Origin of the sequence: Amycolatopsis sp. NPDC059021 (assembly GCF_042739895.1) — a bacterium.
Lineage (GTDB): Bacteria > Actinomycetota > Actinomycetes > Mycobacteriales > Pseudonocardiaceae > Amycolatopsis.
Window position 1 is genome coordinate 18,417 of the sequence record NZ_JBHYIQ010000045.1, and the last position, 55,192, is coordinate 73,608.

Genomic DNA, 55,192 nt, shown 5'->3' on the forward strand with positions numbered 1-55,192 from the left:
CGCGACTTTTTTGGTTGCCCCGGTGGTACGTTTACGGCCCCCTACCCCGGGAACACCGCTGTGAAGGAGGCCTTCACGGACCTTCAGGCACGGGCAATACGCGACTTCAGCTCGTCGCGGCTCCGTCGGAGAAGACGACCTCGCGGACCTCGATGCCGAGGCCCTCGACCTTCGCGTCGGGGATCATCGCCGCGAGTTCGAGGGCGCGTTCCTTGTTCGCGCACTCGATGAAGTAGAAGCCGCCGAGGTACTCCTTGGCCTCCAGGTAGGGACCGTCCGTGACGACGGGCTGCCCGCCGCGGACGCGGACGACCGCGCTCTGCGACGGATCGGCCAGCGCCTGGGTCATGACCATCTCGCCGGAGTTCTTGATCGTGTCGATGAACGCGCCGTGCCCCTCCATGACCTCGGTGCGCTCCTCCTCGGTCAGCGCGTTCCACACGGCGGGGTTCATGTGCATGATCAGCAGGAACTTCATTGCTACTCCCTGGTAGTTCTCGGTGGCCCCTCGGGCCTTTCGCCCAGTGGTCGAAGCCGCGGGCCTCGCCTTGACATCCCCCGCGGGAAATTTCCGTCCGACTTTCGCACGGCCCGATGTCAAGAACGCGGCGGCGGCCACGACCAGGCGGTGAAGGTACCCGACCGAGTGAGGAAGCCGATATGAACAACACGCGAGCAGCCGGCCGGCGCGAGTGGCTGGGACTGCTGGTGCTGGTCCTGCCGACGCTGGTGGTGGCGATGGACATGACCGCCCTGTTCCTGGCGCTCCCGCGCGTGAGCGCGGATCTGGGCGCCGACAGCACCCAGCAACTCTGGATCACCGACAGCTACGGCTTCCTGGTCGCCGGCTTCGTGATCACCATGGGCACACTCGGCGACCGGATCGGCCGCCGTCGGCTCCTGCTGATCGGCGCGGCGGCCTTCGCGGCCGTGTCGATCGTGGCCGCGTGGTCGGCGAATCCGCAGATGCTGATCATCGCGCGGGGTCTGCTGGGGATCGCCGGTGCCACCCTGACGCCGTCGACGCTCGCCCTGATCAGCAGCATGTTCCGGGACGAACGGCAGCGCGGCAGGGCGATCGCGGTGTGGGCGACCAGCCAGTTCGCCGGCGGCGCGCTCGGCCCGGTCCTCGCCGGGTTCCTGCTGCAGTACTTCTGGTGGGGCTCGGTGTTCCTGATCGCGGTGCCGGTGATGGTGCTGCTGCTGATCGTCGGCCCGATGGTGCTGCCCGAGTACCGCGCTCCGGAGCCCGGACGGCTGGACCTCGCGAGCGTCGGGCTGTCGCTGGTCTCCGTACTGCTGACGATCTACGGCCTCAAGCGGCTGACCGTCGAGGGCCCGCACGACCTGGCCGTGCCGCTCGCGGCGATCGTGGCCGGCCTGGCGGTCGGGGCCGTGTTCGTCCGGCGTCAGCTGAAGCTCGACACGCCGCTGCTGGACCTGCGGCTGTTCCGCAACCGGCCGTTCACCGCCGTGCTGGTCGCATTGGTGCTCGCGGGGGTCGCGATGGCGGGGACGGGCCTGATGGTCACCCAGTACCTGCAGAGTGTGCTCGGCTTCTCGGCGCTGGCCTCGGCCGTGCTGTTCGCGCCGATGGGCCTGGCCGTCGCCGTGGGCACGATGGCCGCACCCGGGCTGACGCGCTGGCTGAAGCCGTCCACCGCGATCGCCGCCGGGCTGGCGGTGTCCGTGCTGGGTTCGGTCCTGCTCGTCCTGGTCGACAGCGTGCACGGGCTGCCGCTGGTCATGGTCGGCATCGCCGTCCTCGCGCTGGGCACGGGCCCGTTGTTCGCCCTCGGCACCGGGCTGGTCGTGGGCTCCGTGCCGGTCGAGCGGGCGGGCTCGGCGGCGTCCATGTCCGAAACGGGCAACTACTTCGGCGGCTCACTGGGCTTGGCGTTGCTCGGCGTCCTCGGGGCGAGCGTCTACGGCGGCCGGATGGCCGACGCCGTCGCGGCGGGCGCGCCGGCGGCCGCGGGGGAGACTCTCGCGGGGGCGACCGCCGCGGCTCGGCAACTCCCGCCCACGGAAGCCGCTGAGCTCCTGCACACCGCGAAGGACGCCTTCACCAGCGGCGTCAACGTCATCGGTGTCGTCGCCGCGGTGCTGTTCAGCGCGCTCGCCGTCCTCGTCGTGAAAGCCCGCTCGACGGGGACCACCACGGATTCCCAGGCCGAGATCCAGCCTGCGGCCGCATGACTTCCGATGTCGTTGCGCCGGTGAAAACGCTCCTCGAATCGACAAACAGGTCGATACGGCACGAAAAGCCCAACGGGTTTCCGGTTCGGACGCTGCGGATGCCGAGCCGTGAGCGAAAGCGAGGAACGAGGCCGATATGTTCATTCTCGTCGCTCATGGCGAAAAGAAATCACGGTGAAGGCCGAACTCGATGTCGCGGAGCGGGTATCCGCGGGCGCGAACGGAGATCTCGGCCGGATGGCGCAATGAGCTGGATCCGTTGCCGCACAGCCGCCCCGAAGGTAACCGGCCCCCGCGGCACGCCGCCGGGAAAACCGGACGCCGCACCTCGTGCGAAGCCGAAATATCGGCGGGAAAGGCGACCGGTCATACCGGGATTTGTCGCCGGAAACTCCTTGCGGACACGCAGGAATCCGGCCTGGAGGACCTTTGCGCGAATGGCTGTACCCGAGGCCGGGAATAAGGGGGAGACGGGAGCTGAGCCGCGCGGTAACGTGTCGACTGGATTCGGCTCAGGGGGTCACCGAAATGTCGAACATCATTTCCGAGCGAGATCGTTTTTCGACATCCACCACCAAGATGGTCACCATTATCGGCGCCGGAGTCGCCGGGCTGGTCGCGGCGTGCGAACTGGAGGACCTGGGACATCACGTCGAGATCCTGGAAGGCAGCGGCCGGGTTGGCGGGCGCGTGCACACCCACCGGTTTCGGGCTGGTCCCGCCGCTCCGCTGGTCGAACTGGGGGCCATGCGCATTCCTGCCAAGCACCGGCTCGCGATGGCCTACATCACCAAACTCGGCCTGACCGACAAGGTCCGCGACTTCAGCACGCTGTTCTCGGAGGACGAGACCTACTACACCACCGGCGACGGCTACGTCCGGGTCGGGGACGCGGCCGGCACGCTGGTGGAGAAGTTCCGCCACAGCCTGGCCGGGCACCGCTACAGCGAGCAGACCATCCTGTTCGGCGCCTGGCTGATGGCGGTCGGCACCGCGATCGCCCCGCGCGACTTCCGGGGCGATCTGCGGGACGAGTTCAGCCTGGAGCTGCTCGACCAGGTCGAGCGCATCGATCTGAGCCCGTTTCTGCGTGGCAGAGCCAAGAACCAGGTCGATCTGTCCGCGTTCTTCGCCGCGCATCCCGAGGTCCGGCCCGGCCGGAACGGGGAACTCAACCGGTTCGTCGACGACATCCTGTGCGAGATCAGCCCGGAGCTGGTCCGCCTGGAAGGGGGCATGGACCAGTTCACCCGGCGGCTGGCCGAGCGGATCCAGGGGCCGGTCAGCCTCGGCCAGGAGGTCGTCGGACTGCATGTCAGGGACGACGATGTCCTGATCGACATCCGGGAAGGCGACCGCCTCGACACCCGGCGGTGCGACTACGTGCTGTGCACCATCCCGTTCCCGGTCCTCCGCCGGTTCGCGCTGAGCGGCTTCAGCGAAAGCAAGCTCGCCGCGATCCGCGAGATCAAGTACTGGTCGGCGACGAAGGTCGCCTTTCGCTGCCGGGAAGCGTTCTGGGAACGGCACGGGATCACCGGCGGCGCGTCGTTCGGCGGCGGCCGCATCCGGCAGACCTATTACCCGCCGGTGGAGGGCGATCCGGCGAACGGGGCCGCGCTGCTCGCCAGCTACACGATCGGCGACGACGCGGACGTGCTCGGCCGGATGCCCGCCGCGGTCCGGCACGCTGCCGTGCTCACCGAACTCGGCCGCATGCATCCCGAACTGCTGCGCCCGGACATGGTGGTGGACGCGGTGAGCCTCGCCTGGGGACAGCACAGGTGGAGCGAAGGCGCCGCCGCCGTGCGCTGGGGCAAGGACGCGGACGAATGCGAGCGGGAACGCGTCCGCGCGGCCCGGCCGGAGAACCGGCTGTTCTTCGCCGGTGAGCACTGTTCGTCGACCACCGCGTGGATCGAGGGCGCGATCGAATCGGCGATCAACGCGGTCGGTGAGATCCATTTCCACCGGCCACGGGCACGGCTGATCCCGGTCGGTGGCGCGGCGGGGAAAGGAGAGTACCGATGAGTGTGTTCGATCTGCCGCGTCTGCATTTCGCCGGGGTGGCGACGACGAGGGTGCCGACCGGACCGCGCGGCGGGCTGCTCGACCTGGCCACGAACTCCGCGCTCACCGAAGAGGGACCGTATCCGGCGGACCGGGCGATCGCCGAGTACCACGACTACCTCGACCGGAAGGGCGCCAAGGGCACCAACTTCGGGGGCAACGGCCATTTCTTCATCGACGCGCGGATCACCTGTGCCGAGCTCGAAGCCGGGGTGGCCGATCGGGAGGATCCGGTCGCCGGGCGCGCGGTCGACATGTGGGGCCACTACAACCCCTACCTCGCGACCACGTTCAACCGGGCCAGGGTGTTCGACCTCGACCCGTCGTCGGCGTGGACCACCACGCTGATGGTCGGCCAGTTCTGTTTCGGCAGACAGGGCCGGTCGCACGACGTGGGGTACCTGTGCACCGGCGAGGTGAGCGGGTTCTGCCCGCCGCGGTGGCATCGGCACGGCCGCTCGACGGTCTACCAGTTCGTGGTCCGGCAGGCCGACGGGCTCAGCTGGCTCGACGACGCGGCGAAATCGCCCGCCACCACCGCGCTCCGGTCCACTGTGGAGAGTGCGGGATTCGACGGCCTGGTGGTCCAGTTCGGGCTGAGCGATCCGGTGGTGCCCGCCCCGGATTCGCCGACGCGGTGGGCGCTGACCGGGACGATTGCCCCGTGGCGGGGCTGGGAGCCGCGGACCTATCCGGCCGGGCGGCTGCTCGTCCCGCGGCGGCCGGGACGGTCTCCGCTCACCGTCGCGGTCGCCGAGGACCACGCCACGGCCAATCTGGTCGGTATGCCCGAGGCGAGGGCGCTGCTGCTGCGCACCGCCGACGATCGGCTCGTCGCCCGGCTGCCCGCGCCGGGGAAGTCCGGCTGCCTGGTCACGGCCGAGGTGGTGGCCCAGCCTGGCGCGGCCGCGCTGTGTCTGTCCGAAGAGGACGGTGAGATGTTGTGCACCGAGCGCGAGATCAACCTCCAGGTCGACGACGCCTGCCTGTTCCTGGAGCATCCGAAGCACGACGCGGACTCCGGTCAGGACATCGAGGTGCCGGTGCGGTCGTTCGTCCGTGGCCGCCCCGGCGCGGTGGACACGGTCCAGGTCAGGCAGTTCTTCAATCCCCGGGCGCTGCCTCGCGACCCGGTGGCGTGCGCCCCGGACGCGGCTTCGTCCGCGGTCGAAATCCTGCGGCTGCGGGCCGGGCGGCTGGACGAACCGGGGCACTGGTCGTCGAGTTGTGCCGTGCGTACCGATTCGCAGGGCCTCGGCTGGTTCACCGTCCGCGGCGCGCGGGCCGGCTCCGCCCGGATCGGACTGTCCGCGCGGGACGATGACGTGCCGGCGGATCCGGACCGGCCGGGCTCCGCCGCAGCCTGCTACGACAACGACGACGTCCTCGGCTACTGGGCCGGCGCGGGCGGGCTGTCCGTACGCGTACTGCCTGACGACTGGCGGCTCGACGACCTGTCCGAGGACGAGGTCGACTACGACCTGGTGTACCGCGAGATCTTCGCGCCGTACGAACTGCTCTCCTCCTTCATGGCCGACGAGGTGTTCAGCCTCGCCGACCGGTGCCGGGTGCGGACCTACGCCGATCTCATCTGGCAGATGTCCGATCCGGCGAACAAGGCGAAGACCTACTACATGCCGCCGACCAGGGACCTGACCGAGCCGAAGGCGCGGCTGCTGCTGAAGTTCCTCCGTGCCGGGCAGAAGGCGGGCGAGGTGCCGCTGATCGTCCCGGCCGCCGAACGGTCCGGGCCGAAGATCACCACGCGCCGCGCGCTGCTCACCGCGTTGCGGCACGGCGCGTCGATCGAGCTGGCGGTGATGCTGCAATACCTGTACGCGGCGTTCTCCATCCCGGCCTACGGCGCGGGCACCGAGTACGTACGCCGTGGTGAATGGACGCCGGAGCAGTTGCGGCTCGCGTGTGGCCGCGGTGGCGAGGACCGTGACGACGGGATACGCGGCGCCCTGCTCACCGTGGCACGCGAAGAGATGATCCACTTCCTGCTGGTCAACAACATCATCATGGCCACCGGCGAGACGTTCTACGTTCCGTCCATCGATTTCGGGACGATCAACAACGAGCTGCCCGTGCCGCTGGACTTCTCCCTCGAACCGTTCGGGATCGGCAGCGTCCAGCGGTTCATCGCGATCGAGCAGCCCGCGGGCCTGGCCGGGGAGATCCGGCGCGGTGACATCCGCGGCGACGACGCGCGAGGCCCCCGGCACCCCTACGCCTCACTCAGCGAGCTCTACGCGAGCATCCGGGAAGGCCTGTCCCGGGTGCCCGGTCTCTTCCTGGTGGACAAGGGGCGCGGCGGCGGCGAGCACCACCTGTTCCTGCGGGAGTCGATCAACGAGGTGTACCCCGACTACCAGCTGGAGGTGGACGACCTGTCCAGCGCGTTGTTCGCGATCGACGTGATCACCGAGCAGGGCGAAGGTGGTGTGCTCCGCGGGACGGAAACCGGGGAACCGGCCCATTTCGACACGTTCCTGAAGATGTCCGAGCTGCTGATGACCGAGCAGGTGACGAACTCGCGCGGCCGCCGCGCCCCGTGGAGCCCGGCGTATCCGGTGGTGCGCAACCCGAGCCTGCACGACGACGACCCGGCGAAGGAGCAGATCACCGATCCGCGGGCCAGGGAGGTCCTGGTGCTGTTCAACCGGGCCTACTTCATGATGCTGCAGCTCATGGTCCAGCACTTCGGCCAGCGGCCGGATTCCAGCCTGCGCCGGTCCGAGGTGATGAACATGGCGATCGAGGTGATGACCGGGGTGTTGCGGCCGCTGGGCGAACTGCTGGTCACGCTGCCCTCGGGCAGGCGGGGGCGGACCGCCGGGCCGTCGTTCGAACTCGAGGAGCCCCCGGGCTACACGGCCCGGCCGGACGTCGCGATGCGGGCCATCACGCTGCGGTTCCGGCATCTCGCGTCGGCCGCCCGCACCTGCGAACTGGTACCGGAAAGCGCGGTGGAGACCCTGGAATTCCTCACCGAGCAGTTCCGGACCTCCCCGCGGTTCGTGGTCTGAGGAGGACACATGGCCCTGCAGACCGATGTGCTGATCGTGGGCGGCGGTCCGGTCGGCCTCGCACTGGCCCTCGACCTGAGGTACCGGGGTGTTTCGGTCGTCCTCGTCGAGGCGAGCGACGGGGAGGTGTCCCATCCGAAGGTGAGCACCGTCGGCCCGCGGTCGATGGAACTGTTCCGCCGCTGGGGTGTGGCGAAGAAGATCCGGGCCGCGGGCTGGCCGGGTGACTACCCGCTGGACGTCGCGTGGGTGACCAGGGTCGGCGGGCACGAGATCTACCGGCTGGACCGGGGCACCGCCGACAGCCGTCCGCTGCCCGCGCACACCCCGGAACCGGACCAGATTTGCCCGGCGCACTGGCTGACCCCGCTGCTGATGCGGGAGGCGGGCCCGGTCCGGACGCGGTGCCGTCTCGACGGGTTCTCGCAGGACGACGACCGCGTGCTCGCCTCCGTCACCGATCTCGCGACCGAGACACCGCTGCGGATCGAGACGCGGTTCATGGTCGCCTGCGACGGCGCGTCCTCGCGCGTGCGCACCGCTTGCGGGATCGGCGCGCCTCCGCGGTACGAGACCCAGGTGTTCCGCAACATCCTGTTCCGCGCGCCCCGGCTGCGTGAGCAGCTCGGGCCGCGCACCGCCATGGTGTACTTCCTGCTGAGGTCCTCGGAGCTGCGTTTCCCGTTGCGCTGCCTCGACGGCCGGGAGCTGTACAACCTGGTCGTCTCCGGGGAGACCGACCTCGACGCGGCTTCGCTGGTCACCAGCGCGATCGCGCTCGACACCCCGGTGGAAACGCTGTCCGACGGCGAATGGCACCTGACCCACCGGGTTGCCGACCGCTTCCGCGCGGGCCGGGTCTTCCTGGTCGGCGACGCGGCGCACACGCTGTCGCCCTCCGGCGGGTTCGGGATGAGCACCGGGATCTGCGGCGCAGCGGATCTGGGGTGGAAACTCGCGGCCGAGCTCGGCGGCTGGGCGGGCCCGCGACTGCTGGACAGCTATCACGACGAACGGCGTCCCGTCGCGGTCGACAGCCTGGAAGAGGCCCGGGTCAACCTGCGCCGCACGATGGCCAGGGAACTGCCCGGGGAACTGGACCACGACACGCCCGAGGGCGAACGCGCCAGGGCGGAAATGGCGCGACGCCTGGAGGACAGCGGGGTCCGGCACGAGTTCGACGCGCCGAAGGTCCACTTCGGATACCGGTACGCCTCGCCGCTCGTGGTACCCGACGGGGAACCGCCGGCGGACGGGGAATGGCGGCAGACCACCGTGCCGGGCTCCCGTGCCCCGCACGCCTGGCTCGCCCCCGGAGTGTCCACTTTGGATCTCTTCGGGCCGGGTTTCACGTTGCTGCACTTCACCGGATCGGACCGGCTGCCCGGATTCGAGCGCGCGTTCGCCGAGCGCCGGGTGCCGCTCGCGGTGTCCAGGTGCGCCGACCCGGCCGTCGCCGCGTTGTACGAACGGCCGTTCGTCCTGGTCCGCCCGGACGGGCACGTCGCGTGGCGTGGTACCGCGCCGCCCGCCGATCCCGCCGAACTCGCGGACCGGGTCCGGGGCGCGAGATGGTGACGGATCCCTTGCCTCCCTTCGGCTTCACCGGCTGGGCGGGGGAGCGGCTGGCGAATCCCTACCCGGCCTACCGGCGATACCGGGACCATGATCCGGTGCACCACAGTGACGCCTGGTACGTGTTCCGGTACGACGACGTGGTGTCCGTACTGTCCAGCCGGGACTTCGGCAGGCGTTCGGTGGACGGCGCGCCGATCGTGCCGGAACGCCACCAGACCCTGCGCGCCATCGTGGAGAACTGGCTGGTGTTCCTCGATCCGCCGCGGCACGGCAGGCTCCGTACCCTGCTCGCCACGGAGTTCTCGCTCGACGTCGTGCAGGATCTCCGCGGCCGGATCCGGGAACTCGCCTGGGACCTCCTGCTGTCCATCCGGGACAAGCCGGCGGTGGAGCTGATCGGCGAGTTCGCCGCACCGCTGCCGATCCTGGTCATCTCCGCACTGCTCGGCGTACCGGAAGAGCATCGCGGCTGGTTCCGCGCATGCGCGCTGGAACTGGAGGAGGCCACCTCGGCACGTGCCCGCAGGCTGCCGGACGGCTACGCGAGGGCGGACGATGCCGCGCGGCGCCTCGCCGAGTACTTCGCGCGGGCGGCGCGGTCCCAGCGTGGCGGCGAACGTCGCGATCTGATCGCGTTGCTGGCCACGAACGGGGAACTGTCCGAGACGGAGATCGTGGCCACCTGCGTCCACCTGCTCACCGCGGGACACGAGACCACCACCAACCTGATCGGCAAATCGGTCCTCGCGCTGCTGGCCCATCCGGATCTGCTGCGGTGGCTGCGCGCGCATCCCGAGTTCCTGCCGGACATGGTCGACGAGCTGATCCGCTACGACTGTCCGGTGCAGTTCGTGACACGCTGGGCGTACCGGGACATGGTGCTCCGCGGGCGCGAAATCCGGCGCGGCGACAAGGTGCTGCTCGCGCTCGGCTCGGCGAACCGTGATCCGCTGCGGTTCCCGGACCCGGATCTGCTGCGGCTGAACCGGACCGGCGGCAGGCACACCGGTTTCGGCTTCGGTATCCACTACTGCCTCGGCGCCGCGCTGGCGCGGACCGAGGCCGAGATCGGGCTGGCCGCCCTGCTCGCCGGCCTGCCCGGGTTCGAGCTGACCGGCGAGCCCGTCCCGTACGCCGACGACCTGGTCTTCCACGGGCCACGGCGGCTGATGCTGGAGATCCGATGACCAACTCGAAGCCCGCGCCGATCGTCCGGCTTTCGCTCGCCAGGGGCGCCCACGACCTGGTGCGTACGCTGCTCGAGCTGCCCGGCCACGGACCCGTGGCACGCATTCCGCACGGTGACGGCCACGCCTGGATCGTGTCCGGGCCCGAGCTGGTGTGCGAGGTGCTGCGCGACACCGCGGCGTTCAGCAAGGAGGGACGCCACGCGCCGCCCTACTTCGTCGACGAGAGTGGCCTCATCGGCTCGGCGGAGACCTCGGTGGCCTCCGACATCGTCACCAGCGAGGGCGCGGAACACCTGCGGCTGCGCAAACTGCATCTGCTCGCGCTGAGCCCGGCCCGGGTGCGGTCGTGGGAACCGACCGTCGCCACGGTGACCGCCCAGCTGCTGGACGCTCTGGCGGAGCAGCGCGGCAAGGCGGTCGATCTGGTCGCGGGTTTGGCGTACCCCTTGCCGCTCGACATCATCTGCGTCCTGCTCGGCCTGCCCCGGGAACTGCACGCGACGATCCGCGCGGCGAGCGAGGACATCTTCTACGGCGGCAGCGCGGCTGTGCGGGATCGGGGCCGCGGACGGCTGTACGGCACCATCGGCGAGCTGATCGACCGGCAGCCGGACCGGATCGGCGCCGGGCTGATCACCGATCTGCTCACGCTGACCAGGACGGATCCACCGCGGGCCAGCCTGGTCGAGGTCAAGGCGTGGATCCCGAGCCTCGTGCTGCCGGGCCACGAATCGACCGCGAGCCTGCTCTCCTCGGCGCTCTACGAACTGCTCCGGGCACCGCGGCGGACGGCCGACGTCGACGCGATCGTGGAGGAAACGCTCCGGCTGCATCCGCCGTTCCCGCTGGCCACCTGGCGGTTCGCCACCCACGCGTGCACCTTGTCCGATGTGGACATTCCGGCCGGCGCGCCGGTGCTGGTCAACCTCGCCACCGTCGGCCACGATCCGCGCGTCCATCCCGAGCCCGGCGAGTTCCGGCCGGAGCGGGACCCGATCGACCACGTCACGTTCGGGCTCGGGGCGCACTACTGCGTCGGTGCCGGGCTGGCCAGGCTGGAGGCCCGGACGGCGATCGCGGCGTTCCTCGACCGCTTCCCGGACGCGCGGCTCGCCGATCCGGACGCGCCACCGGACTGGCAGAGCGATCTCCTCAGCCGGAGGCTCGCCACGCTGCCGGCACGGCTCACCCCCTGAAGCCACCGGCCGCGTCGGTGCCGCCGCCTCGATCCGCCGATGGCCTCGGGTGGAAGGCGACACAGCGGTCACCCTCCACCCGAGGCCACGCCCTCCCCGTGCCGCCGGCGGATCTCTGTTCCGCCGGAATTACCGGACGATGATCGTGGAATACTGAACGCCTCTTTCGGTGGCGTTGTAGTGCCAGCTCGCGGTTTCCTGGTTGGCGAGCGTGACGATATTTCCTCCCCCGAGGACCGTGATCTGCCCAGCACTGTTCCGGTATCCGGTTGTCACCGTAATGGCATATCCATTGCAGTTCTTGTAGTAATGGTCCATGGCACCACCTTGCGGTGACGGCGGTACGAAGGTGGTCCAGCAATCAGCCGGAGACGACAGGCCATCCGCATGCGGGACAACGGTCGGAGTCGCCTTCGCGGACGCCGGGGAAGCCGTGGAGTTCGCCGATGACGGCTCCGTGGCATTGGCCGAGGCGAGCGGAAGCCCGAACAGCAGCAAGGCTCCTGTGAATGCGCCCACTGCGCGATGCTTGATTCGCATCTTTACCATCCTCCCTTGATGAATACTGATCCAAGGTACGCGAGCACTACCGCACAACGTCACCGTTCCGGGAATGTCTCGCAGTCACGTTGTGAACCCCCCTTGGTAGGCGTTGCCCAGTACGAGACCGCCCGGCGATACCCCACGTCGTCGGGCATTTCTCGCACTTCGTGACCGGATAACTCCCGGGCCGCGACACCCGCGGGCCCTGGGCTGCCCCGGCGTGCTGGGGCCGTGGTTCAGTCTGGTGCTGGGCCGCCAGGGTGACCAGGTCAGAAATCCGCCATCCGTGTCCGGGCAGTGCGTTACCGTGGGTTCACGAGGTGAACGTGGCCGGCGGGGAGGTCGGCATGGGCGATCGGTTGTCGGCCGCGGTGCGGCGGCTGCGGGAGCAGGCGGGGCTGACTCAGGAGGAGTTGGCCGAGCGGTCCGGGGTCTCGGTGCGCACGCTGTGCCGTCTGGAAACCGACAGTGGTGAGCGGCCTCGTCTGGTGTCGCTGCGCCGGGTGGCCGATGCGCTCAACCTGGAGCCCCGCGAGTTCGACGAGCTGATGTCGCTCGCGCTGGGCACCGGCGCCGAGCACCAGTACCACCGGTCCGCGTCCTCGGTGGTACCCCGGCAACTGCCTGCGGCGCCTCGGGGTTTCACCGGCCGCGCGCAGGAGCTCGCGGCACTGACGCGGTGGGCGCGGGACACTTCCGGGCCGGCGCCGACGGTGGTGATCACCGCGATCGGTGGTGCGGGCGGGATCGGTAAGACCTGGCTGGCCCTGCACTGGGCACATCAGCATGTGGACCGCTTCCCCGACGGGCAGTTGTACGTCGATCTGCGCGGGTTCTCACCCGAGGCCACGCCACTGCCACCGGCAGCGGTGATACGCGGTTTCCTCGACGCACTCGGGGTTTCCCCGGCGTCGCTGCCTGCCGGCCTCGATGCTCAAGTGGGCCTGTACCGGAGCCTGACCGCTGCCAAGCGGATGCTGGTGATGCTGGACAACGCCGCCGACGCGGCGCAGGTGGCGCCGCTGTTGCCTGGAGGTGCCGCCTGCACGGTGATGATCACCAGCCGTGCCCCGCTGACGGGACTGGACGCCTCCCAAGGCCTGAACTTTCTCCCGCTCGATGTCCTGCCGGACACCGACGCGCACGCCTTGCTCGTCTCTCGCCTGGGCACCGAGCGGCTGGCGGCCGAGCCCGACGCGAGCCGGCGAGTGCTGGCCTGCTGCGGCGGGCTTCCCCTGGCACTGGGCGTGGTCGCGGCGCGGGCGCGGACCCGTGGCCTCACGTTGACCGTGCTGGCCGCCGAGCTGGCCGATGCCACCACCCGGTTGTCCGCGCTGGAGTGCGGCGCGGGGTCGGTCGGTATCGCCTCGGTCCTGTCCTGGTCCTACGCGAGACTCACGCCGACTCAGGCCGAGGTGTTCGGTTTGCTCGGTCTCGCGCCCGGCCCCGACATCGGCCTGCCCGCCGCGGCCGCGCTCACCGGCCTGCCCCTGGCGCGGGCCCGGGAGATCCTCGACGCGCTGGAACAGGTGTGCCTGCTGCGGCAGGACGCGCCCGGCCGCTACCGGATGCACGACCTGGTCCGCCTCTACGCCGTCGAGACCGCCCGCACCAGCATGGACCAGCGAAGACGCGACGCCGCGCTGCACCGGATCGGCGAGTTCTACGTGCGCACCGCCCACCATGCCGCCGCGGTGCTGGCCTGCGACCAGCACCGCGCCGACCCGGCGGCGGACCCCTCGTTCGTGACGGTGGCCGGCTACGCGCAGGCCCTGGCGTGGCTGGAAACCGAACGGGTCAACCTGCTCGCCCTCGCCCGGACCACGACCGGCTCGCGGTCGAATGCCTGGGTAGGTGCCCTGGCCACCGCGCTCTGGCATTTCCTGGACATCCGCGCTTACTACGACGACGCGTGGGACCTGCACACCCTCGCCCTGTCGACCGCCCGCGACGCCGGCGATCACGAAGGCGAGGCCCGCGCGCTGATCGGGCTCGGCCTGAGTCGCTGGCGCCGGGGCGACTATCTCCAGGCCGCCCGGCATTTCGAGCGGGCGTGCTCGGCGGCGAAGATGTCCGGCGACGGCGGCACCACCAGCTATGCCCTGCACAATCTCGGGTCCGCGCGCGGCCGGGTCGGCCGTTATCGCGACGCGCTCGAGCACTTCCACCACGGTCTGATCCTGGCCGGCCTGTGCGAAGACCAGGCCTTGCAAGGTCAGCATCTGTGCGGGCTGGCGATGATCCACTGGTCGCTCGGGCGCCACCACACCGCGCTCGAGCTCGCCACCACCGCGCATGAGCTGGGGCAGTGCAGCGGGAACCGGTACGTCGAACGCCACGCCCTGATCCCGCTGGGGCTGGCCCACTGGCGGCTGGGACAAACCGAACTGATGCTCGAGTGCTTCCAGCAAGGGGTCGAGCAGGCACGCGCGAGCGGCGACCGATGGGTCGAGGTCAACTGTCTCAACGGCCTGGGGATGGCTCATCTGGAGCAGGCAGCCGGGCAACGCGCAGCGGAGTACTTCCGGCAGGCCCTCACGATCGCCCAGGACATCGGCAGCTGCAGCCTGCAGGCCGAATCCCTCAACAACCTCGGGCAGATCGCCCGCCTGACCGGGAATCTCCGGGACGCTCTTGACTACCACCGCGACGCGCTCACCCTGAGCCGCCAGGCCGGCCAACCCGCCGAGCAGGCCCACGCCCACCACCACCTCGGCCTGGCCCACCACGCGCTCGGCGATCCCAGGCAGGCCCGCGAGTCCTGGCGCGCGGCACTGGCGATCTACATCGAACTCGACGTCCCCGAAGCAGCAACGATGCGAGCGTTGCTCAGCGACGTCTCCTAGTCGCATCGACCCTCCCGGAAGGGGGAGTCCGGCGGGCAACTCGATCGGCCTCTCCTAACTTTCGATATGAAACCTTATCCAAAGTCAGAGGGTTCACCGCAACTTGAATCACTGATATAGATACCCAAATCTTTCCAAAATATTGGTGATGCTAGTCTGATGATATGGAAAAGCGCAGGTCAGCGACGGTGGTTGACGAGCAAAGCTCCCAGGAGGCTGGCGCGGATCGTCCGGATCCATCACCCTCGGGAAAATCAGGGCCTGACGAAAAGCGTGACGAATCAGTGCGGGTGTGTGGCTACCGACGGTGCGGCGCCGCGCTCCCGCAGGTCAGCGGCCGGGGAAACCGGCCGAGGTTCTGTCAGGACGGCAAGACCTGGGGGAGCCGCGGCCTGAACTGTCGCGACGCCGAGGCCGCGCTCGTCGACGCGGACTCCTTGCGCGAGGCGGACACCGAGCTGGACGACACCGCCGTCGCGGCGCTCGCCGGAGAGATCGATCGTGTGCTCGACCCGGCGCGCGGGCTGGTCGAGGTGCTCACGACGATCAGGCAGCAGCTCGACGCGACCGTCGCAGCGGCGCTCGCCGAACGGGACACCGCCCACGAGGAGACCGACGAGCACCGGCGGCAACGCGGCCTCGCCGAGGCCGACGCCACCTTGGCGCGTCAGCAGGCGGAGAAGGACCGCGCACGTGCGGCGGAGGCGGAACGGGAGCAGGCCAAGGCCGTCAAGGAACGCGATGAACAGCGCGCGGCGCGCAAGGCGGCGGTGCAGGAGCAGCAGCGCACGTCCGGGCAGCTCGCCGCGGTACGGGACGAACTCGTCCGTGCGAACCAGCGCGCCGAGGCGGCCGCCGCGCTCGCGGGGGATCGGGCGACCGCGCTGGCCTCGGCGACCGCCGAACTCGCTGCGACCCAGTCCGCCCTCGTCGACGAGCGTGCCCGGGGACAGGCCGCCGCCGCGCGGGCCGAGGCGGCCGAACTGCAGGCCGCTTCCGCCCGGGACCGGATCGACGCGCTCCACGAACAGCTTTCCGCGGCCACCGCGGCCCACGAAACCGCTTTGGCCGCAACGCGGGCCGACACCGACCGCCTTCGCGCGGAGTTCGACGAGCGGGTCACCACGATCCGCGCGGAGCACGACCGGTCGGTCCGGGCGATGCACGACACCACGCTCGCGCTCGGCGCGGAACTGCGGACACTGACGGAGCGGAACACTGCCGCCGAGCGGGATCTCGGACGCCTGCTCGACGTTCTCGCGGCGCGACCGGAGGACGAAGCACTGCCGGACGACGTCCGCAAGCTCATCGCCGAACGCCTGTCTTGAGGCTTCCGGCTAGCTGCGCCGCGTATGGGCGACCAGGTAGCGGCACACTTCGTCGGTGGGATTGATGAACGCGCACGGGGCGGGCGGGCCGAGCTGGAGGCAGTCGCCGGCGTCGAGTTCGTGTTCGATCTCGCCCTCGCGGAACCGCAGATGGCCGTCGAGCACCCAGATCTGCTGGTGGCGGAAGGTGTAGGTCTCGGCGGGGAAGGGAATCTCGGCGCCCGGCGGCAGTTCGACCTCGACCAGTTCCAGCGGGCCGCCGGTCGTCGGCGAGATCGCGCGGCGCCGGTAGCCGCTGGCCGGGTCGGTCCATCGGGGCTGGTCCGCGGCACGCACGAGCCGCCGGTCGCCGCCTTCGGCGCGGGCCACGAGTTCGGACAGTGTCATCCCCAGCGCGCCCGACAAACGCCCGAGCAACACGGCTGTCGGCTGGGCCTCGCCGCGTTCGATCTTGCCGATCATGGCGCGCGAAACGCCCGAGCGCTCGGCGAGCGCACTGGCGGAGAGATCGCGTTCGAGGCGGGCGGCGTGGAGGGTCGCGGCGAGTGACGCGGAGAGCGGGTCCGACATAGTTGTTCACTATAGGACCTTCAATAGCTACTATAGTAGCCATGCCTGCTGGGAACCTGAAAATCCGTGACGCCGCCGAGTCCGACGCCGAGGCGTGCGCCGCGATCTACGCGCCCTACGTCACCGACACCACGATCACCTTCGAGACGGATCCGCCGTCGCCGTCGGAGATGGCCCAGCGCATCGCCGCGGCGAGCGAAAAGCACGCCTGGCTGGTCTTGGAGGACGACGGCCGCGTCGCCGGGTATGCCTACGGCGGGCCCTTCAAGGAACGTGCCGCGTATCGCTGGTCCTGCGAGGTCAGTGTCTACCTCGAACGAGGGCGACGACGGACGGGCGGTGGCCGCGCGCTGTACACCGCCTTGTTCGACAGGCTGGCCGAGCGCGGCTTCCGTACCGCGGTGGCGGGCATGACGCTGCCGAACGACGCGAGCGCCGGCCTGCACCGCGCGATGGGTTTCGAACCGGTGGGGACATACCGGCGCATCGGCTGGAAACACGGCGCTTGGCGGGACGTCGCCTGGATGCAGCGGGCGCTCTTGATCGACGAGGATCCGCCCGCCGAGCCCCGCTGAGCCACCGTCGAAACTTAAGTAACTACTTGACCTTCTGTCCTCCTCCGCAGTAACTTAAGTACATGCTTAAGTATGACCTCGACCAGGTGTTCAAGGCGCTGGCGGATCCGACGCGGCGGGCACTGGTGGAGCGGCTGGTGCGCGGGCCGGCTTCGGTGAGCGAACTGGCCGCGCCGCTGACGATGTCGCTCGCGGCGGTCGTGCAGCATCTGCAGGTTCTGGAGGCGTCGGGGGTCATCCGGTCGGAAAAAGCAGGCCGGGTGCGCACCTGCCAGGTCGAACCGGCCGCGCTGCGGGCCGCCGAAGGCTGGCTCGGACGGCAGCGCACGCCTTGGGAGAGCCGTCTCGACCGGCTCGGCGAGGTCTTCGCCGAGCCGGAAACCCCGGAGGACAGGAGTTCGTCATGACCCGTTCGGTCAAGCACGCCACGTTCAGCCTCGAACGCCGGTACCCGGTCGCGCCCGCCCGTGTCTTCGCGGCGTGGTCCGATCCGCCGGTCAAGGCTCGCTGGTTCGGCGCGAACGACCATCACGAGCTGGACTTCCGGGTCGGTGGGCGGGAAATCAACCGCGGCCGCCACGCCGAAGACGGCCCGCTGCTGACGTTCGAGGCGACCTACCACGACATCGTCGACGGACAGCGGATCGCCTACGCCGGGACGTTGAGCGCCGACGGCACCCTCGCGACCATTTCGATCACCACCATCGAGTTCGTCCCGGACGGCGAGGGCACCCGGCTGGTCCTGACCGAGCAGGGGACGTTCCTCGACGGCGCCGAGGAACCGGCCTGGCGGGAACAGGGCACCGGCGAGTGGCTCGACAAGCTCGGCGCCGAACTCCGGCGCGCCCAGGCCTGAAGGGGGAAGGTCATGGGCGGCAACGATGTCATCGCGGAAATCACCGGACTGATCGAGGCGCGCGCCGGCGCGGTGCGCGCCAAGGATGTGGCCGCGTTGCTCGGACAGTACGCCGAGGATGTGGTGCTCTTCGACGCGGTCGGCGAGCTGCGCGAGCGTGGGGCGGCTGTCGAACGGGCCCGGCTGGAGAGCTGGTTCGGCGGCTACGACGGGCCGATCACGTTGAGGATCAAGGACATCGAGGTCACCGCGTCCGGCGAGGTCGCGTTCGCGCACTACGTCTTCCAGGTGCGTGGCACGATGACCGACGGGACCGAGGTGTCGATGTGGGTGCGGTCCACGGTCGGGTTCCGCGCGGTGGACGGTGTGTGGCGGATCGTCCACGAGCACAGTTCGGTTCCGTTCGACGCCGCCACGGGCGCGGCACTGGTCGATCTGGTCCCGTAGCGGGGTCAGCTCGCGCGGTAGTGCTGGGGGCTCTGGCCGTACTCCCGTTTGAACGCGGAACTGAGCGCGAAAGAGCTTCCGTAGCCGACTTTTCGCGCGACCGAGCCGAGTGTCGAGTCGGGCTGCTGGCGTAACAGGTCGGCGGCGAGGGCGAGCCGCCAGCCCGCGAGGTAGGACATCGGGGGTTCGCCGACTGCGGCGGTGAAGCGGCGGGCGAGCGCCGCGCGGGAGACGCCCGTGTTCGCAGCGAGGTCCGCGATCGTCCAGGGGCGGTCCGGATGGTCTTGCAGCAATCGCAGTGCCTGGCCGACGACGGGGTCGTCGTGGGCGCGATACCAGGCTGGCGCGCGGTCGCGGGACTGGGCGAACCACGTGCGGAGCGCGGCGATCAGCAGGAGGTCGAGAATCCGGTCCAGAACGGCTTCCTGGCCGGGGACGTCCTTGCCGATTTCCTCGGCGAGCAGCGGGATCAGCGGGCTCTGCCAGTCCCGGGCCCGCAGGACGAGCAGGGGCGGGAGCGCGGCGAGCAGGCGGCGGCTGACCTCGCCGGCGACCGGGTAGGTGCCGGTGAGCATGTCCACCGGTCCGTCGGTGCCCGAGCCCCAGGTGCGCACGCCGACGTCGCCCAGGTCGGTGAGGTGCCCGCCCTCGGGAGTCCGGCATTCCTGGCCGGGGTGGATGACGGCCTGCGGCGGGGTGGCCGGGTCGTCGGCGACGAGATACGGATCGGGTCCCCGCGCGATCGCGACGTCCCCGGGGCCGAGCCGGACGCCGTTGTCCTCGTCGGGCACGACCCACGCTTCGCCGCGGACGACGGCGATGACGGTGAGTGGCGCGCGGTCCTCGATCCGCAGGCACCAGGGCGGGGTGAGGACCGACCGGAGCAGGAACGCGCCGTGGGCGCGGGGGCCGTCGAGGAGGGCGGCGAGCGGGTCCATACCGGAATCGTAGACGCTGGCGCATGGATGTGAGCATCTGAACGATGGATCGTCTCACGTTGTGCCGCTTGACTGGGGGGCATGCGAGGGGAAAGGAAGGGTGCCATGCCTACGGTGTCGGTCATCGTGCTGGTCGCGGCGACGATCACGGCGGGTTTGTCCGCAGGACTGTTCTACGCCTACGCGTGTTCGGTGATGCCGGGGCTGGCGCGCGGCGACGCGAAGACGTTCGTCGAGGGGATGCGCGGGATCAACGTCGCGATCCTCAACGGCTGGTTCATGGCGACGTTCCTGGGCGCGCCGCTGCTGGCGGCGGTGGCCGGGGCGTTGCACCTGCGTGCGGATCTGCGCGGCGCGTTGCCGTGGGTGGTGGCGGGGTTCGTGCTGCTGCTGGTGACGTTGATCGTGACCGGGGTGGTCAACGTGCCGCTGAACAACGCGCTGGAGGCGCAGGCGGCGGAGGGTTCGGCCACGCTGGAGGAAGTGCGGGCGCGGTTCGAGACGGTCTGGGTGCGGTGGAACGTGGTGCGCGCGGTCTCCTCGACGGCCGGTTTCGGCTGCCTCGTCGGTGCTCTGCTGGTCCGTCGCTGATGGTCCGTGGGGGCCTCCTTGAGGGACTCTGGGTCCCTCAAGGAGGCCCCCACGGAACGCTGAGGGTCAGCCGGCGACGCGGAAGAGCAGGTCGGTCGACCACTGGGTGGGGTCGGGCTGTTCGAGCGGGTTGGTGTTGAGGACTTCGAGGCGTCCGCCCCACTGCTCACCGTCCTCGGTTTCGGTGCTGTCCCATCGCACGCCTTCGGCGGCACCCCAGTCGAGAACGGCTTTGGTGGCGCCGAAAAGCCCGTCCGGATGGCCGATGTAGTTGCTGAAGACGTACTTGCCGGCGGGGACGACGCCGGTGATCAGCGGGGCCTCGGGAGTGAAGTCGCCGTCGACCGGGACGCAGGCCTCGGCGGTGAAGCGCATGCCAGGGTGGATGACGAGGTACCGGAAGAACGGCGCGCCCGCCGGGGCGAGGCCGTGCTGCGCGAGCAGGCCGATGATCCGCGGGATCTGGTCGGCGATGGTCGGGAACTCCGTGACGCCGATGGTCGCGCGGGCGCCGACGTAGCGCTGGGCTGGACGGTCCACAAAGGACGGCATGGCGTTCGCTCCTCAGGGGTGTTCGAAGGTGAGCACGGGGCGGACCTCGATGGTTCCGTACGCGGCGGCGGGATGGCGGGAGGCGATGTCGATCGCTTCGTCGAGGTCGGCGCACTCGATGAGGCAGTAGCCGCCGATCTGTTCCTTGGTCTCGGCGAACGGGCCGTCGGTGAGCAGGACTTCGCCGTCGCGGACCCGGATGGTGGTGGCGTCGCCCGGCGGGTGGAGCCCGGCGCCGCCGAGGATGACGCCGCGGCGTTCCATTTCCTCGCCCCAGTCGCCGCAGCCGTCGTTCCGGTGCTCGGCGGCGGTTTCGTCGCCGCAGATCATGAGCAGGTACTGCATGGGCTGATCCTTTCAGTGCTGGCCGAGGACTTCGTGCAGGCGCGCGGCGAACTTCCCGGGGTCGCCGAAGCCGTGGTCGCCGGGAAAGACGGCCGGTTCCTGGCCGAGGTCGGCGGCGAAGGCGCGGGCGGACTCGTGGGCGGGCTGTCCGCCGGATTCGGCGCCCACCGCGACGACGATGCGTGCGGGCGTCGCCTTCAGTGCCGCGAGATCGGGCTCGTAGCTGCCGACGGCGTGCATGAGGTGGCCGAGGAAGAACCCGAAGTTGGCCTGCATCAACGCCGTCTGTTCGCGCTGTTCCGGCGTCGGGTCGGCGGGTGGCTGCGGGGCGTCGCCTCCGTCGAGCCCGGCAGAGGCCATGAACATCGCCATCGCGGGCCCGACGCCCTGTTCGCGGTAGACCTTCTTGAGGTCCGGCGCGCCGGGCGCCGGCGCACCGAGGTAGCGGGTGATCGGCGGCTCGTGCGCAATGAGGGTGGCCACCTTGCCGGGGTAGCGCGTGAGGTGGTCGAGCGCGGACACCGCACCCCCGCTGGAGGCGAAGACGAACGCCGGCTCGCTAGTGACGGCGGTGAGCAGGTGGTGGATGTCGTCGGCGTGCTGGCGCAGGAGTTCGCGGTCGTCGTCGATTGGCTGTCCGTCGAGCGGGCTGCGGGAGATGCCGCGCGGGTCGTAGGTGACGACGGTGTAGTGCTCCGACAGCGGGCCGCGGAGGCCGTCGAACGCGCCGGAGTCGGCGGGCCCGCCCGGGATGAGCAGCAGGGCGGGGCCGCTGCCGGTGACGGCGTAGTGCAGGCGTGCGCCCGGCACGGTCAGGGTCTGGGCGGTCATGGCTGTCCTTCCGTTTTCGTTCGCTCATCCACCCGACGTGCGGGATCGCCCGGGACCGACACGTCGGCGGAAGAATTTTCCGCGGGCCCTACTTCGGTGAGGCGGCGGGTGAGGTAGCTGCGTTCGGCAGCGGTCGGGGCCAGTGCGAGGGCGTCGCGGTAGGCGTCGGCGGCTTCGGAGTCGCGGCCGAGCCTGCGGAGGAAGTCCGCGCGGGTGGCCGGGAGCAGGTGGTACGCCGCCAGTGCCCCGCTCGCGGCGAGCCGGTCGGCGAGGGCGAGGCCGGCGGCCGGTCCGGCGGACATGCCGACGGCGACGGCGTGGTTGAGGGCGACGACCGGGGTGGGGCTGTGTTTGCGCAGCTCGCCGTAGAGGCCGGCGATCTGCGCCCAGTCGGTGTCGGCGGGGCGTGCCGCGGTGGCGTGGCAGGCCGCGATGGCCGCTTGGATCTGGTACGGGCCGGGGCGTCGGCGGCGCAGTGCGGTTTCCAGGACGGTGGTGCCTTCGGCGATCTCGGCGGTGTCCCACCGGCCGCGGTCCTGTTCTTCGAGCGGGACGAGTTCGCCGCCGGGGCCGGCGCGGGTGTCGCGCCGGGCGTGCTGCAGCAGCATCAGCGCGAGCAGGCCGAGTGCCTCGGGTTCGTCGGGCATGAGCCGGGCCAGGATGTGGGCGAGGCGGAGGGCTTCCCCGGCGAGGTCGGGCCGGAGCAGGTCCTGCCCGGCGCTGGCCGAGTAGCCCTCGTTGAACAGCAGGTAGAGCACGCCGAGGACGGCGGTGGTGCGTTCGGGCAGCAGATGTGCGGGCGGGACGCGGTAGGGGATGCCCGCGTTGCGGATCTTGCGTTTCACCCGGACCAGGCGCTGGGACATGGTGGGTTCGGGGACGAGGAAGGCGCGGGCGATCTCGGCGGTGGTCAGCCCGGCCAGCGTCCGCAGGGCGAGCGCGACCTGTGCCTCGACGGCGAGGGCGGGGTGACAGCAGGTGAAGATCAGCCGCAGCAGGTCGTCGTGGACGCCGCTGTCGTCGTCGGGTTCGGGTTCGGGGTCGAGCATCTGGGCTGCCTCCCGGAGCTTCCCGGCGCCGAGCGTTTCGCGCCGGAGCCGGTCGATGGCGCGGTTGCGGGCGGCAGTGGTGAGCCAGGCGCCGGGACGGTCCGGGACACCGTCGCGGCGCCAGGTGCGCAGGGCGAGCGCGAAGGCGTCCTGCGCGCATTCCTCGGCGAGGTCCCAGTCGCCGGTCACCCGGATCAGGGTGGCGACGACCTGGCCCCATTCCTCGCGAAAGGCGTCCGCGACCGCGGTTTCGACGTCCGGTGCCATCTGCTCCCCTCCGTGCCGGTGCGGTTCGGTCGATGGACCGACGAACGGCGCTCCGGCGGACCGACAGCGGAGCCGAAACTATCTCGCGGCGAGGAGTCCTTCCAGCCAGGACACGGTCTCCTCGGCCGGTGGCTGCGCCGCGAGTTCGGCGGCGAGACGTCCGGCGTTGCGGCGGTATCGGTCGTCGTCGAGGACGGCGGTGACGGCGTCGCGGATTTCGGCGGGGGTGACGGTGATCGGGTCGAGGACCCGGCCGAGGCCGAGCGCGGCGACGCGGTCGCCGTTGTCCGGCTGATCGGCGCCCATCGGCACGAGCACCTGGGGCAGGCCGTGGGTGAGCGCGCCGAGGACGCTGCCCGAGCCGCCGTGGGTGAGGACGGCGTCGCAGTGCGGGAGGACCTCGTGCTGGGGCAGGTAGCGAGCGAGGTGGACGTGGCCGGGCTGGGGGCCGAACTCGGCGGGGTCGATGACCGGGCCGACGGTGACCACGGCGGTGACCGGCAGTTCGGCGAGGCCGTCGAGGACGCGGGTGAACAGGTCGCCGGATTCGGTGTTGAAGATGGTGCCGAGGGTGAAGTACACGGTCGGTCGGCCTTCGACCCACCAGTGCGGCGCCGCGGTGGCCGGGGTGACTTCGGTGCGGAACGTCCGCGCCGTCGCCGGAAGCGGGAAGCCCGGATCGCGGAAGGTGGGCGGGAAGGGGTTGAGGACCAGGTGCCGCGCGCTCATCCCGGGCGGGGTGTCGGCGGGAAGGCCATGCGCGGCACGGACTTCGTCGAGCGCCGGGCCGACGACCTCGGGACGGACGAACGAGCCGGAAGCCATGACGAGCACGGTCGCGCAGGGCAGGCCGAGGCGTTCGGCGGCGATCATGGCGCCGAAATCGGCCTCGTCGCACAGGATCAGGTCCGGGGCCCAGCCGGCGCACAGCCGCAAGAGGTCGCCGGCGCGCTGGGTGGCGGCGCGGCGTGCGAAGCCCTCGCGGAGGTCGTTGGCTTCGCGTTCGCGGTCGACCGGGAGAAGCGGCTTGCGCTCGCCAGTGCTCCCGTAGTCCGGGCCGGAGGCGAACGCGGGGAAACCGGCCGCTTCGATCGTCGGGACCATGAGTGATTCGCCGGAGAAGGCGACGGTGTGCCCGGCGGCGGCCGCGGCGCGCGCGACCGGTACCAGTGGCTGGAAGTGACCGTTTCCCCCGACGAACGTGCACAGCAGGCGCATGGGCTCAATCTAGTGAGCGGCGCGGCTCGCGATGAGCGTTTCGATGCTGTCGAGGATGCGGGCGAGGCTGAAGTGGAACGCGTGACCGGGGCTGTTCGCGGCGCCGTGGGCCTGCCCGGCGGTGGTGCCGACGCGGGAGGCGAGGGGGTAGTTCGCGGGGTCGGCGGCCGGGATCTCCGCGAGTACGGGTGCGCTGGCGTCCCACCACTGCTGGTCGGTCATCCCGCTGTGGCTGACCAGCCGGGCGGCCTCGACCGAGCCGCGCGCGAATCCCTGGACGACGCCGTTGAGCAGGGTGGTCAGGGCGTCCATCTCGAGGTCGTCGAGTCCGATGCCGTCGAGGGCGGCCAGTTCGCGTTCGTACTTGGCGAAGGTGTGCGGGCCGAGCGTCGGGCGCCCGGTGACGACCTGCAGCATCCAGGGGTGGCGGTGATACATCCGCCAGATGTCCTCGGCGATCGCGGTGAGCGCGGCGCGCCATCCGGTGCCGGGTTCGACGGCCGCCAGCTCGGCGTGGACGTGGTCGAGCATGAGGTCGACCAGCTCGGCGCGGCTGGGGACGTAGGTGTAGAGCGACATGGGGGAGACGCCGAGTTCGTCGGCGACCCGGCGCATGGACACGCCCGCGATGCCGTCGGCGTCGGCGAGCTTGATCGCCGCGCGGACGACGTCGGTCACCGACAGCTTGGGTTTCGGGCCGCGCCGCGGGGGCCCGTCGACACCCCAGAGCAGCTCGATGGTGCGTCGCGGATCGCCACTGCCGCTGTACTCCGTGCTCACGTCCGTCATCCTGCCCGTCGCTTTTTTGTACGCCGTACAGAGTTACGGTATACTGTCTCACGCACGACGTACAGAGAATGGGGTGGGATGACTTCGCGGGAATCCGCACTGTTCGAACCCGCCGATCCTCCTCGCCTGGGGAAGATCGTGTTCTGGGATCTCGACACGAATCCGTCCGAAGAGGACGAACTGCTGCGCGTGGCGGCACCGGAGATCCGCGCGGTGGCCGCCCGCCGGATTCCGGTCCTCGAGGCGTTGCCGGCACTGCTGGCCGCGCAGGAGGCGTCCCCTTCGGTGACGTTCTGGGCGACGGCGGCACGGGCCGCGCTCCGGCTCGTCTCGGCCGGGCGGATGCTGCCCGGGGTGTCCGAGGCGGGACACGACGCGTGGCGAGCCGGTCCGCTGGAACCGGCCGAAGTGGCATGGTTGCGCGAACTGGCCGACGCGATGCCCCCGGAGGCGCACGCCGCGCCGACACCGGGGGACGAAACCCGGCTGCCCGCACGGTATCCCCTGCTGCGGGCGTTCCTCGACGCCGTCGCCGACGCGCTGCCCCGCACGCCGGCGGCGGCCGCGGCGACCGGTCAGCGGCGCTATGCCGCGGTCGCCGCGCAGGACGCGACCGAGCTGAGGGACTGGGCGGACGAGGTCTCGGCCGGGCTGGACTCGGGGGTCCGGGTGTCGCTGCGGGTCGAGGTCCCGGGTGGTGATCCCGCGGCCGGGCGGTATCGCCTGGTGGTGCAGGTGCACAGCCTCGCCGATCCGTCGCAGGTCGTCGACGCGGCGCAGTTGTGGTCGGGGGCCGGGGAGCTGGGGCCGCGGGCCCGGATCGACGTCATGCTCGCGTTGCGCCGGGCTGTGCGGGTGTGGCCGGCGCTGGGCCCATTGCTCGCCGCGGCCGTCCCGGACGAGCTCGAGCTGGGTGACGAGGAGATCGGCGAGCTGCTCGCGGCGGCAGCGCCGCGGCTCGGCGCGGCCGGGATCGACGTCCACTGGCCCGCCGAGCTGGCCGGTGGACTCACGGCCCGCGCCGTCATCACTTCCGACGGCGCGCCGCCGGACGACCTGCCGTCGTTCTTCGGCGGTGGCCGGGCGCTGGCCTTCGACTGGCAGTTCGCGCTCGGCGGGGCCCTGCTCACCGCGGCGGAACTGGACGCGCTCGCCGAGGCGCGGCGGCCGGTGGTCCGGCTGCGGGACCGGTGGGTGCTGGTCGATCCGGCGCTCGCGGCGAAGGCCCGCGACCGGATGCTCAAGCCACTGACCCCGGTCGACGCGCTCGGTGTCGCACTGAGCGGGACCGCGGAAATCGACGGCGAACACGTCGAGGTCGTCACCGAGGGCTGGCTGGACCGGCTGCGGGAACGGCTGTCGGCCGCGCCCGAGCCGCTTCCGCAGCCGGCGGGTCTCGCCGCGTCGCTGCGGGACTACCAGCTTCGGGGGCTGCGCTGGCTGGCGACGCAGACCGAGCTCGGGCTCGGCGGGTGTCTCGCCGACGACATGGGGCTGGGCAAGACGATCACGCTCATCGCACTGCATCTGCACCGCGCGGCGGAGGTCCCGGAGGCCGGGCCGACGCTGGTGGTGTGCCCGGCGTCGTTGCTGGGCAACTGGGAGCGGGAGATCGAGCGGTTCGCGCCCGGCACGCCGGTGCGCCGCTTCCACGGCGGCGCGCGGTCGCTGGCGGAGCTCGACGGCGGCTTCGTACTCACCACGTACGGCACGCTGCGCGTCGACCCGGCGCCGCTGGCCGCGGTCGAGTGGGGGCTGCTGGTCGCCGACGAGGCCCAGCACGTCAAGAACCACCGGTCGGGCACGGCGAAGGCCCTGCGGACGCTGCCCGCGTCGGCTCGGGTCGCGCTCACCGGCACTCCGGTGGAGAACACGCTGTCGGAGCTGTGGGCGATCCTGGACTGGACGACGCCGGGGTTGCTCGGCTCGCTGCCCGAGTTCCGGCGGCAGTGGGCGAAGCCGATCGAGTCCGGCGATCCCGTCGCGGCGGAGCGGTTCGCGCGGCTGCTGCGCCCGTTTCTGTTGCGGCGGCGGAAATCCGATCCCGGGATCGCGCCGGAGCTGCCCGCGAAGACCGAGACCGACCGGCCGGTCACGCTCACCACCGAGCAGGCGGCGCTGTACGAGGCCGTGGTGCGCGAGTCGCTGGCGGAGATCTCGGCCAGCGACGGCATGGCTCGGCGCGGACGGATCGTCAAGCTGCTCACCGGGCTCAAGCAGATCTGCAACCATCCCGCGCAGTTCCTCAAGGAGACTCCCGCCGAGTCCATTGTGGAGGGAAGGTCGGGGAAGCTCGAACTGCTCGACGAGCTGCTGGGCACGATCCTCGCCGAGGACGGCGCGGTGCTGGTGTTCACCCAGTACGTCGCGATGGCGCGGCTGCTGGAACGGCATCTCGCCGAGCGTGGCGTCGGCACGCAGCTGCTGCACGGCGGCACCCCGGTCGCGCGCCGTGAGGAACTGGTCCGCCGGTTCCAGGCCGGCGAGGTCCCGGTGTTCCTGCTCTCGCTCAAGGCCGCGGGCACCGGACTGAACCTGACCCGCGCCGATCACGTCGTGCACTACGACCGCTGGTGGAATCCGGCGGTCGAGGACCAGGCGACCGACCGCGCGTACCGGATCGGCCAGACCCGGCCGGTACAGGTCCACCGGCTGGTCGCCGAGGGGACGGTGGAGGACCGGATCGCCGGGATGCTGCGGGAGAAACGCGCGCTGGCCGAGGCGGTGCTGACCGGTGGCGAGGCCGCGCTGACCGAGCTGAGCGACGCGGAACTGACCGAACTGGTCGAGCTGAGGAGGTCCCGATGACCGACGACGTACGCGGATTCCCGGCGTTCGGCGCGCAGCCGGGCCGTGGTCCGTTCGCGCGCTCGTGGTGGGGCCGGGCGTGGATCTCGGCGATGGAGGACACCGCGCTCGACCTGCGTCAGCTCAAACAGGGCCGGAAGTACGCCACGGCGGGGCTGGTCGGGCCGATCGCGGTCGGTCCCGGCCGGATCGCCGCGCAGGTCGACGACGTGGACGGCGGCCCCTACCAGACGAGGCTGCGGCTGGCCGAGCTGTCCGAAGTGGACTGGGAGCGGTTCCTGGACCGGGTGGCCTCCCGTGCCGGGCATCTGGCCGCGCTGCTGGACCGCGACATGCCGCACGACCTGGTCGAGGCCGCCGACGACGCCGGGGTGCACCTGCTGCCGGGGATCGGCGATCTCGATCCGGAATGCGACTGCCCCGGCTGGGAGCTGCCGTGCCGGCACGCGGCGGCGTTGTCGTTCCAGGTGTCGTGGCTGCTGGACGCCGATCCGTTCGTCCTGCTGCTCATCCGCGGCAAGGGGGAGCGGGAGGTGCTCGACGAGCTGCAGCGCCGCAACGCGCCCCGCTTCGTCCGCACCACCGGCGCCGACGAGGACGTCCCCGTCTCGGACGCCTTCGCCAGGACGATCCCGGTGATGCCCGACCTCGGCGCGTTCACCCCGAGTGGGCGGCCCGAGGTGCCCGCGGCGCCGGGCATTCCGGCGGAGAGCTTCGTTTTCCTGGCCGACAACGCCGCCGCGGCCGCCGAGGCGTTGTTGTCCGGCGCGCCGAGGCTGAATCGCCGTCAGGACGCGGTGCGGCTGGCCGCGACGTTCCCCGGCACCGAGGCCGCGGCGCGTCTGCGGGAGGACGCGGGTGCGGACTTCGCCCGTGCGGTCGCGGCCTGGACGTATGCCGGTCGCGGCGGGCTCGACGTCCTGGAGTCGACGTGGTCGCCGCCGAAGCCGGTACTCGCGCGGGCACGGGCGGCGCTGGCCGAAGCGGCCGAGGATCGCGACGTCGTGCTCGAGTTCGACCGCAATCGCGGCACCGTGGCCGGGACGGACGTCCAGCTCCGGGCTGGCCGCGACGGCCGCTGGTACCCCTACCGTGCCGAGGACGGCGTGTGGTGGCCGTCCGGTTCGCCGGAAACCGACCCCGGTGTCGCGTTCTCTGCCCTGCTCGCCTGAGCGGCATCCCGTGCAACAGGGGTAGTCGGCCGATCGCTCAGCGTGTAGAGAAGGGAGCAGGCACGACGAGCGGCGGACATGGGGGTCCGGAATGGCTGCGCTGAATCGACGAGGTTTCATCGCGGGCGTGGCCGGGGTGGCCGCGGTACCCGGGATCGAGGTGGTCGGCGCTCCCGGCGCGGCGGCCGCCCCGCCCGGTCCGTCCGGTGAGGACGCGTCCCGCGGGATCCCGGTGACGCTGACCGAGGGCACCGGCATGGCGGCGCGGATCTCCCCGGACGGCCGCCTCATCGCCTTCGACGCCGTCGGGGTGCTGTGGGTGATGCCCGCCGAGGGCGGCCCCGCGCGCCGGCTGACCGACGATCTGGGCGACGTCGCGCTGCCGGACTGGGCGCCGGACAGCGCGACGCTGGTGTTCCAGTCCTATCGGGACGGTGTCTTCAACCTGTGGACGGTCCGGGCCGACGGCGGCGACCTCCGGCAGCTGACCCACGGCCCGTACGACCATCGCGAGCCGCGATTCTCCCCGGACGGCAAGAAGATCGCCTACTCCTCGGACGCGGCGAACCACTCCTACGGGATCCATCTGCTCGACGTCGCGAGCGGCGCGTCTGCGGCGTTGACCCGTAGTGATGAGCAGGAGTGCGAACCGGCCTGGTCGCCGGACGGTGCCAGGCTCGCGGTCGTCGTCGGGTACAGCCGCATCGACGTCGTCACCGTCGCCGACGGCTCGCGTACCACGGTGGCGAAGGTGCCCGCCGGGCACAGCCTGCACGCGCCGTCCTGGACGCCGGACAGCGCGGACCTGGTCTTCCAGCGCCAGCTGCCGAACGGGGACACGCAGCTGGTGCGCGCGGGGAAACCGCTGTTCACCGGCGAGGAGATCTTCCCGTTCCCGGTGTCCTGGGCCGGGCCCCGCGAGTACGTCTACACCGCCGACGGCGTCATCCGGCGCCGCTCGCTGGACCACGCGACCGCGCGCGACATCCCTTTCACCGCGACCGTGACGGTGACCCGGCCCCGGTACCGCAAGCGGCAGCGGGACTTCGACTCCACCCGGACGCACCAGGTGATCGGGATCGGCAGCCCTGTCCTGTCACCGGACGGCACACGGGTCGCCTTCCGCGCGCTCAACGACATCTACACGATGCGGATCGGCTCGGCGCCGCGCCCACTGACCGGCGATCACTGGTGGAAATGCGATCCCGCGTGGTCGCCGGACGGGAAATACCTGTCCTATTCCACCGACCGCGGCGGGAAACTCGACATCTGGCTGCGCGATCTCGCCACCGGCGAGGACCGGCAGCTGACGCACCTGCCCGGCGCGGCGGCGGTGTCGGGTTCGTGGTCACCGGACAGCGCGCGGCTGGCGTTCCTGAACCAGGAGGGCGCGCTCCACGTCGTCGAGGTCGCCACCGGCGCCGTGCGGAAGGTCTACGCGGCGACGTTCGAGCCGGGCAGGCCGAGCTGGTCGGCCGACGGCCGGGTGATCGCGATGGCGGCGATCAAGCCGTACTCGGCGCGGTTCCGGGAAGGGCTCAGCAAGATCCTGCTCGTCGACGTGGCGTCCGGGGCGGGCCGGTACGTCGACCCGATCCCGGACCGGTCGATCCAGACCCGGGGTGACGACGGCCCGGTGTTCTCGCCCGACGGCCGCCGGATGGCGTTCGCGATGGCCAGCGTGCTGTGGGTGCTCGACGTCCGTCCCGACGGCACCCCGGCGGGCGCGCCGCGCCGGATCACCGACGAACTCACCGACGCGCCCAGCTGGAGCGGCGACTCCCGGGAGCTGCTCTACCTTTCCGGCGGCAGGCTGCGGATCGTGTCCGCCGAGGGCGGCACCCCGCGTACCGTGCCGGTGCGGCTGAGCTGGACGAACGTGCGTACCCGGGGCCGCACGGTGATCCGCGCGGGCGCGTTGTGGGACGGCGAAAGCCATACGCTGCGCCGAAACCTGGACGTTCTGGTCGAGGGGCACCGGATCGCCGCGGTCGAACACCGTCGCGACACCTGGGACGCCGAGGTGGTGGACGCGCGCGGCGCCGTCGTGCTGCCGGGTCTGGTCGACATGCACCACCACCGCGAGATGCAGGGCTACGAATACGGTGACCGGCAGGGCAGGCTGTGGCTCTCGCTGGGCTTCACCACCACCCGGTCACCGGGCAGCCCGGCCTATCACATGGTCGAGGCCCGCGAGGCGGTCCAGTCGGGTGCGCGCGTGGCGCCCCGGTACTTCGGCACCGGCGAGGCGATCGACGGCGCGCGAGTGTTCTACAACTTCATGCGCCCGACCTTCGACGAGCACCAGCTCGAACGCGAGCTCGAACGGGCCGAGGCACTCGACTACGACCTGATGAAGGCCTACGTCCGGCTCCCACCGGAATGGCAGCGCCGGGTGGTGCGCTGGGCACACGAACACGGCGTTCCGGCGACGTCGCACTACAGCTATCCCGCGCTCGGCTTCGGCGGCGACGGGATGGAGCACATGGGCGCGACGAGCAGGTTCGGCTACTCACGCACGGTTTCGGCGCTGGGCAAGGGATACCGGGACGACGTCGCGTTGTTCGCGGCCTCGGGCGCGGCGCGGACGCCGACGTTGTTCCGCAACAACGTGCTCTACGCCGAGGACACCAGCCTGGTCGAGGACCACCGGGTGCGGACGCTCTACCCGGCGTGGGAGTACGCCAAGCTGCGGGACACGGTCGCGCGGATGCGGACCACCGACCTCACCGCGGACCGGCGCAACCTCGCCCATCAGGTGCAGCAGGTCGCGGCGCTGATCAGGGCGGGCGGCCTGGTGATCACCGGCACCGACTCGCCGATCGACCACACGGCGGTGAGCACGCATATGAACCTGCGCGCGATGGTCCGGCACGGGCTGACGCCCCACGAGGTGCTGGTGACGGCGACGAGCGCGCCCGGCCGGTTCCTCGGCGAGCCGCTCGGCCGGATCGCGCGCGGGATGTACGCCGACCTGATCGTGGTCGGCGGCGATCCGCTGCGCGACATCCGGCACGCCGCCGACGTCCGCACGGTCGTGAGCAACGGGCTGGTGTACACAGTGGACGAACTGCTCGCGCCGTTCACCACCGCACGCGCGTCGCTCGCCCCGACGCCCGTCGCGGCTGCCCCGGAGCATCCGGCGAACCGCGAGTTCTGGTGGCACGACCCGCATTACGTGGCCGCGAGCCGGCATTCCTGTTGCGCGGGCGAATGAGCTCATCGCCAGCATGGCCGGTTTTCCGCCATGCCGGCGACACCGGTCATTCCCTGGCCGGGCGAACTCGGCCGGCCGGCTCGCCGAACCAGCGGGCGAGGTGGTCGTTCAGGTCCCGCTGATGCTCGCCGATCCAGGCGACGTGGCCGTCGGGGCGTAGCAGGACGGCCGGGACATCCAGTGCTGCGGTGGGATCCGCGATGAGGTCGACTCGGTCCGGCCAGCCCTCGGCGGTCAGCCGTTCGGTGCGGTCGAGGACCAGGCCGCGGCCCCGGTGCAGCCGGTCGTAGAGCCGCCCCTGTTTCAGGTCGATGTCGCGCAGGCGGCGGCCGAGCAGGTCGGGGCCCTCGCCGAAGTCGTAGCGGATGCCGATCGCGGTGATCTTCTCGATCAGGTGACGGTTCACCTCGTCGAAGTCCATCAGTTCGGTGAGCAGCCTGCGCACGGCCCGCGCGCCCGGTTCGGGGGACAGCAGTTCCCGCTGCGCGCGGGTGTTGTCCAGCACGTCCTCGGCGACCGGACGACGTTCGGCCTGGTAGGTGTCCAGCAGTGGTTCCGGCGCCCAGCCGCGGACCTGCGCGGCCAGCTTCCAGCCGAGGTTGACCGCGTCCTGAACGCCCAGGTTCAGGCCCTGGCCGCCGATGGGCGGGTGGATGTGCGCCGCGTCGCCTGCCAGCAGCACCCGGCCGGTCCGATAGCGTTCGGCCAGCCGGGTGGCATCGCCGAAGCGGGACAGCCAGCGCGGGGAGTGCACGCCGAAATCGGTTCCGGCGACGGCACGCAGCTGGTGCCGGAAATCCTCGAGGGTGGGCGCTTCCGCGCGATCGCCGACTCCCGCGGCGGGGACCACGACGCTGTATACGCCTTCGCCGAAGGGCCTGAGCCAGAACGACTGGGTGGTCTCGTGGATTTCGGCCATCCTGGCGGTGATCTCCTCCTGAGGCACACCCACTTTCATCTCGCCCATCAGCGTGTCGTTCCGCGAGGGTTCGCCGGGGAAGCCGACGCCGAGCAGTTTGCGAACGGTGCTGCGCGCGCCGTCACAGCCGACGAGGTAACGCGAGCGCAGCTGTTCCCCGTCGGCGAGCTCGACGGTCACCCCCTCTTCGTCCTGCTCGAAAGCGGCCACCGCACAACCGCGCCGGATCTGCGCGCCCAGGTCCATCGCGTGCCTTTCGAGCAGGCCGACGATGACCGGCTGCGGGATGCCCAGCAGATAGGCGTGCGCGGAATCGAGGTCCTGGGGCGCGGGCCGGGGGATGGCGGCGAAGAAACCGCCTGCCGGACGCCGTCTGCCGTGTTCGAGAACGCGTTCCAGCAGTCCGCGCATGGCCATCAGCTCGAGACTGCGAATGTGCAGGCCGACTATGCGGGTGAACGACACGGGCTCGGTTTCCTTCTCCAGGACGAGGACCCGCACATCGTGCAGCCGCAGTTCGGCGGCCAGCATCGCGCCGGCCGGCCCGCACCCGGCGATGATCACGTCGAACAGGAGCGGCGCGCGATCGGCGCCGGAGGCCGGCGGCGGCTCGGCGGTGAAGTCAGAGTGCACAGGTGTTGCCTTTCGGGAGTGCCTTGATGGTGAGGCGCTCCCGGCGACACCTACGTCGATCGCCCGGCCGTGACGGGAAGGGGGAGCACCCACAGCGATACAGCGTTCATGGGTCTCACCTCCTCGGCCGGTGTCACGGTCCGCTGCACGCTACAAGGCAGGCCGGCAGCCCGTCCAATCCTTTCCGGCGCACCGGATCCGGGAACACCGGTGCCCGCCCGGGCACCGATGCCCGCCCGCCGGGGCAGAGGTCGCCCGTTGCGGCGAGATCAGCGCAAGAGCTGGCTAGGGTGCGACGAGACTTGCCCCCGTTCTCACCCATTCCGATAGCGAGATCCTGATGTCAACGCCTGGGTTTCCACCCAACACCCTCACCGCCGAAGGGGATCCGGTCTGGCTCGTCGAGCTGGCCACCGAGGACCCGAACCACACGCTTCACGTCGTGAAGGGCCTCGAACCGGCGGAAGCGCTCGAAGCACTCGGTGCCAAACCACGCTGGTTCCAGCCCTGCGAGCTGCCCGCTGCCAGGCCGGACGCGGTGACTTCGCTGCCCGGCGCGGCCCTGAAGATCGAACCGGGCTCTTCCGCCGCCCTGCTGGCAGGACGTATCGGTGAGTGGACCTTCGTCTACGACGACTCCGGGGCGACCGTCCCCGAGGACGACACGATCCCGCTCTCGGCAGACGGCCGGACAGCGGCTTCGAGTCTCTACACCATCAACGCGGACGCCAGCATGAGCTACGCCGTGAACGGGGAACAACTCGCTTTCGTCAACGTCGACGACCTCGAGCTCGAAGCAGATGTCCCCGGCATGCCCGCCGAACTGCGCGCGGCCTTCGACGCGGCCGGTGTCTTCGAGGCCGACTACCTCGAACCCGGCGAGGCGGACTACGCCATCGGTATGCGCGTCGTCTGTGCCTTGGCGGGACTCACCTGCACCCTCGACGACCTGCGCCGGATCCCGTTGCTGGCCACGCCGTTCGGCTGACCCTCGCCGCTCCGGCCGTGCTCGGAGTTCGGCTAGGGTCGGGTCCATGGCTCCGACGTTGCTCTGGATCAACGGCCCGTTCGGCGGCGGCAAGACCCAGACGGCTTTCGAACTGCACCGGCGCCTGCCGGGCAGCGAGGTGGCCGACCCCGAGCACCTCGGCTTCGGCCTGCGCCGCATGCTGCCGCGCGAGGTGCGCGGCGACTTCCAGGACTTCCCGGCCTGGCGCCACGGCGTGCGGGAGGTCCTCGACCACCTGCTGCGGACCTACGAGGGCACCGGCAAGACCATCATCGCGCCGATGACCGTCGTGGTCCCCGCCTACTTCGACGAGATCATCGGCAAACTCCGCGCCGAGGGCCACACCGTGCACCACTTCGCCCTGCTCGCCCGCGAGGACACTGTCCGGCGCCGCCTCCGCAGGCGCGTCACGCCCCTGATCCACGGCGACTCCTGGGCGCTGAAGCAGGTCGAGCGCTGTCTCACCGCACTACGCCGCCCCGAGTTCGCCCACCACGTCCACACCGACGACCGCACCGTCGCGCAGGTCGCCGACGAGGTGGCCCGGCACGCCAGGCTCGACCTGCGGCCGGACACCACCGGCAGCCTGCGCGCGAACCTGCGCCAGACCTGGGTGAGCGTCAAGCACATCCGGATCGGCTAGACGCCGGCGCGGCCGATGATCGCGGCGGTGTCCGTCCCGGCGGGCAGCGTCCCGAACGCGACGCCCCAGTCCCCGCCGAACCGCGACGCGCAGAACGCGTCCGCCACCGCCGGGTCCCCGTGCCGCACCAGCAGCGAGCCCTGCAGCGCCAGCGCCATCGACTCCACCAGCCGCCGCGCCCGATACTCCACATCGGACAGATCGGCCAGCTCCTTCTTGAGCCGCGCCACCGCGTCGTCCAGCCGCGCGTCCCCACCGGCGGCCAGCTCGACCTCGGCGAAGTACGCGGCCACCGACTCCGGCTGCTTCGCCATCGCCCGCAGCGCGTCCAGCGCCGCGACGTTCCCGGAACCCTCCCAGATGGACATCAGCGGAGCCTCTCGGTACAGCCGCGGCATCCCGGACTCCTCGACGTACCCGTTGCCGCCCAAGCACTCCAGCGCCTCCGCCGCGTGCGACGGCGCCCGCTTGCACACCCAGTACTTCGTCACCGCGAGCCCCAGCCGCCGGAACGCCTGCTCCTGGGCGTCCTCGGGCCGGTCGGTCGCCGCCGCGAGCCGCATCGCGACCGTGGTGGCCGCGTCCGACTCCAGCAGCAGATCCGCCAGCACGTTGGCCATCAGCGGCTGCTCGGCCAGCGTCTTCCCGAACGCCCGCCGGTGCCGCGCGTGGTGCACGGCCCGCACCGCGCCCAGCCGCATCCCCGACGCGCTCCCGAGCACGCAGTCCAGCCGCGTGTTGTTCACCATCTCGATGATGGTGCGCACGCCGCGCCCCTCTTCGCCGATCAGCCATCCGACGGCGTTGTCGTACTCGATCTCCGAAGAGGCGTTCGACCGGTTGCCCAGCTTGTCCTTCAACCGCTGCAACAGGATCCGGTTGCGCGAGCCGTCCGGCAGGACGCGGGGGAGCAGGAAGCACGAGAGCCCGCCGGGCGCCTGCGCCAGCGTCAGGAACATGTCCGACATCGGCGCCGAGGTGAACCACTTGTGCCCGACCAGCGTGTAGCTGCCGTCCCCGGCGGGTGTCGCGACGGTGGTGTTGGCGCGGACGTCCGAGCCGCCCTGCTTCTCCGTCATCGACATCCCCGCGATCAGGCCACGCTTCGAACTCGGCTCGCGCAGCCCGAAGTCGTACTCCTTCGCCGCGAGCAACGGCTCGTACTTCGCCGCCAGCTCGGGATTGAACCGCAGTGCCGGGATCGCCGCGTAGGTCATGGAAATCGGGCAGCCGTGCCCGCCCTCGGCCTGGCTCCACACATAGAACTTCGCCGCGCGCGCCGCGTGCACCCCCGGCCGCGCATCCCGCCACGGCGCCGCGTGCAACCCGTGCGACACCGCGACGTCCATCAGCTCGTGCCAGTACGGGTGGAACTCCACCTCGTCGATCCGGTGACCGTAGCGATCGTGCGTCCGCAGCACCGGCTCGTTCTCGTTGACCAGCCGCCCCCACTCCTGGACCCGCTCGGTGCCCGCGAGCCTGCCCAGCTCGTGGACCTCCTCAGCGGCCCAGTCCGCGTCGGCGCGAGAGAGCCCGTCCAGCAACGCCGGATCCGCGGCAACGTCGTAGTCCACCAGCGGGGGAACCTGGTTGGTGACCTCATGTGTGGCGGGCATCCGAACCTCCCAAACTACGCAGCACGAACGTGCGCAACTCGACGACATCACTGGCGCTGCCGCCGCTGAGCGGCCCGATCAGCACCTCGGCGGCCGCGCCGACCAGCGCGGCCGCGGTGAGCCGGGCGTCCTGCGCCGGCAGCACCCCGGACCGCACACCCGCCGCGACGTGCTCGGCGACGACGTCGCGGAACGCGCGGCGGAACTCCAGCCGCTCCGCGTCGATCTCCGCCCCGACCGGCTCGGCCAACAGCGCGTACGCCTGACGCGGCGCCTTCAACGCGCGCGCCGCGAACGTCTCGAACACCGCCAGCACACGCTCGACCGGGTCACCGTCGGCCGAAGCCTCCCGGACCGCGTCGACCTCGCGGGTCACGACCTGGCGGAACACCCGCAGATCGAGCTCGGCCTTGGTGGGGAAGTGGCGGTAGACCGTGCCGGTCGCGACCCCGGCCCGCTCGGCGACCGCGGCCATCGAGCACCCGGCGTATCCGTGCGCGGCGAGCTGCTCGACGGCGGCGGCGACGATCTTCTCGTGCTGCGCGTCGAGTCTTTCCTGCACCTTCGGGGTACGGCGGTACGGCACAGCAAGAAGTGAACCACCGATTCATTACTTCGGTCAAACACCCTTCCCGCACCACCGGGTAATGTCGCGGGCCCATGACCACGTCGCCCGCCGACTCCTCGGCCGTCATCGCCCGGCTCCGCGCCGTCGGCTGCGTCTTCGCCGAAGACGAGGCACGACTGCTCATCACCGCGGCCCGCACGCCAGCCGAACTCGACACCATGGTGCGACGCCGCATCGACGGCCTCCCACTCGAACACATCCTCGGCTGGGCCGAGTTTGCCGGGCAGCGCATCGCCGTCGACCCCGGTGTGTTCGTACCCCGGCGCCGCACCGAATTCCTTGCCCGCCAAGCCATCCGCCACGCACACCCCGGTGCCGTCCTCGTCGACCTGTGCTGCGGCTCCGGCGCCGTCGGCACAGCCGTGGCCACCGCGCTCGGCGACATCGAGCTCTACGCCGCCGACCTAGACCCGGCCGCCGTCGAATGCGCCCGCCGCAACGTCACCCCCTTCGGCGGCCAGGTCTTTCAAGGCGACCTCTACACACCCCTGCCCGCCGCCCTGCACGGACGCGTCGACGTCCTCACCGCCAACGCGCCATACGTACCCACCGACGCCATCGACCTGATGCCTCCGGAAGCCCGCCTCCACGAGCCACAGACCGCACTCGACGGCGGCACCGACGGCCTCGACATCCTGCGACGCGTGATCGCGGGCGCGTCGACCTGGCTGACCAGCGAAGGCACCGTCCTCGTCGAAAGCAGCGAGCGGCAAGCGCCGGAACTCGCGAAAGCCATGACACACAACGGATTCCGCCCCCACATCGCAAGCTCCGACGACCTCGGCGCCACCGTCGTCATCGGAACCAGGGGAGCGGCCACGACATTCACCGAAGCCCCGGACAGCGCCCAGCCAGACGGCTAAGGTCACCGAGCATGACCGAACCCGCCTACCTGAGCGCCACCCGCGCCGCCTACGACAAGGTCGCCGCCGACTACCACGAACTGCTCCGCAAATCCCTCGCGCGCATGCCCTACGACCGCGCCATGCTCGGGGTCTTCGCGGAGCACGTGCGCGCGGCCGACGTCGGACCGGTCGCGGACGTCGGCTGCGGACCCGGGCGCATCACCGCCTACCTGGACTCGCTCGGCGTGCCGGTGTCCGGTATCGACCTTTCCCCCGAGATGATCGCCGTGGCCCGCCGGACCTACCCCGCCCTGCGCTTCGAGGTCGGCTCGATGTCCACTTTGGACCTCAAGGACGGCGAACTCGGCGGTGTCGTCGCCTACTACTCGATCATCCACACGCCGCCGGAACTGCTCCCACCGGTCTTCGCCGAGTTCGCCAGGGTGCTGGCACCAGGGGGACACCTCCTGCTCGCGTTCCAGGTCGGCGACCAGCCACGCCACATCACGAGCGCCTACGGCCACGACGGCCTCGACTACAACGCCTACCGTCTGCAGCCGGACCACATCACCGCGCTGGCGGCGGACGCCGGGCTCCAGACCGTGTCCCGGCTGGTCCGCGAACCGGAGGGGGAGTACGAGAGCAGCCCACAGGCATATCTGATCATCCGCAAACCTGACGTGGCCTGACCCGGCTCGGTTCCCGGGCGCTCACCCGCGCTCGGGAACCAGTTCGTACGTTTCCCCGTCGCGGACGATATGACCACCCGTCGGCGTCCCGAAATGCGTTCCGAGCACCAGGGTCGGCGTGTCACAGAACCGTTCGAGGAAATCCCTTCTGGCCCGCTCCGCCGCCGCGGTGTCGGTGTCCATTTCCGCCGACCAGTCCGGCCGGGCGATCTGCGCCTGACAGTGGAACAGATCGCCCGTGATCACGGCGCTTTCCCCGCCGTCCTCGACAAGGACCGAAACATGACCGGGGGTGTGGCCCGCGGTGCCGACGAGCGAGATCCCCGGAACGACGACCTGTCCCGGCTCGACCCAGGTGATCAGACCGGCATCCTCGATCGGTTTGAGCGAGTCCTCGAATACGGCTACCGCGTCGACCATGCTGTAGCCGTATTCGGAGTACGCCTCGCGAGCGCGCGGATCCCGCGCGAACGCCTTCCAGTGCGCGTACTCGTCGCGCACGAAATGGTAACGAGCGTTGGGGAAGGCCGGCTGCCACCGGCCGTCCTCGAAAACCGTGTTCCAGCCGACGTGATCGATGTGCAAGTGCGTCGAAACGACACCGTCGACCTCCTCCCGGCGCCACACCTTTTCGAACCTCTCCATGAAATCCGTGCCCAGGTTGTCGAACATCGGCGCCAGGCGCTTCTTGCCGTTGCCGAGACCGGTGTCCACCACGATCTTGTGCGTAGGCGTCTCCACCAGCAACGAGTGGACGAGCACGTTCACCTTGCCGTCGTCCAGGTAAGTCGGCCGCAGCCAGTCGATGCGCTCGATCTCTTCCGGGGTCGACGCCGGCAAGACCCGGAGGAGAAACTCCAGCGGCGCCCAGCTTTCGGTTTCCTCGACCTTCGTGATCGAGATTTCTCCCACGGTCCACTGTTCCGTATCCATGACACTCCTCGCGATGGTGGTGATAGTCAGCCGGCCGGCGTCTCCGCGGTGACGATCAGCACGGCGCGCCCGAGTACGTGTCCGAACATCACGAAACCGAGATAGGCGGGTGTTCCGTCGGCCGGAAAGTCGAGGTGTTCCACGTCGAGGGCGTGCACGACCACGAAGTAGCGATGCACGCCGTGGCCAGGGGGAGGGGCGGCCCCGAAGAAACGCGACGCCCGCGCGTCGTTTGGAATCTGAACGGCACCAGGGGGCAGAAGGCCGCCATCCTCGCTTCCCGCGCCTTCGGCCAGCTCGGTCACGGTCGCCGGAATGTTGACGACAGCCCAGTGCCAGAACCCGGATCCGGTCGGCGCGTCCGGGTCGTAGACCGTCACGGCATAGCTCTTCGTGCCCTCCGGCGCGCCTCGCCACGCGAGATGCGGCGAAATGTCCTTGCCGCCAGGAACGGCCGCGGCGGACATCTGGGCGACCGGCCACGGTGCGCCCGCGGAAATGGTGCCGCTGGTCAGGGTGAACGTGGCGGCCTCGGGCAGACGGGCGAACGGGTCGTTCTCGCTCATGGACGGGTTCCTTACGTGAGTCGACCTCAACGGGTCGGCAAGATAATCGATCATTTCCAGTGTAGTAGATCTTCTGGCTTTGATCTATGATCGGGGTATGGCACAGGCAGGCCGTAAGGTGACGTCACCCACGCAGATGCGCTCGGCGCAGGTCCACGACGAGCTGAAAACCCAGATCCTGCGTGGCGACTTCGGCCCGAGCGAACCACTCAAACCCCAGGAACTGGCCACCTCGATGGGGGTGAGCCTGTCGGTCGTCCGCGAGGCGCTGCAGCAACTGATCGGTGAAGGCCTCGCCGACCGCCATCCCAATAGGGGCTTCTCCGTGCCTGCCTTCTCGGATCAGCGATGGCAACAGATCGCCGAAGCGCGGCGCACCATCGAGCCGAGCATGCTCCGGATGTCCATCGAACGCGGCGACCTCGAGTGGGAAACCCGAGTGCGGGCCGCACACCATCGCCTCCATCGCACACCCCTGCGACAGGAAGAGGACGGACCGTACGTCAGCGCCGCCTGGTCTTCCGCGCACTACGAATTCCATCGCGCCCTGCTCGACGGCTGCGGAAACCCCGTCCTGCTCGAAAGTTTCGATCGCCTGTGGACCGCGAGCGAACTCGCACGCAGGTGGTCCGGACAACGCCGGCCCGCTCGCGACCACCTCGAGGAACACGGCCGGCTCGAAGAAGCGGCGCTGGCCAGAAACGCCGACGCCGCAGCGAAAATCCTCGATCAGCACCTGTCGCTCACCGCGGCAGCCCTCTCGCCCGACGACGATCCCGCAACTCGCTGACCGCGCCCATTTCATCGTGGGGGAGAAGGCCATCGACATCGCCGAGGCCAGCGGCGGACTGTTCGACCCCACCCGGATTCACACCGCTGGGACCCTGGCTCGTCACACCCGACGACATTCCGAATCTCGCGAACCTCGGCGTGCGTACGGCTGGGCGAAGAAGCCGCCTCGGTACGACCATCGAGCACATCGGCCGCCTCGAACATCGCTTCGTAGCCAGGAAAGCCGAAGTCGCCGCCTGAAGCCCGGGGAGCGAGGGGCGGGTCAGCAGAGGTGACTCTCCGGTACCCAGACGCAGGCTACTTGACATAATGTACATTATCGGCACTTGGGGACGGTGCTGATCAAGACACCAAGAGGGGCTCTTTGTGCAGGTAAGCGCGCTGCGTATGCACACAGCTGCGACTCACCACGCACACAAGGCGACTCAGGACAGTCTCAGCGCTGCCGCCTGACGTTCGCCGCCGCAGGGTGTCGTCGCCCAGCGGCGACCAGCCGGGCAGACTCGACCGGTCGCCACTCAGGACGTCCGGGCACACTGCCTCAAAACGTCACAGTGACGTTGCAGGCCAAGGTGTCCAGACCAGCAGAAAACGGCTATCCGACGAAGAATCGTCGCCAGCCTGACCTCGCCGAGGATCCGACTCAACAGACCTGCTGCGACGCCGCAGGCCGGTCAGAACGCGACGACAACCTCCGAAATCACCGCTGATAACGCGTCCGAACGGCACATTCGACGCAAGGTTCCCCCGAGTCGGACAAACCGGCCAATGCCGACATTTCATGCATAATTGCTATTATGCATGAAACCGCATAAGACTTGGCGACGGAATCTCACGTTCCGTGATCAGAACACAGAGACCACTTGGGCCCCGGCCAGGCCGTCACCGTCCTTGAGGGAGCCGTCATGTCCGGGCATGGTCGGCACATCACCCATGGTCAGGCCGCCGAGGAACAATCCGGCCTGCTCCCCCGCTGCCGCGGACGACCGCTTCTTGCCGTACGCTTCGATCCGCGAAACGGTTACTGAGCGTGACTGTTCGTCGAGAGTGATCCTGGCTGCCTGACCGACGCGCACGGTGCCGCTGGTGACCGTCCCGGTGCAGACCACGCCGCGTACCGGCACGACGAACACCTTGTCCACGGTGAACTGGAACGGCTCGGCCGGGGACTCGGGGTCGCGACGTCGGGAGAACAGGCCCATGGCGTCATCCTCGCACAGGCGGCCTCGGCGCCGGATTGTCGGTGCCGTGCGGTACAAGATCCACATGAGGGTTTCCGAGGCACAGCAAGCCTTTTTCGCGGCACGTCGGCCCCGCAAGGACTCCCCTCACACGACGGCGGCGTACCGGCGTGATCTCGCGGGGATCACCGAGCTGCTGGTGGCGGAGCTGGGGTGTCCTGCCGACGAGCTCGAGGTGGCCGATCTGACCGCGCAGGCGCTGCGGGCGGCGTTCGGCGCGTTCGCGGACAGCCACGCGAAGAGTTCGGTGCTGCGCGCCTGGTCGACCTGGAACCAGTTCCTGACGTTCTGTGTGTCCGACGGTCTGCTGGGCGGGAATCCGATGGGTGCGGTCGCGCGGCCGAAGACTCCTCCCCTGTCCCCCAAGCCGTTGCGGGGTGAGGAGACGCCGGAGCGGCTGCTGGCTTCGGTGGCGGAGGGTTCGCGGCAGGCGCGGGATCCGTGGCCGGAGCGGGATGTGCTGGTGATCGCACTGGGGCTGGTGGCCGGGTTGCGGGCGGCGGAGATGCGGACGCTGACGGTGCGTTCGCTCGTGGGCCGGGCAGGCGAGCTGCGGTTGCACGTGCGGGGCAAGGGCAGCCGTGACCGGTCGATCCCGGTGCAGCCGATCATGGCGCGGCTGGTGGAGAGCTACCTGGAGTCGTGCCGTCGCCGGTTCCCGCACGCGCGGTTCGGGCCGTCGTCGGCGTTGCTGCGGGATCGGGCGGGTGAGCCGATCGGGCGCGGGGCGCTGGAGTACCTGGTGAAGTCGTGTTATCGGTGGGCCGGGCTGCACGATCGGGTGCCGGTGGGGGCGAATCTGCACGCGTTGCGGCACACGTTCGCGACGCGGTTGGCCGAGGACGGGGCGACGGCGTCGGAGATCATGCGGTTGCTGGGGCACGCGAGTCTGTCCACGAGCCAGAACTACATCGAGGCGACGGGGCGTGAGCAGCGTGCGGCGGCAGCGAGCAACCGGACGTACGTGGCGTTGGACCGGCTGGTGCCGGAGGCGGATGGTTAACGGAGTTGTTCGAGGTCGCGGGCGGCGCGGGCGAGTTCGTCGGCGAGTTTGCGGAGTTCCGTGGGTTCGGCTCCGTCGTCGGCTGCGGTGACGATGTCTTCGGCCGCGCAGCGGAGTTGGAAGAGCCGGTCCTGGAGGGTGGCGATCTCGGTGTCGGACAGGACGACGGCGTCTTCGGGGAGGCCGCTGCGCTGGAGCGCGGTGCGGCGTTCGTAGGCGCGCTGGCGGCAGGACTGGCCGCAGTAGCGGCGCCGCCTGCCGACGTTGCCTCCGGCGGGGAGGCGTCTGCCGCACCAGCCGCAGTGTTTCGGTGCGCTGGTGCGGCGCGGTAGCGCCAGGTCGTCCGCCTGTTGGGCGTCTTCGGCCACTTCCCTCACCCGGCCGACCCTATCCGGCCATCGTCCGCTCACGCTCGGGTCATGGCGGAAGTGCACACTGGAGGGGTGTCGTCACCGTTTCCGTACCTCGCCGATCCGTTCCCCCGCGCGTTCGCTCATCGCGGCTGGCATCTCGATGAGCTGGCGGGGCTGGAGAACTCGCTGCCGGCGTTCCGGCGGGCGGTGGCGGAGGGGTACCGGTATCTGGAGACCGATGTGCACGCGACGTCGGATGGTGTGGTGGTCGTGCATCACGACGCGTCGCTGGATCGGACGACCGATGGTTCGGGGGCGATCGCGCAGCGGACCTGGGCGCAGCTGCGGGGGGTGAAGGTCGGCGGGAAGGTGCCGTTGTCGCGGTTGGAGGATCTGCTCGAGGAGTTGCCGGAGGCGCGGTTCAACATCGACGTCAAGGCGAATCAGGCGGTGGAGCCGTTCGTGCGAGTGCTGGAGCGGACGGGTGCCTACGACAGGGTGGCGGCCGCGGCGTTCTCGGACGCGCGGCTGGCGCGGCTGCGGCGATTGGCGGGGCCGAGGCTGGTGACGTCGATGGGGCCGCGGTCGGTGCTGGCGTTGTGGGCGAACGGGTGGGCGCCGATGTTTCCGATCGCTCGGCTGGCGCGGGGGGCGATGGCGCAGGTGCCGGTACGTCAGGGGCCGTTGACGGTGGTGGACCGGGCTTTCGTGCGGGCGGCGGTGCGGGCCGGTGCCGAGGTGCACACGTGGACGATCGATGATCCGGCGCAGATGCGGGCGTTGCTGGATCTGGGGGTGCACGGGATCGTGACCGATCGGCCGGACCTGCTGCGTGAGGTGCTCGTCGAGCGCGGTGCGTGGCAGCAGGCCGGCTGAGCGGCGTCTTCGCTACCGGGGTGCCTTGCCTTCCCATGCGGCTTTCCAGGTCTTCGGGCCGAGGCGGCCGGAGTCCTTGATGCCGTTGGCGCGCTGGAGGTCGAGCACGGCCTGCTTGGTCTTGTCGTAGTAGCAGCCGGTGCCCTGGAACTTGTAGCCGTAGGCGTTCATGCGGAGCTGGAAGGTGCGCAGGGCGGGTGCGCAGTCGCCGTAGGCGTAGACGAGGCCGGGCCAGGCGGGTTTCGGGCCGCCGGTGGGTGGCGTGGGCGGTGCCGGTGCGGGTGCAGGTGGTGTGGGCGGGGTGGGTATGACCGGGGGCGGTGCGGGGGTGCCGTCGCCGATGTAGGCGGATTGCTGGTAGGTGGGGATGCGTTTGCTGCGGGCGTCGCCGTCCTCGCGCAGGCCGAGCTTGCCGGCGCATTCCCAGGGCTGCCAGCCGCGCATCCGGTAGAGGTAGAGCGCGCGGTAGTCCTGTTCGCGGCCGCTGGCCTGGTCGGGTCTGCCCTGACCGCCGACGCTTCGCCAGGTGGGTAGGTCGAACTGGTAGGCGCCGTAGTAGCCGTTTCCGGTGTTGACGGCGTAGCGGCCGCTGGACTCGCACATGCGGAGCTTGGCCCACGCGGCGGCGGAGGGGTCGGCCGAGGCGGTGGTGGCGGTGGTGATCTGCAGGCCCAGTACGGCTACGGCGGGGAGAACGATTCTCACCACGGCTCGGTAGGCGGTGCGCAGGCGGTCCTTGATCATGCGCTGCACAGTAGAACTGTGACCCTTTCGCCACAAGAGTCACACCACGCCCTCCAGCATCACATGACACAGGCGGAAATCGGCTCCGCGACACGCCGCGCATTCGGGAAATGGGCATTCGGCGGGGTGCGTCGATCGGGTGATGACGACAAACCGGACACGGTTTCCCTACGGCGGGGTCTCGGCGGGGGCCGCGCCAGTACTGTCCCCGCTGACCTCGATGTTCCTGAGCGGAGGAGCCCTGGATGGCGCTGACCGAGACCCGTGCGAGCAAGCGGGAACGGTGGGGCTGGTATTTCTACGACTGGGCGAATTCGCCGTTCTATTCGTCGGTGACGACGGTGTTCGGCGCGCTGTACTTGAGTTCGGTGGCGGCGGCCGACGCGAAGTCGAATATCACCCTTAACGGGGACAGGCCCTGCACGGACGTGGCGGGGGTCGAGAACAAGCTCCAGCACTGTGATGTGACGGTGTTCGGGCTGCAGTTCCCGGCCGGTTCGGTGTGGGGGTATCTGCTGTCGGTGGCGACGGTGGTGCAGGTGCTGGTGCTGCCGATCGCGGGCGCGGTGGCCGACCGGAGCAGGCACAAGCGGCGCATCCTTGGCGGGTTCGCGTTCCTCGGTGCCACGGCGGCGGCGCTGATGTTCTTCACGGCGGGGTCGAACTGGCAGCTGGGTGCGGCGTTGTTCGTGGTGGGCAACATCGGCTACGGCGGTTCGCTGGTCGTGTACTACTCGTTCCTGGTCGACATCGCCGGGCCGGACGAGCGGGACGAGGTTTCGGCGAAGGGCTGGGCGTTCGGGTATCTCGGCGGTGGCCTGGCGCTGGCGTTGCAGCTGGGGTTCTACCTGGGCCGGGACGCGTTCGGGGTGGACCAGCCGACCGCGGTCCGGGTGTGTTTCCTGACTTCGGGGCTGTGGTGGGCGCTGTTCACCCTGCCGACGTTGCGGGCGCTCCCCCGGACGCATGTGCCGGTGGTGCCGGAGCCGGGGCGGTCGGTGGTGGGCGCGGGGTTCGCGGAGTTGCGGCGGACGCTGGTGGAGGCGAAGGCGTATCCGCTGACGCTGGCGTTTCTCGGCAGCTATCTGGTGTTCACCGACGGGATCAACACGGTGGTCACGGTGTCGGCGCAGTACGGGAAGGACGAGCTGAAGTTCGGCGACGAGGTGCTGATCATGACGGTGCTGGTGATCCAGTTCGTCGCGTATGGGGGCGGGGTGCTGCACGGGCTGGTGGCGCGCCGGCTGGGTGCGAAGCGGACGATCCTGCTCAGCCTGGCGTTCTGGGTCGTGGTGCTGGGCGGGGCGTTCTTCGTGCAGCCGGGGCGGCCGGTGCAGTTCTACGCGGTGGCGATCGGGATCGGGCTGGTGCTGGGCGGGACGAACGCGTTGTCGAGGTCGCTGTTCGCGCAGATGATCCCGGCCGGGAAGGACGCGCAGTACTACTCGCTCTACGTCGTGGGCGAGCGGGGGACGTCGTGGCTGGGGCCGCTGGTGTTCGCCGGTGTCGGCCAGGCGACCGGGTCGTTCCGGCTGGCGATCGTGGCGCTGGTGGTGTTCTTCGTGCTGGGGCTGGTGCTGGTGTGGCGGGTTCCGGTGCGGCGGGCGATCGTGGCTGCGGGCAACCGTCCGCCGCGGGTGCTGTGAGGCACCGATAGGCTCGACCGTCGTGACTTTCGTGAAAGACAGCGGGCGTGACGGCCCGGTTTCCGCCGGTAGCGGAGTGGACGGCGATCCGACCGACGCGTTGTCCTCGGTCCCCGCAGCGGGGTCCCGGCGGGGAGCCCCTCCGGTGGGCAGGCTGAAGTTCTGCTACGGCCCGATGGATTGCGGGAAGTCGACGCTGGCCCTGCAGATCGACCACAACCACGCCCGGCAGGGTCGCCGTGGCCTGGTCCTGGTGCGGCACGACCGGTCCGGCGAGCCGCAGATCACCAGCCGGATCGGGATCACGCGGCGGGCGGTGGAGGTCGGGACGGCCACGGACGTGCGTGAGCTGGTGCGGCAGGAGTGGGCGCGCGGGCAGCACGTGGACTACGTGATCGTGGACGAGGCCCAGTTCCTCTCCCCCGCCCAGGTCGACCAGCTGGCCGAGCTCGCCGACGACGTCCAGCTCGACGTCTACTGCTTCGGGATCGCGACGGATTTCCGGAGCAGGCTGTTCCCCGGTGCCGCCCGGCTGTTCGAACTGGCGGACGAGTTGCAGCCGGTGCAGGTCGAGGTGTTGTGCTGGTGCGGGCTGCCGGGGCGGTTCAACGCGCGGGTCCGGAACGGGGAGGTGGTCCGTGAGGGGGACACTGTTGTCGTAGCCGATACCGAACAATCCGTAGTTGAATCTTCAGCATCAGCACGATTCGAGGCCGATCCGGATACTGTGCGTTATCAGGTACTGTGCCGCCGCCACTACCGACAGGGTGATCTGGGGCCGACGGCGGCTCAACACGGCCAGTTACGGTTGACTTGAGCGGAGCGTGAGTAGCCCATCCGGGGGATATCCGCACTAAGAGGCCGTATTCACGTCACGCCAGAGCGCGAAACCGCTCCTACTAGAGGAAGCTGTTGCCGTCGGGTGACACAGCTCATCGTGAGCAACGACATGGTGTACCGGGAATCCCCCGGGCGCCTCGGTCGTTGCATAGGGTGAGCACCACCCTGGCTCCGCCCGGAGCTGACTGGAAAGGACCCCCATCATGGCCGACCGTGTTCTCCGTGGAAGCCGGCTGGGAGCGGTCAGCTACGAGACCGACCGCAATCACGATCTCGCCCCGCGGCGCACCGTGCGCTACGCCTGCCCGAAGAACCACGAGTTCGAGGTGCCGTTCTCCGACGACGCCGAGATCCCGACGGTGTGGGAGTGCAGGCTGCACGGCAGCGAGTCCGAGATCGTCGACGGCGGGCAGCCTGAGCAAAAGAAGGTCAAGCCACCGCGTACCCACTGGGACATGCTCCTTGAGCGGCGCTCGATCCCTGAGCTCGAGGAGCTGCTGAACGAACGTCTCGCCGAACTCAAGGGACGTCGGACCCGCTCCGCCTGAGGATTCGGCTTGTAGCTGCTCCCACCACAGATTGAAAGGCCCCCGTGACCTCCCCCCACGGGGGCCTTTCGCCATCCTCGGGGCCGCCGGGTACGTCCGGGATGCGCTTGGACCCGGCCGGCAGGGACTTCGAGGACATTGTTTGCGGGGTGCCCCTGTCGGCCGGCCGGTCCGGTTGAAGGCGAGGCCTCCTTCGCGCCGGACCGGGTACTCACGACGGTAAGAACCGCGCACACCCTCCGGCCAGTGCTTGTGCCAGATCCGCAGACTGGTGTTCCAGTTCGGCAAACATTCTCACTTTTCGTCGCCGTTCGGATACCCTGGGTCTTTTGATGAGCGCACGAAGCGGGGTTCGTGATGCCGGGTCAGCTTTCGCCTGCCTTGATGTCGGCGATCCGCTGTGGGGATCACGCGGCCGTGGTGCGCTGCGCCCGCCATGAAGCCGGGTGGAGCCAGAGCGAGCTGGGTCAGCGGTTCGGCTGCGCGGCCAGTACCATCTCACGTTTCGAAAGCGGGCGTCGTCCGCTGCGCGACGTCGCCGTGTTGCGACGGTTTGCCGACGTCCTCGATCTGCCGCCCGAGGCCTTCGGGCTGAACCCCGCCCCGCCCGATCGTGTGCCCGCCCGACACCCACCCACCACCGGAGCTGTCGGGCGCCAAGCCCAGCCGGGAGAGGAGGACGTTCAAGTGCGACGTCGCGCGTTTCTGGTCGCCGCCGGACTGGCCAGTACCTCCCTTGCCACTCCATCCGCCGCCGCGCAACCCGAGCCCGACCCCGCGGCGATGCTCTACGCCCGTCTGGAGAACGTGCTGGTCGGCCCCGCCCAGTCGGCACTCACCCCGCTCCCCCTCCCCCTGCCCGACGCGCTCATCACCGCGAAGGACGATTTCCACGCGAGCCGCTACCTGTCGCTGGGCACGCAGCTACCTCAGCTGGTCAGCAACGCCGAAGCCGCCGCCGAGGCTGCCGCGGCCGCGAGCCGGATCGCGCTGGCGCAGGTGTACAACCTCGTCACCCGCGCCCTGCTCAAGCTGCGGGCCAGCGGTCTCGAGTGGATCAGCGCCGATCGCGCGCTGCGAGTCGCGATGCAGGCCGGGGATCCGCTCACGCTCGCCGAGGCGCAGCGCCTGATGGGTTCGGTGTTCCGCAGGGCGGGACATCACGAGCGGGCACAGGCCCTCGTCCTGTCCGCGGCCGAGCAGCTCGACACGACCACGCCGGAACACCTTTCCCTGCACGGCGTCCTGATGTGTTCCGCCGGGTACGCGGCCGCGCGTGCCGGGGATCGTGATCGCGCGATGAGCCTGCTGGACGAAGCCGCCGCGACGGCCACGCGCCTGAGCGGGCATCCGGCGCGTCAGCAGGTGCTCAACGCGAACATCATCAGCCACCGGGTGTCGGCCGCCTACCTGCTCGGCGACGCCGGGACCGCCCTCCAGCACGCGCGTGCCGCCCGGCCCGCGGACTTCCCGAGTGCCGAGCGGCACGGCCGCTTCCTCGTCGACGTCGCGCTCGCCTTCGCGCAGTGGGACAAGCCCGAGCAGGCGTACCGGACCCTGCTCGCGGCCGAACGCCGGGCGCCCGGCGAGGTGCACACCCGCTCGGCCGCCCGTGGCCTGATCAGCGACCTGATGCGCCACCGCAACCAGCCGGCGCTACCCGGCCTGCGTCATCTCGCCATTCGCAGTCACGTGCTCGGGTGACCCTGGTACCCATCTCTAGTTGTCCGCGATCCGGCAGGCCGTCCCCGCGACGACCGCGGGGACGTACTCGCGTCGCAGGATCCAGTAGCACTCGTCGAAGGAGTCGGCGTCGCAGGCGTCGCGCGCGAGCCACGGCTCGATGTCGTGCTGGCCCACCGCGTAGTCCATGCACGCGCCGAAACCCTGGGTGTTCGCTGTGCTCACTGGACTGGCCGACGCACCCGACGCTGTGGCCACCAGTGCCCCCGCCGCGAGCACCGTCGCCGCCACTACCCTGCCGAACATTCCCGCACCTCCCGGTCCGCGCGGCGTCTCTCGCTCGCGCGACACCAGTGGACGGGTTGCGGCCGGGGACACGCCAGAGCGATTCGGCACGATCAGTCAGCAGCGCAGCAGCATCACCTCACTGTGACAAACCGCTCACTTTTCGTAGATGTTCGAGCGTGGCCCGTTCCCTCACCCGCGAACGGGATTGCTCCCTGCGTCAGGCGCGCGGCGACGGGTGCCGGGGTTCGTAGATCGGCAGCGTGCTGCCGTCGGGAAGGCGGATCGTGGCGAGCAGTCCCCAGCCGGCGTCGCGGATCTCGCCGACGATCTCGACGCCCTTGCCGCGCAGTTCGTCCAGGGTCCGGGCGAGGTCGTCGCACATCAGGAACAGCTCGTGGTGTGCCTCGCCCTCACCTGCCGGGTGAACCGCGAGCTCGGCGGGCGGCATCGCGAAGATCGGCCAGCCACCTCCGGCGTCGACCGAATCCAGGCCGAGAGTTTCCCCGAAGAACGCGCGCACTTTCTCCGCGGCCGGGCTGAACACGATCGCGTGCAGGCCAGTGAGCATGGCTCGAACCTAGCCCACCGCACACGGCCCGACGACCGCTCCGGCCTCAGGCGGCTTCCCAGGCCGCCTCGATCATCCGGAAGATCTCGTCCACTGTGGACGCCGGATCGGCCGCCTCGCGGGCCAGCGAATAGGCGTCGATCACGAACCGCGCGATCGTCCGGCAGGCCGTCGCGCTCCGGGACAGGCCGGGATCGTCGGCGATGGCCGCGGCCAGCGACTCGGCGTGACGCAGCCTCATCGAGTCCTCGTATTCCCGCAGTGCGGGTGTCGCGTCGATCATGCGCCAGATCGGGGCGGCGCCCTCGGCCGTGCAATGGCGCACCATCGCGTGGATCTGGCGGCGCAGCGCGGGGATGAGCGGCTCGTGCGGCGCCCGCCCGGTGACCGCCCGGGTGAGGCCTTGCTCGAAGTCTTCGTCCTGTTCGAACACCAGGGCCTCTTTGGAGGCGAAGTGGGAGAAGACCGTGGTGACGGCGACGTCGGCCTCGGCGGCCACGTCACGGATGCCCACCGCGTCGTACCCGTGTTCCAGGAAGAGCCGCAGGGCGGTGTCGGCGATCTTCTGACGGGTCGCGGCCTTCTTGCGCTCACGGCGTCCGGGTGGGGCGGTCATGCACTGATGCTATCAGTCATGAAAACCTAACCGTTGTTAAACACTAGCCGTTAGTGCTACGTTCGGTCGCATGGAGAACGAAGGGAACGAACGATGCACACGGTGATCGTCGGAGCGGGTTTGGTCGGACTGACCACCGCGGCCTCGCTGCGGCTGATCGGGCACGAGGTCACCGTGCTGGAACACGCGCCGGAGGTGCGAGCCGCAGGCGCAGGCATCGGCCTGTGGCCCAACGCGCTGCGGGAGTTCGACACCCTCGGCATCGGGGACGACGTCCGTGGCCTTGGCGAGCCCGTCGACGCGTGGTTCTACGACCCGACCGGACGCCCCATCCGCGCGAGTGGCTACGACGCGTCCACCTACCAGTTCCTGATGGTGCCGCGGCCGGAACTCACCAACCTGCTCGCCGACACCGCCGGCCGCGACCGGATCCGGCTGGGAACACACGTCACCGGCTTCACCGAACACGACACCCATGTGGAGGTGCACCTCGCCGACGCCGCGCCGCTGCGGGCGGATCTGCTGATCGGCGCGGACGGGGTGTACTCCGACGTGCGCGCCGCCCTGGTGCCGGGCAGCGCGGCGGTCGAGCACGCCGGCAACTACGCCTGGCGAGCGGTGCTGCCCGCAGGCGACGAGCGGCCCGAGGGCACGATGGTCACGATCGGCCCCGCGCGGACCCGAGGTGGGTACACCCGCGTCGCCCACGACCGGACCATGTGGTGGGTCGGCCAGTTCGACGCGGGCGAACTCGTTGGCAGCAAACGGGAACGGGCACTGCTGCGAGCCCGCGACGTGGCCGCGTCCGGCTGGCACGACGAGTTGCTGGAGATGATCGCCGCCACGCCGGAGGAGTCGATCCTCGAGAACCAGATCATGCGCGTTCCCGAGCTGTCGCGCTGGACCACGGACCGGGTCGCGCTGATCGGCGATGCCGCGCACGGCCTGTCCCCGCACATCGCGGCGGGCGGCACCCTCGGCATCGAGGACGCCGCCGTGCTGCGCGCCGAATTGGCCGACGGGTCCGACGTCGCCAAGGCCCTCGCCCGCTATGAGAGCGCTCGCCGCGCCCGGTTCGAGAAGGTGCACGAGCACTCCGCCGCCGTCGAAAACGCCAACGGCGCCGCCGAGTCAGCCGAGCGCTACGCCGCCTTCAGCCACTGGATGCTCACCACCGCACCCGCCACCTGAACCCAGCCACACACACGCTCATCCGTGAGCGTCGAGGAGAACAACATGAAGAAAGTCATCTTCGCCGAGTTCGGCGGCCCCGAAGTCCTGCAGCTCCTGGACGCCGAGGAGCCCCACGCGGGCCCGGGTCAGGTACGCGTCGCGGTCCGCGCGGCGGGAGTGAACCCCGTCGACTGGCGCGTCCGGGAAGGCCAGATCCTCGGCGCGCACCCGACCGAGCTGCCCTCCGGTGTCGGGATCGACGCCGCCGGGGTGGTGGACGAGGTCGGCGAGGGCGTCGAAGGGATCGAGGTCGGTGACCCCGTGTTCGGCGAAGGCTCGAGCACCTATGCCGAATTCGCCGTGCTGTCGGCCTGGGCCCGGATGCCCGAGGGACTGACTTTCGAGGAGGCGGCCGGATATCCCTCCGTGGTCGAGACCGCGCTGCGCATCATCCGCGAGGTCGGCGTCCGGCCCGCGCAGACGCTGCTGGTCAGCGGTGCGTCCGGGGGCGTCGGATCGGCGGTGCTGCAGATCGCCCAGGAGCGCGGCATCACGGTGATCGGCACGGCCGGGGCCGCGAACCAGGACTACCTGCGCGGCCTGGGCGCCTTCGCCACGACCTACGGCGAGGGCTGGGTCGAGCGGGTCCGGCGGCTCGGCCGGGTCGACGCGGCTCTCGACCTGGCGGGTTCGGGTGTCATCCGCGAACTCGTCGAGCTGACCGGGGATCCGGGGAAGGTGGTCTCCATCGCCGATCTCGGCGCGCCGGAACTCGGTGTCCGGTTCTCCGGTGTGGCCGGGAGCGTGCCGGACGCGCTGGCCGAGGCCGTCGACCTCATCGCGCGGGGAAAGCTCCACATCCCGGTCGAGAAGTCCTACCCGCTCGCCGACGCCGCGGTGGCGCATGCCGACAGCCAGGCCGGGCACACGCGCGGGCGCCGGGTCATGGTCATCTGAGCCTCGCGGCCGAGGCACTCGGGTCGCCCGGCTGATCAAGGGGTTCGCCTGTGGCCGGGCGAAACTCGTCAGCCGGGCGGCCGTTCGGCGACGAAGACGAACTCACGTCCAGGGCGGTCGGGAGCTTCACGCACGTCCAGGACCCGGTACCCCTGCGCGGCCAGGCTTGCCGCCACCTCGTCCCGGCCACGAAACCGGAGGGTCGAGTCCGAGGTGAGGACCGCGCCGTCCGACAGAAACCGGTACGTGTAGCGAAAAGACACCAGCGGCAGGCTCACGCCGGTGACCTCACGACGCTGCTCCACCGGACCGATCCCCGGTACGTCGAGCGTGAGCCGAGCCGGGTCGGCGGCCCAGTCCTCCCAGGCACGGCGCTCGGGACGCCGGGTCTCGAACACGAGATGCCCGTGCGGACGCAGCGCGCCGCGAATACCCCGCAGCGTTCGCGCCCAGTCGTCATCGGTGAGGAAGACCTGGGCCACGTTTCCCGTCATGACCGCGAGGTCGGCGTCGATGGCGCCGACCGTCGTGGCGTCACCGTGCAGCCAGGTGACTCCGGCGGCGCCGTCCTTGGCCTTCGCGACCGCGAGCGACGCCTCCGCGGGATCGACACCGACCACGCTCCGGCCTTTCGCGGCGAGCAGGATCGCCAGGCAGCCCGTGCCGCAGCCGACGTCGAGGATCCGATCGGCACCCAACTCGTCGGCGATACCGGCATACGCCGTCAGATCGTCGCGGGCGCCGTCGAACGCGTCGTAGACGAGCGCGAGGCGAGGATCGGCGAAGATCGCGTCAGGCATCCGGCGCGGACCCGTCCTCAGCCGAGCTTGAGCAGGCGGCGCACCTGCTTCCACCGCCGCTTCAGGCCCCACGTCCCGACACGGAGGAACGCCTCCTGGATGATCGAGCCGCTCATCTTCGACTCGCCGATCTCGCGCTCGGTGAACGTGATCGGCACCTCGACGAGCTCGAACCCGGCTTCCACGGTGCGCAGCGTCAGGTCGATCTGGAAGCAGTAACCGTGCGAGGCGACCTCGTCCAGCGCCAGCTTCTCGAGCACCTGGCGGCGGTAGGCGCGGAACCCGGCGGTGATGTCGTTGACCCGTACGCCCAGCGCGATCCGCGAGTAGATGTTCGCGCCCCGCGACAGGATTTCCCGGCGCTTGGGCCAGTTCA

The 55,192-nt window shown here is 70.3% G+C and carries 53 protein-coding genes and 1 pseudogene (1 of these 54 running past the window's edge); 30 read left to right on the plus strand and 24 right to left on the minus strand.

The annotated features are described in order from the left end of the window. Positions 1-106 precede the first annotated feature (106 nt). Entirely contained in the window at positions 107-478 is a 372-nt protein-coding gene (locus ACFWX1_RS25310) for a YciI family protein (protein WP_378391257.1), read from the minus strand. Positions 479-660: 182 nt separating this feature from the next. Between ACFWX1_RS25310 and ACFWX1_RS25315 the strand changes: the two genes are divergently transcribed. From ACFWX1_RS25315 to ACFWX1_RS25340, 6 genes are all read left to right on the plus strand, one after another. Then, complete coding sequence (locus tag ACFWX1_RS25315; protein WP_378391259.1) at positions 661-2,199, plus strand: MFS transporter; 1,539 nt, start codon at positions 661-663, stop codon at positions 2,197-2,199. Positions 2,200-2,778: 579 nt separating this feature from the next. After that, the gene (locus ACFWX1_RS25320) at positions 2,779-4,230 is read left to right on the plus strand and encodes a flavin monoamine oxidase family protein (protein ID WP_378391261.1); all 1,452 of its coding nucleotides are present in this window, start codon (positions 2,779-2,781) and stop codon (positions 4,228-4,230) included. Continuing rightward, positions 4,227-7,301 (plus strand): ferritin-like domain-containing protein, encoded by a 3,075-nt coding sequence (locus tag ACFWX1_RS25325; RefSeq protein WP_378391263.1) that lies wholly within the window; start codon positions 4,227-4,229, stop codon positions 7,299-7,301. Before ACFWX1_RS25320 ends, ACFWX1_RS25325 begins: the two co-directional genes overlap by 4 nt. A 9-nt stretch (positions 7,302-7,310) precedes the next feature. After that, positions 7,311-8,879, plus strand: coding sequence for an FAD-dependent monooxygenase (locus ACFWX1_RS25330; protein ID WP_378391265.1), 1,569 nt, complete (start codon positions 7,311-7,313; stop codon positions 8,877-8,879). Continuing rightward, on the plus strand, positions 8,873-10,066 hold the full coding sequence (locus tag ACFWX1_RS25335) for a cytochrome P450 (protein ID WP_378391267.1): 1,194 nt from the start codon (positions 8,873-8,875) through the stop codon (positions 10,064-10,066). Before ACFWX1_RS25330 ends, ACFWX1_RS25335 begins: the two co-directional genes overlap by 7 nt. Then, the gene (locus ACFWX1_RS25340; protein WP_378391269.1) at positions 10,063-11,265 is read left to right on the plus strand and encodes a cytochrome P450; all 1,203 of its coding nucleotides are present in this window, start codon (positions 10,063-10,065) and stop codon (positions 11,263-11,265) included. Before ACFWX1_RS25335 ends, ACFWX1_RS25340 begins: the two co-directional genes overlap by 4 nt. A 129-nt stretch (positions 11,266-11,394) precedes the next feature. Here ACFWX1_RS25340 and ACFWX1_RS25345 read toward each other — a convergent pair whose 3' ends face one another. Then, positions 11,395-11,805, minus strand: coding sequence for a hypothetical protein (locus ACFWX1_RS25345; protein WP_378391271.1), 411 nt, complete (start codon positions 11,803-11,805; stop codon positions 11,395-11,397). A 350-nt stretch (positions 11,806-12,155) separates the two neighbouring features. Between ACFWX1_RS25345 and ACFWX1_RS25350 the strand changes: the two genes are divergently transcribed. Then, the gene (locus ACFWX1_RS25350; RefSeq protein ID WP_378391273.1) at positions 12,156-14,654 is read left to right on the plus strand and encodes an ATP-binding protein; all 2,499 of its coding nucleotides are present in this window, start codon (positions 12,156-12,158) and stop codon (positions 14,652-14,654) included. 290 nt (positions 14,655-14,944) lie between these two features. Further along, positions 14,945-15,982: a hypothetical protein gene (locus ACFWX1_RS25355; protein WP_378391275.1), complete on the plus strand. Its 1,038-nt coding sequence runs from the start codon at positions 14,945-14,947 to the stop codon at positions 15,980-15,982. Between the two features lie 9 nt (positions 15,983-15,991). On the opposite strand, the gene ACFWX1_RS25360 is transcribed toward ACFWX1_RS25355, so the two are convergent. Further along, on the minus strand, positions 15,992-16,552 hold the full coding sequence (locus ACFWX1_RS25360; RefSeq protein ID WP_378391277.1) for a helix-turn-helix domain-containing protein: 561 nt from the start codon (positions 16,550-16,552) through the stop codon (positions 15,992-15,994). Positions 16,553-16,593: 41 nt separating this feature from the next. Here ACFWX1_RS25360 and ACFWX1_RS25365 point away from each other — a divergent pair, with 41 nt between their 5' ends. The 4 genes from ACFWX1_RS25365 to ACFWX1_RS25380 all read left to right on the plus strand — a co-directional run bounded on the left by ACFWX1_RS25365 (position 16,594) and on the right by ACFWX1_RS25380 (position 18,430). Next, positions 16,594-17,127 (plus strand): GNAT family N-acetyltransferase, encoded by a 534-nt coding sequence (locus ACFWX1_RS25365; RefSeq protein ID WP_378391279.1) that lies wholly within the window; start codon positions 16,594-16,596, stop codon positions 17,125-17,127. 62 nt (positions 17,128-17,189) lie between these two features. Next, positions 17,190-17,534: an ArsR/SmtB family transcription factor gene (locus ACFWX1_RS25370; protein ID WP_378391281.1), complete on the plus strand. Its 345-nt coding sequence runs from the start codon at positions 17,190-17,192 to the stop codon at positions 17,532-17,534. Then, the gene (locus tag ACFWX1_RS25375) at positions 17,531-17,983 is read left to right on the plus strand and encodes an SRPBCC family protein (protein WP_378391283.1); all 453 of its coding nucleotides are present in this window, start codon (positions 17,531-17,533) and stop codon (positions 17,981-17,983) included. The genes ACFWX1_RS25370 and ACFWX1_RS25375 overlap by 4 nt, the downstream gene beginning before the upstream one ends. A 12-nt stretch (positions 17,984-17,995) precedes the next feature. After that, on the plus strand, positions 17,996-18,430 hold the full coding sequence (locus ACFWX1_RS25380; RefSeq protein ID WP_378391284.1) for a YybH family protein: 435 nt from the start codon (positions 17,996-17,998) through the stop codon (positions 18,428-18,430). Positions 18,431-18,435: 5 nt separating this feature from the next. Here ACFWX1_RS25380 and ACFWX1_RS25385 read toward each other — a convergent pair whose 3' ends face one another. Continuing rightward, on the minus strand, positions 18,436-19,368 hold the full coding sequence (locus ACFWX1_RS25385; protein ID WP_378391286.1) for an AraC family transcriptional regulator: 933 nt from the start codon (positions 19,366-19,368) through the stop codon (positions 18,436-18,438). Between the two features lie 105 nt (positions 19,369-19,473). On the opposite strand from ACFWX1_RS25385, the gene ACFWX1_RS25390 reads away from it, so the two are divergent. Then, on the plus strand, positions 19,474-19,959 hold the full coding sequence (locus ACFWX1_RS25390) for a DUF1772 domain-containing protein (protein ID WP_378391288.1): 486 nt from the start codon (positions 19,474-19,476) through the stop codon (positions 19,957-19,959). A 66-nt stretch (positions 19,960-20,025) separates the two neighbouring features. Here the strand turns inward: ACFWX1_RS25390 and ACFWX1_RS25395 are convergent, their stop codons facing one another. The 6 genes from ACFWX1_RS25395 to ACFWX1_RS25420 all read right to left on the minus strand — a co-directional run bounded on the left by ACFWX1_RS25395 (position 20,026) and on the right by ACFWX1_RS25420 (position 25,010). Then, the gene (locus ACFWX1_RS25395; RefSeq protein ID WP_378391290.1) at positions 20,026-20,511 is read right to left on the minus strand and encodes a GyrI-like domain-containing protein; all 486 of its coding nucleotides are present in this window, start codon (positions 20,509-20,511) and stop codon (positions 20,026-20,028) included. A gap of 12 nt (positions 20,512-20,523) precedes the next feature. Then, complete coding sequence (locus tag ACFWX1_RS25400; protein WP_378391292.1) at positions 20,524-20,856, minus strand: YciI family protein; 333 nt, start codon at positions 20,854-20,856, stop codon at positions 20,524-20,526. 12 nt (positions 20,857-20,868) lie between these two features. Next, positions 20,869-21,687, minus strand: coding sequence for an alpha/beta fold hydrolase (locus ACFWX1_RS25405; RefSeq protein WP_378391294.1), 819 nt, complete (start codon positions 21,685-21,687; stop codon positions 20,869-20,871). Next, entirely contained in the window at positions 21,684-23,003 is a 1,320-nt protein-coding gene (locus ACFWX1_RS25410) for an RNA polymerase sigma factor (protein WP_378391296.1), read from the minus strand. Before ACFWX1_RS25410 ends, ACFWX1_RS25405 begins: the two co-directional genes overlap by 4 nt. A gap of 78 nt (positions 23,004-23,081) precedes the next feature. Then, positions 23,082-24,221 (minus strand): glycosyltransferase, encoded by a 1,140-nt coding sequence (locus ACFWX1_RS25415; protein ID WP_378391298.1) that lies wholly within the window; start codon positions 24,219-24,221, stop codon positions 23,082-23,084. 9 nt (positions 24,222-24,230) lie between these two features. Then, the gene (locus ACFWX1_RS25420) at positions 24,231-25,010 is read right to left on the minus strand and encodes a TetR/AcrR family transcriptional regulator (RefSeq protein WP_378391300.1); all 780 of its coding nucleotides are present in this window, start codon (positions 25,008-25,010) and stop codon (positions 24,231-24,233) included. 78 nt (positions 25,011-25,088) lie between these two features. Between ACFWX1_RS25420 and ACFWX1_RS25425 the strand changes: the two genes are divergently transcribed. From ACFWX1_RS25425 to ACFWX1_RS25435, 3 genes are all read left to right on the plus strand, one after another. Next, positions 25,089-27,818 carry a DEAD/DEAH box helicase gene (locus ACFWX1_RS25425; protein ID WP_378391302.1) on the plus strand — a complete coding sequence of 910 codons (2,730 nt, stop codon included), beginning with the start codon at positions 25,089-25,091 and terminating at the stop codon, positions 27,816-27,818. After that, complete coding sequence (locus tag ACFWX1_RS25430) at positions 27,815-28,990, plus strand: SWIM zinc finger family protein (protein ID WP_378391304.1); 1,176 nt, start codon at positions 27,815-27,817, stop codon at positions 28,988-28,990. Before ACFWX1_RS25425 ends, ACFWX1_RS25430 begins: the two co-directional genes overlap by 4 nt. A 91-nt stretch (positions 28,991-29,081) precedes the next feature. Continuing rightward, complete coding sequence (locus tag ACFWX1_RS25435) at positions 29,082-32,207, plus strand: amidohydrolase family protein (protein WP_378391306.1); 3,126 nt, start codon at positions 29,082-29,084, stop codon at positions 32,205-32,207. Positions 32,208-32,253: 46 nt separating this feature from the next. On the opposite strand, the gene rox is transcribed toward ACFWX1_RS25435, so the two are convergent. Continuing rightward, positions 32,254-33,699, minus strand: coding sequence for a rifampin monooxygenase (rox, locus tag ACFWX1_RS25440; RefSeq protein ID WP_378391341.1), 1,446 nt, complete (start codon positions 33,697-33,699; stop codon positions 32,254-32,256). Positions 33,700-34,099: 400 nt separating this feature from the next. Between rox and ACFWX1_RS25445 the strand changes: the two genes are divergently transcribed. Together ACFWX1_RS25445 and ACFWX1_RS25450 are read left to right on the plus strand one after the other, a co-directional pair. After that, positions 34,100-34,747, plus strand: a complete 648-nt coding sequence (locus tag ACFWX1_RS25445; RefSeq protein WP_378391308.1) for a DUF6461 domain-containing protein — start codon at positions 34,100-34,102, stop codon at positions 34,745-34,747. Positions 34,748-34,793: 46 nt separating this feature from the next. Further along, positions 34,794-35,411, plus strand: coding sequence for an AAA family ATPase (locus ACFWX1_RS25450; RefSeq protein WP_378391310.1), 618 nt, complete (start codon positions 34,794-34,796; stop codon positions 35,409-35,411). On the opposite strand, the gene ACFWX1_RS25455 is transcribed toward ACFWX1_RS25450, so the two are convergent. Both ACFWX1_RS25455 and ACFWX1_RS25460 read right to left on the minus strand, forming a co-directional pair. Beyond that, the gene (locus tag ACFWX1_RS25455) at positions 35,408-37,027 is read right to left on the minus strand and encodes an acyl-CoA dehydrogenase family protein (RefSeq protein ID WP_378391312.1); all 1,620 of its coding nucleotides are present in this window, start codon (positions 37,025-37,027) and stop codon (positions 35,408-35,410) included. The genes ACFWX1_RS25450 and ACFWX1_RS25455 overlap by 4 nt on opposite strands. Further along, positions 37,011-37,613: a TetR/AcrR family transcriptional regulator gene (locus ACFWX1_RS25460; RefSeq protein ID WP_378391314.1), complete on the minus strand. Its 603-nt coding sequence runs from the start codon at positions 37,611-37,613 to the stop codon at positions 37,011-37,013. The genes ACFWX1_RS25455 and ACFWX1_RS25460 overlap by 17 nt, the downstream gene beginning before the upstream one ends. Before the next feature lie 74 nt (positions 37,614-37,687). Between ACFWX1_RS25460 and ACFWX1_RS25465 the strand changes: the two genes are divergently transcribed. Next, positions 37,688-38,518: a putative protein N(5)-glutamine methyltransferase gene (locus ACFWX1_RS25465; RefSeq protein WP_378391316.1), complete on the plus strand. Its 831-nt coding sequence runs from the start codon at positions 37,688-37,690 to the stop codon at positions 38,516-38,518. Between the two features lie 11 nt (positions 38,519-38,529). Then, positions 38,530-39,189, plus strand: a complete 660-nt coding sequence (locus tag ACFWX1_RS25470) for a class I SAM-dependent DNA methyltransferase (RefSeq protein ID WP_378391317.1) — start codon at positions 38,530-38,532, stop codon at positions 39,187-39,189. Positions 39,190-39,210: 21 nt separating this feature from the next. Here ACFWX1_RS25470 and ACFWX1_RS25475 read toward each other — a convergent pair whose 3' ends face one another. Then, positions 39,211-40,122: an MBL fold metallo-hydrolase gene (locus tag ACFWX1_RS25475; RefSeq protein ID WP_378391319.1), complete on the minus strand. Its 912-nt coding sequence runs from the start codon at positions 40,120-40,122 to the stop codon at positions 39,211-39,213. Between the two features lie 26 nt (positions 40,123-40,148). After that, the gene (locus tag ACFWX1_RS25480) at positions 40,149-40,688 is read right to left on the minus strand and encodes a YbhB/YbcL family Raf kinase inhibitor-like protein (protein ID WP_378391320.1); all 540 of its coding nucleotides are present in this window, start codon (positions 40,686-40,688) and stop codon (positions 40,149-40,151) included. Positions 40,689-40,824: 136 nt separating this feature from the next. Between ACFWX1_RS25480 and ACFWX1_RS25485 the strand changes: the two genes are divergently transcribed. Next, positions 40,825-41,478, plus strand: coding sequence for a GntR family transcriptional regulator (locus tag ACFWX1_RS25485; RefSeq protein ID WP_378391343.1), 654 nt, complete (start codon positions 40,825-40,827; stop codon positions 41,476-41,478). Between the two features lie 847 nt (positions 41,479-42,325). Here ACFWX1_RS25485 and ACFWX1_RS25490 read toward each other — a convergent pair. Then, the gene (locus tag ACFWX1_RS25490; RefSeq protein ID WP_378391321.1) at positions 42,326-42,682 is read right to left on the minus strand and encodes an EF-Tu/IF-2/RF-3 family GTPase; all 357 of its coding nucleotides are present in this window, start codon (positions 42,680-42,682) and stop codon (positions 42,326-42,328) included. A gap of 46 nt (positions 42,683-42,728) precedes the next feature. Between ACFWX1_RS25490 and ACFWX1_RS25495 the strand changes: the two genes are divergently transcribed. Next, positions 42,729-43,724 carry a tyrosine-type recombinase/integrase gene (locus ACFWX1_RS25495; RefSeq protein ID WP_378391322.1) on the plus strand — a complete coding sequence of 332 codons (996 nt, stop codon included), beginning with the start codon at positions 42,729-42,731 and terminating at the stop codon, positions 43,722-43,724. On the opposite strand, the gene ACFWX1_RS25500 is transcribed toward ACFWX1_RS25495, so the two are convergent. Beyond that, complete coding sequence (locus ACFWX1_RS25500; protein WP_378391323.1) at positions 43,721-44,101, minus strand: hypothetical protein; 381 nt, start codon at positions 44,099-44,101, stop codon at positions 43,721-43,723. The genes ACFWX1_RS25495 and ACFWX1_RS25500 overlap by 4 nt on opposite strands. A gap of 66 nt (positions 44,102-44,167) precedes the next feature. Here ACFWX1_RS25500 and ACFWX1_RS25505 point away from each other — a divergent pair, with 66 nt between their 5' ends. Beyond that, the gene (locus tag ACFWX1_RS25505; RefSeq protein ID WP_378391324.1) at positions 44,168-44,953 is read left to right on the plus strand and encodes a glycerophosphodiester phosphodiesterase family protein; all 786 of its coding nucleotides are present in this window, start codon (positions 44,168-44,170) and stop codon (positions 44,951-44,953) included. Positions 44,954-44,965: 12 nt separating this feature from the next. On the opposite strand, the gene ACFWX1_RS25510 is transcribed toward ACFWX1_RS25505, so the two are convergent. Beyond that, positions 44,966-45,697, minus strand: coding sequence for a transglycosylase family protein (locus tag ACFWX1_RS25510; protein WP_378391325.1), 732 nt, complete (start codon positions 45,695-45,697; stop codon positions 44,966-44,968). Positions 45,698-45,942: 245 nt separating this feature from the next. Between ACFWX1_RS25510 and ACFWX1_RS25515 the strand changes: the two genes are divergently transcribed. The 4 genes and pseudogenes from ACFWX1_RS25515 to ACFWX1_RS25530 all read left to right on the plus strand — a co-directional run. After that, entirely contained in the window at positions 45,943-47,343 is a 1,401-nt protein-coding gene (locus ACFWX1_RS25515) for an MFS transporter (protein WP_378391326.1), read from the plus strand. A gap of 145 nt (positions 47,344-47,488) precedes the next feature. Continuing rightward, positions 47,489-48,160, plus strand: a complete 672-nt coding sequence (locus ACFWX1_RS25520; RefSeq protein WP_378391345.1) for a thymidine kinase — start codon at positions 47,489-47,491, stop codon at positions 48,158-48,160. 226 nt (positions 48,161-48,386) lie between these two features. Next, entirely contained in the window at positions 48,387-48,731 is a 345-nt protein-coding gene (locus ACFWX1_RS25525) for an RNA polymerase-binding protein RbpA (RefSeq protein ID WP_345392636.1), read from the plus strand. Positions 48,732-49,115: 384 nt separating this feature from the next. Continuing rightward, positions 49,116-49,253 (plus strand): annotated as a pseudogene (locus ACFWX1_RS25530) (multiprotein-bridging factor 1 family protein); the annotation flags it as partial. Here ACFWX1_RS25530 and ACFWX1_RS25535 read toward each other — a convergent pair. Beyond that, a complete protein-coding gene (locus tag ACFWX1_RS25535) occupies positions 49,230-49,361 on the minus strand; it encodes a hypothetical protein (protein ID WP_378391347.1) in 132 nt (43 codons plus the stop codon). The pseudogene ACFWX1_RS25530 and the gene ACFWX1_RS25535 overlap by 24 nt on opposite strands. A 57-nt stretch (positions 49,362-49,418) precedes the next feature. On the opposite strand from ACFWX1_RS25535, the gene ACFWX1_RS25540 reads away from it, so the two are divergent. Beyond that, positions 49,419-50,435, plus strand: a complete 1,017-nt coding sequence (locus ACFWX1_RS25540; protein WP_378391349.1) for an XRE family transcriptional regulator — start codon at positions 49,419-49,421, stop codon at positions 50,433-50,435. A gap of 15 nt (positions 50,436-50,450) precedes the next feature. On the opposite strand, the gene ACFWX1_RS25545 is transcribed toward ACFWX1_RS25540, so the two are convergent. From ACFWX1_RS25545 to ACFWX1_RS25555, 3 genes are all read right to left on the minus strand, one after another. Then, positions 50,451-50,720 carry a hypothetical protein gene (locus tag ACFWX1_RS25545; protein WP_378391327.1) on the minus strand — a complete coding sequence of 90 codons (270 nt, stop codon included), beginning with the start codon at positions 50,718-50,720 and terminating at the stop codon, positions 50,451-50,453. A 199-nt stretch (positions 50,721-50,919) separates the two neighbouring features. Beyond that, positions 50,920-51,270, minus strand: coding sequence for a VOC family protein (locus ACFWX1_RS25550; RefSeq protein ID WP_378391328.1), 351 nt, complete (start codon positions 51,268-51,270; stop codon positions 50,920-50,922). A 46-nt stretch (positions 51,271-51,316) separates the two neighbouring features. After that, a complete protein-coding gene (locus tag ACFWX1_RS25555) occupies positions 51,317-51,886 on the minus strand; it encodes a TetR/AcrR family transcriptional regulator (protein WP_378391329.1) in 570 nt (189 codons plus the stop codon). A gap of 93 nt (positions 51,887-51,979) precedes the next feature. Here ACFWX1_RS25555 and ACFWX1_RS25560 point away from each other — a divergent pair, with 93 nt between their 5' ends. Both ACFWX1_RS25560 and ACFWX1_RS25565 read left to right on the plus strand, forming a co-directional pair. Then, positions 51,980-53,077, plus strand: coding sequence for an FAD-dependent monooxygenase (locus ACFWX1_RS25560; RefSeq protein WP_378391330.1), 1,098 nt, complete (start codon positions 51,980-51,982; stop codon positions 53,075-53,077). A gap of 45 nt (positions 53,078-53,122) precedes the next feature. Next, a complete protein-coding gene (locus tag ACFWX1_RS25565; RefSeq protein ID WP_378391331.1) occupies positions 53,123-54,016 on the plus strand; it encodes an NADP-dependent oxidoreductase in 894 nt (297 codons plus the stop codon). A gap of 68 nt (positions 54,017-54,084) precedes the next feature. Here the strand turns inward: ACFWX1_RS25565 and ACFWX1_RS25570 are convergent, their stop codons facing one another. Beyond that, on the minus strand, positions 54,085-54,816 hold the full coding sequence (locus tag ACFWX1_RS25570) for a class I SAM-dependent methyltransferase (RefSeq protein ID WP_378391333.1): 732 nt from the start codon (positions 54,814-54,816) through the stop codon (positions 54,085-54,087). 17 nt (positions 54,817-54,833) lie between these two features. Beyond that, a protein-coding gene (locus ACFWX1_RS25575; RefSeq protein ID WP_378391335.1) for a polyprenol monophosphomannose synthase crosses the window boundary here: on the minus strand, positions 54,834-55,192 show its final stretch. 409 nt of this gene lie beyond the right edge of the window; the window shows 359 of its 768 coding nt (coding positions 410-768); its start codon lies beyond the right edge, outside the window; its stop codon occupies positions 54,834-54,836.

Excerpts from the sequence above, each read along its gene's own strand:
- ACFWX1_RS25310 (WP_378391257.1), bottom strand. The coding sequence starts at position 478 with ATGAAGTTCCTGCTGATCATGCACATGAACCCCGCCGTGTGGAACGCG.
- ACFWX1_RS25315 (WP_378391259.1), top strand. The coding sequence starts at position 661 with ATGAACAACACGCGAGCAGCCGGCCGGCGCGAGTGGCTGGGACTGCTG.
- ACFWX1_RS25320 (WP_378391261.1), top strand. The coding sequence starts at position 2,779 with ATGGTCACCATTATCGGCGCCGGAGTCGCCGGGCTGGTCGCGGCGTGC.
- ACFWX1_RS25325 (WP_378391263.1), top strand. The coding sequence starts at position 4,227 with ATGAGTGTGTTCGATCTGCCGCGTCTGCATTTCGCCGGGGTGGCGACG.
- ACFWX1_RS25330 (WP_378391265.1), top strand. The coding sequence starts at position 7,311 with ATGGCCCTGCAGACCGATGTGCTGATCGTGGGCGGCGGTCCGGTCGGC.
- ACFWX1_RS25335 (WP_378391267.1), top strand. The coding sequence starts at position 8,873 with ATGGTGACGGATCCCTTGCCTCCCTTCGGCTTCACCGGCTGGGCGGGG.
- ACFWX1_RS25340 (WP_378391269.1), top strand. The coding sequence starts at position 10,063 with ATGACCAACTCGAAGCCCGCGCCGATCGTCCGGCTTTCGCTCGCCAGG.
- ACFWX1_RS25345 (WP_378391271.1), bottom strand. The coding sequence starts at position 11,805 with ATGCGAATCAAGCATCGCGCAGTGGGCGCATTCACAGGAGCCTTGCTG.
- ACFWX1_RS25350 (WP_378391273.1), top strand. The coding sequence starts at position 12,156 with ATGGGCGATCGGTTGTCGGCCGCGGTGCGGCGGCTGCGGGAGCAGGCG.
- ACFWX1_RS25360 (WP_378391277.1), bottom strand. The coding sequence starts at position 16,552 with ATGTCGGACCCGCTCTCCGCGTCACTCGCCGCGACCCTCCACGCCGCC.
- ACFWX1_RS25365 (WP_378391279.1), top strand. The coding sequence starts at position 16,594 with ATGCCTGCTGGGAACCTGAAAATCCGTGACGCCGCCGAGTCCGACGCC.
- ACFWX1_RS25370 (WP_378391281.1), top strand. The coding sequence starts at position 17,190 with ATGCTTAAGTATGACCTCGACCAGGTGTTCAAGGCGCTGGCGGATCCG.
- ACFWX1_RS25375 (WP_378391283.1), top strand. The coding sequence starts at position 17,531 with ATGACCCGTTCGGTCAAGCACGCCACGTTCAGCCTCGAACGCCGGTAC.
- ACFWX1_RS25380 (WP_378391284.1), top strand. The coding sequence starts at position 17,996 with ATGGGCGGCAACGATGTCATCGCGGAAATCACCGGACTGATCGAGGCG.
- ACFWX1_RS25385 (WP_378391286.1), bottom strand. The coding sequence starts at position 19,368 with ATGGACCCGCTCGCCGCCCTCCTCGACGGCCCCCGCGCCCACGGCGCG.
- ACFWX1_RS25390 (WP_378391288.1), top strand. The coding sequence starts at position 19,474 with ATGCCTACGGTGTCGGTCATCGTGCTGGTCGCGGCGACGATCACGGCG.
- ACFWX1_RS25395 (WP_378391290.1), bottom strand. The coding sequence starts at position 20,511 with ATGCCGTCCTTTGTGGACCGTCCAGCCCAGCGCTACGTCGGCGCCCGC.
- ACFWX1_RS25400 (WP_378391292.1), bottom strand. The coding sequence starts at position 20,856 with ATGCAGTACCTGCTCATGATCTGCGGCGACGAAACCGCCGCCGAGCAC.
- ACFWX1_RS25405 (WP_378391294.1), bottom strand. The coding sequence starts at position 21,687 with ATGACCGCCCAGACCCTGACCGTGCCGGGCGCACGCCTGCACTACGCC.
- ACFWX1_RS25410 (WP_378391296.1), bottom strand. The coding sequence starts at position 23,003 with ATGGCACCGGACGTCGAAACCGCGGTCGCGGACGCCTTTCGCGAGGAA.
- ACFWX1_RS25415 (WP_378391298.1), bottom strand. The coding sequence starts at position 24,221 with ATGCGCCTGCTGTGCACGTTCGTCGGGGGAAACGGTCACTTCCAGCCA.
- ACFWX1_RS25420 (WP_378391300.1), bottom strand. The coding sequence starts at position 25,010 with ATGACGGACGTGAGCACGGAGTACAGCGGCAGTGGCGATCCGCGACGC.
- ACFWX1_RS25425 (WP_378391302.1), top strand. The coding sequence starts at position 25,089 with ATGACTTCGCGGGAATCCGCACTGTTCGAACCCGCCGATCCTCCTCGC.
- ACFWX1_RS25430 (WP_378391304.1), top strand. The coding sequence starts at position 27,815 with ATGACCGACGACGTACGCGGATTCCCGGCGTTCGGCGCGCAGCCGGGC.
- ACFWX1_RS25435 (WP_378391306.1), top strand. The coding sequence starts at position 29,082 with ATGGCTGCGCTGAATCGACGAGGTTTCATCGCGGGCGTGGCCGGGGTG.
- ACFWX1_RS25445 (WP_378391308.1), top strand. The coding sequence starts at position 34,100 with ATGTCAACGCCTGGGTTTCCACCCAACACCCTCACCGCCGAAGGGGAT.
- ACFWX1_RS25450 (WP_378391310.1), top strand. The coding sequence starts at position 34,794 with ATGGCTCCGACGTTGCTCTGGATCAACGGCCCGTTCGGCGGCGGCAAG.
- ACFWX1_RS25455 (WP_378391312.1), bottom strand. The coding sequence starts at position 37,027 with ATGCCCGCCACACATGAGGTCACCAACCAGGTTCCCCCGCTGGTGGAC.
- ACFWX1_RS25465 (WP_378391316.1), top strand. The coding sequence starts at position 37,688 with ATGACCACGTCGCCCGCCGACTCCTCGGCCGTCATCGCCCGGCTCCGC.
- ACFWX1_RS25470 (WP_378391317.1), top strand. The coding sequence starts at position 38,530 with ATGACCGAACCCGCCTACCTGAGCGCCACCCGCGCCGCCTACGACAAG.
- ACFWX1_RS25475 (WP_378391319.1), bottom strand. The coding sequence starts at position 40,122 with ATGGATACGGAACAGTGGACCGTGGGAGAAATCTCGATCACGAAGGTC.
- ACFWX1_RS25480 (WP_378391320.1), bottom strand. The coding sequence starts at position 40,688 with ATGAGCGAGAACGACCCGTTCGCCCGTCTGCCCGAGGCCGCCACGTTC.
- ACFWX1_RS25485 (WP_378391343.1), top strand. The coding sequence starts at position 40,825 with ATGCGCTCGGCGCAGGTCCACGACGAGCTGAAAACCCAGATCCTGCGT.
- ACFWX1_RS25490 (WP_378391321.1), bottom strand. The coding sequence starts at position 42,682 with ATGGGCCTGTTCTCCCGACGTCGCGACCCCGAGTCCCCGGCCGAGCCG.
- ACFWX1_RS25510 (WP_378391325.1), bottom strand. The coding sequence starts at position 45,697 with ATGATCAAGGACCGCCTGCGCACCGCCTACCGAGCCGTGGTGAGAATC.
- ACFWX1_RS25515 (WP_378391326.1), top strand. The coding sequence starts at position 45,943 with ATGGCGCTGACCGAGACCCGTGCGAGCAAGCGGGAACGGTGGGGCTGG.
- ACFWX1_RS25525 (WP_345392636.1), top strand. The coding sequence starts at position 48,387 with ATGGCCGACCGTGTTCTCCGTGGAAGCCGGCTGGGAGCGGTCAGCTAC.
- ACFWX1_RS25545 (WP_378391327.1), bottom strand. The coding sequence starts at position 50,720 with ATGTTCGGCAGGGTAGTGGCGGCGACGGTGCTCGCGGCGGGGGCACTG.
- ACFWX1_RS25550 (WP_378391328.1), bottom strand. The coding sequence starts at position 51,270 with ATGCTCACTGGCCTGCACGCGATCGTGTTCAGCCCGGCCGCGGAGAAA.
- ACFWX1_RS25555 (WP_378391329.1), bottom strand. The coding sequence starts at position 51,886 with ATGACCGCCCCACCCGGACGCCGTGAGCGCAAGAAGGCCGCGACCCGT.
- ACFWX1_RS25560 (WP_378391330.1), top strand. The coding sequence starts at position 51,980 with ATGCACACGGTGATCGTCGGAGCGGGTTTGGTCGGACTGACCACCGCG.
- ACFWX1_RS25565 (WP_378391331.1), top strand. The coding sequence starts at position 53,123 with ATGAAGAAAGTCATCTTCGCCGAGTTCGGCGGCCCCGAAGTCCTGCAG.
- ACFWX1_RS25570 (WP_378391333.1), bottom strand. The coding sequence starts at position 54,816 with ATGCCTGACGCGATCTTCGCCGATCCTCGCCTCGCGCTCGTCTACGAC.